The organism is Janthinobacterium sp. C22, from assembly GCF_057919405.1.
In genome coordinates, this window is record NZ_CP193659.1 from 3,721,975 (window position 1) to 3,777,227 (window position 55,253).

Annotated in this window: 54 protein-coding genes and 5 pseudogenes (2 of these 59 only partly in view); 23 read left to right on the plus strand and 36 right to left on the minus strand. The window is 64.5% G+C overall.

Annotated features, from left to right (window positions below; genetic code table 11):
- Positions 1-454, minus strand: the start of a protein-coding gene (locus ACRHIG_RS17415; RefSeq protein WP_489627247.1) for a response regulator. It extends 3,029 nt beyond the left edge of the window; the window shows 454 of its 3,483 coding nt (coding positions 1-454); its start codon is at positions 452-454; the stop codon falls past the left edge of the window.
- Between the two features lie 281 nt (positions 455-735).
- Here ACRHIG_RS17415 and ACRHIG_RS17420 point away from each other — a divergent pair, with 281 nt between their 5' ends.
- On the plus strand, positions 736-1,188 hold the full coding sequence (locus tag ACRHIG_RS17420) for an Hsp20/alpha crystallin family protein (RefSeq protein WP_475413833.1): 453 nt from the start codon (positions 736-738) through the stop codon (positions 1,186-1,188).
- 84 nt (positions 1,189-1,272) lie between these two features.
- On the opposite strand, the gene ACRHIG_RS17425 is transcribed toward ACRHIG_RS17420, so the two are convergent.
- Positions 1,273-2,496 carry an MFS transporter gene (locus ACRHIG_RS17425; RefSeq protein WP_489627248.1) on the minus strand — a complete coding sequence of 408 codons (1,224 nt, stop codon included), beginning with the start codon at positions 2,494-2,496 and terminating at the stop codon, positions 1,273-1,275.
- A 339-nt stretch (positions 2,497-2,835) separates the two neighbouring features.
- Between ACRHIG_RS17425 and cyoA the strand changes: the two genes are divergently transcribed.
- The 7 genes and pseudogenes from cyoA (at position 2,836) to ACRHIG_RS17460 (ending at position 9,602) form a co-directional block, all read left to right on the plus strand.
- A complete protein-coding gene (gene cyoA, locus ACRHIG_RS17430) occupies positions 2,836-3,819 on the plus strand; it encodes a ubiquinol oxidase subunit II (RefSeq protein ID WP_170909664.1) in 984 nt (327 codons plus the stop codon).
- 83 nt (positions 3,820-3,902) lie between these two features.
- Positions 3,903-5,906 (plus strand): cytochrome o ubiquinol oxidase subunit I, encoded by a 2,004-nt coding sequence (gene cyoB / locus ACRHIG_RS17435; protein ID WP_489627249.1) that lies wholly within the window; start codon positions 3,903-3,905, stop codon positions 5,904-5,906.
- Positions 5,899-6,537 (plus strand): cytochrome o ubiquinol oxidase subunit III, encoded by a 639-nt coding sequence (cyoC, locus tag ACRHIG_RS17440; RefSeq protein ID WP_475413830.1) that lies wholly within the window; start codon positions 5,899-5,901, stop codon positions 6,535-6,537. Before cyoB ends, cyoC begins: the two co-directional genes overlap by 8 nt.
- On the plus strand, positions 6,534-6,920 hold the full coding sequence (cyoD, locus tag ACRHIG_RS17445; RefSeq protein WP_034788483.1) for a cytochrome o ubiquinol oxidase subunit IV: 387 nt from the start codon (positions 6,534-6,536) through the stop codon (positions 6,918-6,920). Before cyoC ends, cyoD begins: the two co-directional genes overlap by 4 nt.
- Entirely contained in the window at positions 6,917-7,744 is an 828-nt protein-coding gene (locus ACRHIG_RS17450) for an SURF1 family protein (RefSeq protein ID WP_489627250.1), read from the plus strand. The genes cyoD and ACRHIG_RS17450 overlap by 4 nt, the downstream gene beginning before the upstream one ends.
- Positions 7,728-9,076, plus strand: a pseudogene (locus ACRHIG_RS17455) (ATP-binding protein). The gene ACRHIG_RS17450 and the pseudogene ACRHIG_RS17455 overlap by 17 nt, the downstream one beginning before the upstream one ends.
- Complete coding sequence (locus ACRHIG_RS17460) at positions 9,066-9,602, plus strand: response regulator transcription factor (RefSeq protein WP_034788474.1); 537 nt, start codon at positions 9,066-9,068, stop codon at positions 9,600-9,602. Before ACRHIG_RS17455 ends, ACRHIG_RS17460 begins: the two are co-directional and overlap by 11 nt.
- A 139-nt stretch (positions 9,603-9,741) precedes the next feature.
- Here ACRHIG_RS17460 and ACRHIG_RS17465 read toward each other — a convergent pair whose 3' ends face one another.
- The 10 genes and pseudogenes from ACRHIG_RS17465 to ACRHIG_RS17510 form a co-directional block, all read right to left on the minus strand.
- Positions 9,742-10,233, minus strand: a complete 492-nt coding sequence (locus ACRHIG_RS17465) for a GNAT family N-acetyltransferase (RefSeq protein ID WP_489627251.1) — start codon at positions 10,231-10,233, stop codon at positions 9,742-9,744.
- Positions 10,230-10,871 (minus strand): hypothetical protein, encoded by a 642-nt coding sequence (locus tag ACRHIG_RS17470; protein ID WP_489627252.1) that lies wholly within the window; start codon positions 10,869-10,871, stop codon positions 10,230-10,232. Before ACRHIG_RS17470 ends, ACRHIG_RS17465 begins: the two co-directional genes overlap by 4 nt.
- A gap of 57 nt (positions 10,872-10,928) precedes the next feature.
- Positions 10,929-11,294, minus strand: coding sequence for a hypothetical protein (locus ACRHIG_RS17475; protein ID WP_489627253.1), 366 nt, complete (start codon positions 11,292-11,294; stop codon positions 10,929-10,931).
- 25 nt (positions 11,295-11,319) lie between these two features.
- Positions 11,320-12,101, minus strand: a pseudogene (gene phnE / locus ACRHIG_RS17480) (phosphonate ABC transporter, permease protein PhnE).
- 11 nt (positions 12,102-12,112) lie between these two features.
- Positions 12,113-12,856, minus strand: coding sequence for a PhnE/PtxC family ABC transporter permease (locus tag ACRHIG_RS17485; protein ID WP_489630823.1), 744 nt, complete (start codon positions 12,854-12,856; stop codon positions 12,113-12,115).
- An 85-nt stretch (positions 12,857-12,941) separates the two neighbouring features.
- On the minus strand, positions 12,942-13,754 hold the full coding sequence (locus ACRHIG_RS17490; protein ID WP_489627254.1) for a phosphonate ABC transporter ATP-binding protein: 813 nt from the start codon (positions 13,752-13,754) through the stop codon (positions 12,942-12,944).
- Positions 13,755-13,923: 169 nt separating this feature from the next.
- A pseudogene (locus tag ACRHIG_RS17495) lies at positions 13,924-14,792 on the minus strand (putative selenate ABC transporter substrate-binding protein).
- A gap of 26 nt (positions 14,793-14,818) precedes the next feature.
- On the minus strand, positions 14,819-15,883 hold the full coding sequence (gene selD, locus ACRHIG_RS17500; protein WP_489627255.1) for a selenide, water dikinase SelD: 1,065 nt from the start codon (positions 15,881-15,883) through the stop codon (positions 14,819-14,821).
- Positions 15,884-15,928: 45 nt separating this feature from the next.
- Positions 15,929-17,020, minus strand: coding sequence for a tRNA 2-selenouridine(34) synthase MnmH (mnmH, locus tag ACRHIG_RS17505; protein ID WP_489627256.1), 1,092 nt, complete (start codon positions 17,018-17,020; stop codon positions 15,929-15,931).
- A 79-nt stretch (positions 17,021-17,099) separates the two neighbouring features.
- The gene (locus ACRHIG_RS17510; RefSeq protein ID WP_489627257.1) at positions 17,100-18,242 is read right to left on the minus strand and encodes an FAD-dependent oxidoreductase; all 1,143 of its coding nucleotides are present in this window, start codon (positions 18,240-18,242) and stop codon (positions 17,100-17,102) included.
- Positions 18,243-18,331: 89 nt separating this feature from the next.
- Here ACRHIG_RS17510 and ACRHIG_RS17515 point away from each other — a divergent pair, with 89 nt between their 5' ends.
- Positions 18,332-19,015: a TetR/AcrR family transcriptional regulator gene (locus ACRHIG_RS17515; RefSeq protein WP_489627258.1), complete on the plus strand. Its 684-nt coding sequence runs from the start codon at positions 18,332-18,334 to the stop codon at positions 19,013-19,015.
- Here the strand turns inward: ACRHIG_RS17515 and ACRHIG_RS17520 are convergent.
- Positions 19,012-19,701 (minus strand): LrgB family protein, encoded by a 690-nt coding sequence (locus ACRHIG_RS17520; protein ID WP_070288450.1) that lies wholly within the window; start codon positions 19,699-19,701, stop codon positions 19,012-19,014. The genes ACRHIG_RS17515 and ACRHIG_RS17520 overlap by 4 nt on opposite strands.
- Positions 19,698-20,156 carry a CidA/LrgA family protein gene (locus ACRHIG_RS17525; protein WP_489627259.1) on the minus strand — a complete coding sequence of 153 codons (459 nt, stop codon included), beginning with the start codon at positions 20,154-20,156 and terminating at the stop codon, positions 19,698-19,700. Before ACRHIG_RS17525 ends, ACRHIG_RS17520 begins: the two co-directional genes overlap by 4 nt.
- A gap of 103 nt (positions 20,157-20,259) precedes the next feature.
- On the opposite strand from ACRHIG_RS17525, the gene ACRHIG_RS17530 reads away from it, so the two are divergent.
- The 8 genes from ACRHIG_RS17530 to ACRHIG_RS17565 all read left to right on the plus strand — a co-directional run bounded on the left by ACRHIG_RS17530 (position 20,260) and on the right by ACRHIG_RS17565 (position 27,695).
- A complete protein-coding gene (locus tag ACRHIG_RS17530; protein ID WP_489627260.1) occupies positions 20,260-21,168 on the plus strand; it encodes a LysR family transcriptional regulator in 909 nt (302 codons plus the stop codon).
- Between the two features lie 26 nt (positions 21,169-21,194).
- Positions 21,195-22,013 carry a glutaminyl-peptide cyclotransferase gene (locus tag ACRHIG_RS17535; protein WP_489627261.1) on the plus strand — a complete coding sequence of 273 codons (819 nt, stop codon included), beginning with the start codon at positions 21,195-21,197 and terminating at the stop codon, positions 22,011-22,013.
- A gap of 80 nt (positions 22,014-22,093) precedes the next feature.
- Complete coding sequence (locus ACRHIG_RS17540; RefSeq protein ID WP_489627262.1) at positions 22,094-22,948, plus strand: hypothetical protein; 855 nt, start codon at positions 22,094-22,096, stop codon at positions 22,946-22,948.
- Between the two features lie 111 nt (positions 22,949-23,059).
- Positions 23,060-23,590: a hypothetical protein gene (locus tag ACRHIG_RS17545; RefSeq protein WP_489627263.1), complete on the plus strand. Its 531-nt coding sequence runs from the start codon at positions 23,060-23,062 to the stop codon at positions 23,588-23,590.
- A 281-nt stretch (positions 23,591-23,871) separates the two neighbouring features.
- Complete coding sequence (locus ACRHIG_RS17550; RefSeq protein ID WP_489627264.1) at positions 23,872-25,056, plus strand: ferritin-like domain-containing protein; 1,185 nt, start codon at positions 23,872-23,874, stop codon at positions 25,054-25,056.
- On the plus strand, positions 25,050-25,895 hold the full coding sequence (locus tag ACRHIG_RS17555; protein WP_489627265.1) for a hypothetical protein: 846 nt from the start codon (positions 25,050-25,052) through the stop codon (positions 25,893-25,895). Before ACRHIG_RS17550 ends, ACRHIG_RS17555 begins: the two co-directional genes overlap by 7 nt.
- On the plus strand, positions 25,895-26,830 hold the full coding sequence (gene bufB / locus ACRHIG_RS17560) for an MNIO family bufferin maturase (protein WP_489630824.1): 936 nt from the start codon (positions 25,895-25,897) through the stop codon (positions 26,828-26,830). Before ACRHIG_RS17555 ends, bufB begins: the two co-directional genes overlap by 1 nt.
- Positions 26,820-27,695 (plus strand): HvfC/BufC family peptide modification chaperone, encoded by an 876-nt coding sequence (locus tag ACRHIG_RS17565; protein ID WP_489627266.1) that lies wholly within the window; start codon positions 26,820-26,822, stop codon positions 27,693-27,695. The genes bufB and ACRHIG_RS17565 overlap by 11 nt, the downstream gene beginning before the upstream one ends.
- A 65-nt stretch (positions 27,696-27,760) precedes the next feature.
- On the opposite strand, the gene ACRHIG_RS17570 is transcribed toward ACRHIG_RS17565, so the two are convergent.
- From ACRHIG_RS17570 to ACRHIG_RS17620, 11 genes and pseudogenes are all read right to left on the minus strand, one after another.
- Complete coding sequence (locus ACRHIG_RS17570) at positions 27,761-28,009, minus strand: DUF3297 family protein (RefSeq protein WP_010398340.1); 249 nt, start codon at positions 28,007-28,009, stop codon at positions 27,761-27,763.
- Between the two features lie 180 nt (positions 28,010-28,189).
- On the minus strand, positions 28,190-28,519 hold the full coding sequence (locus ACRHIG_RS17575) for a hypothetical protein (protein ID WP_489627267.1): 330 nt from the start codon (positions 28,517-28,519) through the stop codon (positions 28,190-28,192).
- A gap of 194 nt (positions 28,520-28,713) precedes the next feature.
- A pseudogene (locus tag ACRHIG_RS17580) lies at positions 28,714-29,094 on the minus strand (GFA family protein); the annotation flags it as partial.
- 30 nt (positions 29,095-29,124) lie between these two features.
- On the minus strand, positions 29,125-30,888 hold the full coding sequence (locus ACRHIG_RS17585; protein WP_489627268.1) for an ABC transporter ATP-binding protein: 1,764 nt from the start codon (positions 30,886-30,888) through the stop codon (positions 29,125-29,127).
- Positions 30,885-31,442 (minus strand): thioredoxin domain-containing protein, encoded by a 558-nt coding sequence (locus tag ACRHIG_RS17590; RefSeq protein WP_489627269.1) that lies wholly within the window; start codon positions 31,440-31,442, stop codon positions 30,885-30,887. Before ACRHIG_RS17590 ends, ACRHIG_RS17585 begins: the two co-directional genes overlap by 4 nt.
- A complete protein-coding gene (locus ACRHIG_RS17595; protein ID WP_489627270.1) occupies positions 31,442-31,939 on the minus strand; it encodes a MauE/DoxX family redox-associated membrane protein in 498 nt (165 codons plus the stop codon). Before ACRHIG_RS17595 ends, ACRHIG_RS17590 begins: the two co-directional genes overlap by 1 nt.
- Before the next feature lie 5 nt (positions 31,940-31,944).
- Entirely contained in the window at positions 31,945-32,352 is a 408-nt protein-coding gene (locus ACRHIG_RS17600) for a hypothetical protein (RefSeq protein ID WP_489627271.1), read from the minus strand.
- A complete protein-coding gene (locus ACRHIG_RS17605; protein ID WP_489627272.1) occupies positions 32,325-32,822 on the minus strand; it encodes an SDH family Clp fold serine proteinase in 498 nt (165 codons plus the stop codon). Before ACRHIG_RS17605 ends, ACRHIG_RS17600 begins: the two co-directional genes overlap by 28 nt.
- On the minus strand, positions 32,804-33,817 hold the full coding sequence (locus ACRHIG_RS17610) for an ATP-grasp domain-containing protein (RefSeq protein ID WP_489627273.1): 1,014 nt from the start codon (positions 33,815-33,817) through the stop codon (positions 32,804-32,806). Before ACRHIG_RS17610 ends, ACRHIG_RS17605 begins: the two co-directional genes overlap by 19 nt.
- Before the next feature lie 66 nt (positions 33,818-33,883).
- Positions 33,884-34,078, minus strand: a complete 195-nt coding sequence (locus ACRHIG_RS17615) for a hypothetical protein (protein ID WP_489627274.1) — start codon at positions 34,076-34,078, stop codon at positions 33,884-33,886.
- Positions 34,079-34,262: 184 nt separating this feature from the next.
- The gene (locus ACRHIG_RS17620) at positions 34,263-34,451 is read right to left on the minus strand and encodes a hypothetical protein (RefSeq protein ID WP_475413800.1); all 189 of its coding nucleotides are present in this window, start codon (positions 34,449-34,451) and stop codon (positions 34,263-34,265) included.
- A gap of 301 nt (positions 34,452-34,752) precedes the next feature.
- Between ACRHIG_RS17620 and ACRHIG_RS17625 the strand changes: the two genes are divergently transcribed.
- The 3 genes from ACRHIG_RS17625 (at position 34,753) to ACRHIG_RS17635 (ending at position 37,034) form a co-directional block, all read left to right on the plus strand.
- Positions 34,753-35,133, plus strand: a complete 381-nt coding sequence (locus ACRHIG_RS17625) for a hypothetical protein (RefSeq protein ID WP_489627275.1) — start codon at positions 34,753-34,755, stop codon at positions 35,131-35,133.
- Positions 35,134-35,140: 7 nt separating this feature from the next.
- Positions 35,141-35,470 (plus strand): immunity protein Imm33 domain-containing protein, encoded by a 330-nt coding sequence (locus tag ACRHIG_RS17630; protein WP_489627276.1) that lies wholly within the window; start codon positions 35,141-35,143, stop codon positions 35,468-35,470.
- Positions 35,471-35,555: 85 nt separating this feature from the next.
- Positions 35,556-37,034 carry a serine hydrolase domain-containing protein gene (locus ACRHIG_RS17635; RefSeq protein WP_489627277.1) on the plus strand — a complete coding sequence of 493 codons (1,479 nt, stop codon included), beginning with the start codon at positions 35,556-35,558 and terminating at the stop codon, positions 37,032-37,034.
- Here the strand turns inward: ACRHIG_RS17635 and ACRHIG_RS17640 are convergent.
- Positions 37,031-37,612, minus strand: a complete 582-nt coding sequence (locus tag ACRHIG_RS17640; RefSeq protein ID WP_489627278.1) for a type 1 glutamine amidotransferase family protein — start codon at positions 37,610-37,612, stop codon at positions 37,031-37,033. The genes ACRHIG_RS17635 and ACRHIG_RS17640 overlap by 4 nt on opposite strands.
- A gap of 207 nt (positions 37,613-37,819) precedes the next feature.
- Between ACRHIG_RS17640 and ACRHIG_RS17645 the strand changes: the two genes are divergently transcribed.
- Positions 37,820-38,407, plus strand: a complete 588-nt coding sequence (locus ACRHIG_RS17645; protein ID WP_489627279.1) for a hypothetical protein — start codon at positions 37,820-37,822, stop codon at positions 38,405-38,407.
- Positions 38,404-39,456: a phosphoethanolamine transferase gene (locus ACRHIG_RS17650; protein ID WP_489627280.1), complete on the plus strand. Its 1,053-nt coding sequence runs from the start codon at positions 38,404-38,406 to the stop codon at positions 39,454-39,456. The genes ACRHIG_RS17645 and ACRHIG_RS17650 overlap by 4 nt, the downstream gene beginning before the upstream one ends.
- Before the next feature lie 69 nt (positions 39,457-39,525).
- Here the strand turns inward: ACRHIG_RS17650 and ACRHIG_RS17655 are convergent, their stop codons facing one another.
- The 3 genes from ACRHIG_RS17655 to lodA form a co-directional block, all read right to left on the minus strand.
- Positions 39,526-40,299 carry a ferredoxin--NADP reductase gene (locus tag ACRHIG_RS17655; protein ID WP_035818959.1) on the minus strand — a complete coding sequence of 258 codons (774 nt, stop codon included), beginning with the start codon at positions 40,297-40,299 and terminating at the stop codon, positions 39,526-39,528.
- Positions 40,300-40,544: 245 nt separating this feature from the next.
- Entirely contained in the window at positions 40,545-41,648 is a 1,104-nt protein-coding gene (locus tag ACRHIG_RS17660; RefSeq protein WP_489627281.1) for a tryptophan 7-halogenase, read from the minus strand.
- Positions 41,649-41,656: 8 nt separating this feature from the next.
- Complete coding sequence (gene lodA / locus ACRHIG_RS17665) at positions 41,657-43,867, minus strand: CTQ-dependent lysine 6-oxidase LodA (RefSeq protein WP_489627282.1); 2,211 nt, start codon at positions 43,865-43,867, stop codon at positions 41,657-41,659.
- 288 nt (positions 43,868-44,155) lie between these two features.
- On the opposite strand from lodA, the gene ACRHIG_RS17670 reads away from it, so the two are divergent.
- On the plus strand, positions 44,156-45,661 hold the full coding sequence (locus ACRHIG_RS17670) for a DASS family sodium-coupled anion symporter (protein WP_489630825.1): 1,506 nt from the start codon (positions 44,156-44,158) through the stop codon (positions 45,659-45,661).
- Here ACRHIG_RS17670 and ACRHIG_RS17675 read toward each other — a convergent pair.
- The 7 genes and pseudogenes from ACRHIG_RS17675 to ACRHIG_RS17705 form a co-directional block, all read right to left on the minus strand.
- Complete coding sequence (locus ACRHIG_RS17675; RefSeq protein ID WP_489627283.1) at positions 45,588-46,313, minus strand: hypothetical protein; 726 nt, start codon at positions 46,311-46,313, stop codon at positions 45,588-45,590. The two genes, ACRHIG_RS17670 and ACRHIG_RS17675, sit on opposite strands and share 74 nt — an antisense overlap.
- A gap of 63 nt (positions 46,314-46,376) precedes the next feature.
- Positions 46,377-46,751, minus strand: coding sequence for a hypothetical protein (locus ACRHIG_RS17680; protein WP_489627284.1), 375 nt, complete (start codon positions 46,749-46,751; stop codon positions 46,377-46,379).
- An 18-nt stretch (positions 46,752-46,769) separates the two neighbouring features.
- Positions 46,770-49,310: an EAL domain-containing protein gene (locus ACRHIG_RS17685; protein WP_489627285.1), complete on the minus strand. Its 2,541-nt coding sequence runs from the start codon at positions 49,308-49,310 to the stop codon at positions 46,770-46,772.
- Complete coding sequence (locus ACRHIG_RS17690) at positions 49,307-52,546, minus strand: ATP-binding protein (RefSeq protein ID WP_489627286.1); 3,240 nt, start codon at positions 52,544-52,546, stop codon at positions 49,307-49,309. Before ACRHIG_RS17690 ends, ACRHIG_RS17685 begins: the two co-directional genes overlap by 4 nt.
- A gap of 28 nt (positions 52,547-52,574) precedes the next feature.
- The gene (locus tag ACRHIG_RS17695; RefSeq protein WP_489627287.1) at positions 52,575-53,732 is read right to left on the minus strand and encodes an ABC transporter substrate-binding protein; all 1,158 of its coding nucleotides are present in this window, start codon (positions 53,730-53,732) and stop codon (positions 52,575-52,577) included.
- A 124-nt stretch (positions 53,733-53,856) separates the two neighbouring features.
- Positions 53,857-54,863: pseudogene (locus tag ACRHIG_RS17700) on the minus strand (NADP-dependent oxidoreductase).
- Between the two features lie 41 nt (positions 54,864-54,904).
- A protein-coding gene (locus tag ACRHIG_RS17705; RefSeq protein ID WP_489627288.1) for an oxidoreductase crosses the window boundary here: on the minus strand, positions 54,905-55,253 show its end. It continues 464 nt past the right edge of the window; only the last 349 of its 813 coding nucleotides appear in the window; the start codon falls outside the window, past its right edge; its stop codon occupies positions 54,905-54,907.

The following is a 55,253-nucleotide window of genomic DNA, read 5'->3' on the forward strand; positions in this document are numbered from 1 at the left end:
TGCCTTCGCCTTGGCGCACGCGCGCGAGGAATTCCTGGTTGTTGCGGCGCTGGGCGATCACGGCTTCCGCGTACTCCATCCACTGGCCTTGCAGCGCGCGGATGCGGCGCAAGCGGTCCACCTGGATGGGGCTGTCGGAAACGAGCTCGAGCAGGGTGCTCATTTCCACGGCGATCTTTGCCTTGCCCGATTTATACGGCGCCAAGAACGTTTCATCGCCCGTCAGCAGGTAGCCGCGCATGCCTGTTTCCAGGTCGACGGACAGCTTCATGACCTCGTTCGCATTGCCGATCACCCGTTCGGAATGCTCGACCGAGCGCAGGGCCGACAGCAGGTAGGCGATCAAGCCGACAAATACGAGGGCCGTGACGACCCCGATAAGCAGCGGCAAGGTGACGTTGCGGGCGAGGATGCGGCGAAAGCTGAAGGAGTCGATCGGGGTCTTGGTATTCATCATGTCCGTGTAAGGCTGTCGCGAAAAAGTCAATTTTAATTGAAATGCAAGATTTCTGGTGGTCAAGCATAGCGTGCGCTAGCATAACAGCCTTGCGCCAAATTGCCGACTCGCAAGGCGGTGCAAAGCGCGCCAGCGCACAGATGATCTTCGGGGAAAATCAAGCTGGCCGCGATTGAGGCAGATCAAAGAGACAAGCGGTTCGCATCCTAAGATGCAGGAGGTGGCGGCGTCCCCGCGGATGACCGCCGTGTGCAAACCAGCCCTTGCAGGAGGACATCATGGCTAATCAATTGACCCGTCGCGATCCGCAAAACCCGCTGGCACGTTTCGACCCGTTCAGCGACATGGAAGATTTCATGCATGACTTTTTCGCGCCCGCCTTGCGCCTGCGCGATGCGGGTTCGTCACGCATGCGTGTCGACATTTCCGAAACCGAGCAAGCCTATCAGGTGCAGGCAGACATTCCAGGCGTCAACAAGGACGATATCAAGGTTTCCATCGACGGCAACCGCGTCTCCATCAGTGCCGAACTCAAGGATGAAAGGGTGACGCGCGACGGCGGTGGCAAGACCGTGCGCAGCGAACGCGAGTATGGCCAGCAATACCGCAGCTTCGTGCTGCCCCACGAGGTGGACGAGGCCGGCGCGCAGGCGCGCTATGAAAATGGCGTGCTGCTGCTGGAATTGCCGAAGAAGGAAGGCACGGGCGGGCGGCAGCTGGCGATACAGTAAGCCTGGCCAAGGAGCGGGCATGAAAAAACGCCGGACGGTGCCGGCGTTTTTTCAGTGCGGTGCGCGCTATCGACTATATATATGTCAGTCGCGGATTTCCAGCGCCCGGTTCAGGCTCAGGGCGGCCAGCGAGGCGACGGCGCCCGACAGCAGGTAGAAGCTGACATAGGCGAGGCCGAAGTTGGCCGACAGGCCAAGCGCCACCAGCGGCGCGAAACCGGCACCGACCAGCCAGGCCAGGTCGGACGTCAGGGCCGCGCCCGTATAGCGGAAGCGGGCAGGGAAGTTGGCCGTCACGGCGCCGGCAGCCTGGCCGTAGGACAGGCCCAGCAGGCTGAAGCCCACGAGGATGAACACGTCCTGGCCCGTATTGCCGCCGCCCATCAGGGTCGGCACGAAGGCGCTGAAGATGGCGATCAGTACGGCCAGCACGCCCAGGGTGGTGCGGCGGCCCACTTTATCGGCCAGCAAGCCGGAAATCACGACGCCGACGGCGGCCAGCACGGCGCCCATCATCTGGATTTGCAGGAAGTCCGGGGCCGAACGCGTCTGGTAGACGGAAATCCACGACAGCGGGAACACGGTGACCAGGTGGAACAGCGCATAGCTGGCCAGCGCGGCGAGTGCGCCGATCAGCACGTTGCGGCCCTGGCCGCGGCTCATTTCAAACACGCTCACGGGCTGCAGTTCGCGTTCGTCGAGCAGGCGCGCATATTCATTCGTCGACACCAGGCGCAGACGGGCAAACAGGGCGACCACGTTGATGGCGAAGGCCACATAGAAGGGATAGCGCCAGCCCCAGTCGAGGAAGTCTTCATCCGTCAGGCTGGTCAGCATGAACCAGAACAGGCCGGCGGCGATCAGGAAGCCGGTGGGCGCGCCCAGCTGGCCCAGCATGGCGTACCAGCCGCGCTTGTTTTCCGGCGCGTTCAGGGCCAGCAGCGACGGCAAGCCATCCCACGAGCCGCCCAGGGCCACGCCCTGGCCGATGCGCAGCACGGACAGCCAGATGATGGCGGCAAAGCCCAGGTGGGAGTACGTCGGCAGGAAAGCGATGCCGGCCGTCGACACGCCCAGGAGGAAGAGGGCGAACGTCAGCTTGGCGCTGCGCCCCATGCGGCGCTGGATCTCCATGAAGATCACGGTGCCGAACGGACGGGCGATGAAGGCGAACGAGAAGATCAGGAACGCATATAAGGTTCCCTCCAGGCGTTCCTCAAACGGGAAGAAGACGCGCGGAAACACCAGCACCGAGGCGATGGCGTAGACAAAGAAGTCAAAGTATTCGGAAGCGCGGCCGATGATCACGCCGACGGCGATCTCACCGGGGTCGATATGCGATTCGACCGTGCCGGCCCCGCGTGCGTCGCGCAGGGAATGGGGGAAAAGTCGGCGGGTACATCCCCGCTGTGTGTGCGCGTGCTGGACATGATGATCGTCTCCAATATCGTTTCGAGTTCGGCCAACGCGTAACTTACCCCGGGTGTCTCACGCCCGGAGCAGGACTATTCATTAGATAGTTGTAGGAGAAGTCCTCGACTACCAAGTGAAAGTCCGAGCAAGGGGTAGGACAAAACGTCCAATTGCCAGTGCGCTCCAGTGAGAATACAGTACCATATCTTCATCCCCTGTACTGGACTTTCCTGTATGTTTTCATTAAAAGTTCGTCGCGGACTGCTTCTTTTACCTCTCGCATTGTTGGCTGGTTGCAATACGGTGGTACTGAATCCGTCTGGCGACATCGCAGTTCAGCAAGGCAATCTGATTGTCATCTCGACATTGCTGATGCTGTTGATTATCGTCCCGGTAATCGCCCTGACCCTGCTGTTCGCATGGCGCTATAGAAAAAACAACACCGCGGCCAAATACGAGCCGGACTGGGACCACTCGACTCGCCTCGAGCTGATTATCTGGGGCGCGCCCCTGCTGATCATCATCGTGCTGGGCCTGCTGACCTGGATCAGCACCCACACCCTCGATCCATACCGCCCATTGAGCCGTATCGACGCCAACCGTCCCATTCCCGCCAGCCACAAGCCGATGATCGTCGAAGTCGTGGCCCTGGACTGGAAATGGCTGTTCATCTACCCGGAGCAAGGCATCGCTTCCGTGAATGAATTGTACGCGCCCGTCGATCGTCCGATCCGCTTCAAGATCACCGCGTCGTCCGTCATGAACTCCTTCTTCATCCCCGCACTGGCAGGTCAGATCTACGCCATGCCGGGCATGGAAACGCAGTTGAATGCGGTCATCAACAAGCCGGGTGTCTATAAAGGCTTCTCCGCGAACTACAGCGGTGCCGGTTTCTCGGGCATGCGCTTCAAGTTCCACGGCGTCAACGATGCGGACTTCGACAAATGGGTGGAATCGGCACGTGCCGGTGGCGGCGCGCTGAACCGCGACGACTACCTTTCGCTGGCCCAGCCTAGCGAACGCGATCCGGTGCGCCGTTACAGCGCTGTACCTAGCGATCTGTACAAGGCAATCCTGAACCGCACCATCGTTTCCGACGCCCTGTGCGTGACGCCGGTCGAGCCATACAAATTGACGATGGCAAAAAGCCCGGTAGCGGCCGTAACGGCAGTAGTCGCTAGCGATGCAGTGGTTGAAAAGGGCGTTCAAGCCAAGTAACGACTGCATGAATCCCGCAGCGCATTGCGCTGCAGATACTGGCGCCGCTTGCCTGGCGCCTCCCTTTTTCTCTGAGAGTAACAATGCTAGACCATATTGATCTGACGAAGCTTATATTCGGCCGTCTGACTTGGGATGCAATTCCATTTCACGAACCTATCCTGCTGGTGACCTTTGCCATGGTCGCCCTGGGCGGTATCGCACTCGTTGCGGCACTGACGTATTTCCGCGTCTGGGGTACCCTGTGGCGCGACTGGATCACCAGTATCGACCATAAAAAAATCGGTATCATGTACATGATCCTGGGCCTCGTCATGCTGCTGCGCGGCTTTGCCGACGCGCTGATGATGCGTACCCAGCAGGCGATCGCCTTTGGCGACAATGCCGGCTTCCTGCCACCGCATCACTACGACCAGATCTTCACCGCCCACGGCGTGATCATGATCTTCTTCGTCGCGATGCCTTTCGTGACGGGTCTGATGAACTACGTGGTGCCGCTGCAGATCGGCGCGCGCGACGTGGCTTTCCCTTTCCTTAACAACTTCAGCTTCTGGATGACCACCATGGGCGCCGTCTTGGTGATGGCTTCGCTGTTCGTCGGCGAATTCGCCCGCACGGGCTGGCTGGCCTATCCGCCGCTGTCGGGCATCGTCGGCAGTCCGGACGTGGGGGTAGACTATTACATCTGGTCCTTGCAGATTGCCGGGGTCGGGACGCTATTGTCCGGTGTCAACCTGATCGCCACCATCGTCAAGATGCGCGCGCCTGGCATGACCTGGATGAAAATGCCCGTCTTCACCTGGACCGCGCTGTGCACCAACATCCTGATCGTCGCCGCCTTCCCGGTGCTGACGGCTGTATTGGCCATGCTGTCGCTGGACCGCGTTGCCGGCTTTAACTTCTTCACGACGGAACTGGGCGGCAACGCCATGATGTACGTCAACCTGATCTGGATCTGGGGTCACCCGGAAGTCTACATCCTGATCCTGCCGCTGTTCGGCGTGTTCTCGGAAGTGGTCGCCACGTTCAGCAGCAAGCGTCTGTTCGGCTACGCCTCGATGGTGTACGCCACCTGCGTCATCATGATCCTGTCGTACCTGGTATGGCTGCATCACTTCTTCACCATGGGTTCGGGCGCCAGCGTCAACTCCTTCTTCGGCATCACGACGATGATCATTTCGATCCCGACGGGTGCGAAGATCTTCAACTGGCTGTTTACCATGTACCGCGGCCGTATCCGCTTCGAACTGCCGATGCTGTGGACGATCGGCTTCATGGTCACCTTCACCATCGGCGGCATGACCGGCGTGCTGCTGGCCGTACCGCCAGCGGATTTCGTGCTGCACAACAGCCTGTTCCTGATCGCCCACTTCCATAACGTGATTATCGGCGGCGTGGTGTTCGGTGTATTTGCTGCAATTAACTACTGGTACCCGAAAGCCTTCGGCTACAAGCTCGACGCGTTCTGGGGCAAATGCTCGTTCTGGTTCTGGTTCGTCGGCTTCTACCTGGCCTTCATGCCGCTGTACGTGCTGGGCCTGATGGGCGTGACCCGCCGTGTCAACCACTTTGAAGATCCGTCGCTGCAAATCTGGACCATCATCGCCTGGTTCGGCGCCGTCTCGATCGCGCTGGGCATCGGTTCCCTGCTGATGCAGTTCTATGTCAGTTTCCGCAACCGTCACGCCCTGCGCGACGTCACCGGCGACCCATGGGGCGGCCGTACGCTGGAATGGTCGACGTCGTCGCCACCGCCAGACTATAATTTCGCCTTCACGCCGCAAGTGCACGAACTCGATGCATGGACTGACATGAAGAAACACGGTTACCAGCGTCCGACGTCCGGTTTCACGAAGATCCACATGCCGAAGAACACCTGGGCTGGTTTCGTGATCGCCGCACTGTCCGCACTGGTCGGTTTTGGCTTGATCTGGCAAATGTGGCTCGTCGCCAGCATCGGCTTCGTGATCATGATGGTCACCATCATCGTCCATACCTTTAACTACAAGCGCGATTACTACATTCCTGCGGAAGAAGTGGTCCGTACCGAAGACGCTTATACTAAATTGCTGAGCAGCCATGTCTGATACCATCGCCCATAACACCGGCGCCGCTGGCGCCGCACCAAGCACGCGCAGCTACTTTGTGCGCGAGCACCACCCGGAAAACGGCAGCCTGCTGGGTTTCTGGCTCTACCTGATGAGCGATTGCCTGATCTTCGCCTGTCTGTTCGCCACCTATGCAGTGCTGGGCCGCAGCTATGCGGACGGCCCGACGGGCGCCGCGCTGTTCGACCTGCCGCTGGTGGCCGTCAACACGGCCATGCTGCTGCTGTCGTCGATCACCTACGGCTTCGCCATGCTGGCCATGCAGCGCAAGCAATTGCGCAGCACCCTGGTCTGGCTGGGCATCACGGGCCTGTTCGGCCTGGCCTTCCTGTCGCTGGAAATGTATGAATTCATGCATCTGATCCACGAAGGCGCCGGTCCGCAGCGCAGCGCGTTCCTGTCGTCGTTCTTCGCCCTGGTCGGTACCCACGGCTTGCACGTGACGTTCGGCGTGATCTGGCTCGTGACCCTGATGTTCCAGTTGAACAAGCATGGCCTGACCCCGGAAAACGGCCGCCGCATGATGTGCCTGTCGCTGTTCTGGCACTTCCTGGACGTCATCTGGATCGGCGTCTTCACCTTTGTCTACCTGATGGGAGTGCTGCCATGAGCGACCACCACACACACGGCGATAGCCACCACCATGACAACCACGATCATGGCAGCCTGAAAAGCTACGCCATCGGTTTCATCCTGTCGGTGATCCTGACGGCCATTCCGTTCTGGCTGGTGATGACGAAAGCCATCACCAACTCGGGCACCATGGGCCTGGTCCTGCTGGCGTTCGCGGCGGTTCAAGTGGTGGTGCACATGGTGTACTTCCTGCACATGAACACCAAGTCCGAAGGCGGCTGGAACATGATGGCGCTGATCTTCACGATCATGATCGTGGGTATCGCCATGGCCGGTTCCCTGTGGGTCATGTACCACATGAACCACAACATGATGCCGGATCTGATGCCTGAGTACATGCATACGAAAACGGCTCCATGATGAGTAATACGCGCCCAAGCAACACCGGGCGCGCCCCTGGCGCCGCATCGCAAGATGCCGCGCCAGGCCCACGCGGCATGGCTGTGCGGTATGCACTGGCCTTGCTGGCGGGGATCTTGTTTGCCGGTTTCTGTGTCCTGGGAACCTGGCAAGTCAAGCGCCTGTTCTGGAAGCTTGACCTGATCGAGCGCGTCGAACAACGCGTACATGCGCCCGCAACGGACGCACCTGGACCCGCAGCCTGGGCCAGCATCACGCAGCAAACGGATGAATACCGCCATGTGCGACTCTCCGGTACCTATCTCCCCATTTTCAATACCCTGGTGCAGGCAACGACGGCACTGGGCAGCGGTTATTGGTTAATCACGCCATTGCGCCTGGCCGACGGCAGCACCGTGCTCATCAACCGCGGCTTCGTGGCCAAGCGCGCCGGCATCGGCGCCGGCACGCCGGCCGGCATCGTCGAGGTCGACGGCTTGCTGCGCATCAGCGAGACGGGCGGCGGTTTCCTGCGCGAAAACAGTCCTGCCACGCAGCACTGGTATTCGCGCGATGTGGCCGCCATCGCCGGCTCGCACATGCTCACCAACGTGGCGCCATATTTCGTCGACGCGAAAGAAAAATCGGAAACGGCCAGTGACGCCCCCGTCGGCGGCCTGACCGTGATCTCCTTCCACAACAACCATCTGGTTTATGCCTTGACGTGGTTCGCGCTTGCCTTGATGGTAGCCGGCATCACGTGGTGGATCGTGCGCGAGGACAAGCGCCGCCGCGCGCGCCGTAGCGCCGCCACGCAAGAAAGCGACCATGCCGGGCAGGATTGAAATCCTGCCCAACCGCGAAGTACTGGAGCGCGGTACGGTGGCGGCCGAGATGGAGCATCCGGCCGGCCACCAGAACATGAAGCTGCTGATCCAGCTGCGCTGGCTGGCCGTGATCGGCCAGATCAGCACCATCTTCGGCGTGGGCGTGGGACTGGACATCGCCTTGCCCGTGCCCTACATGCTCGAAGTGCTGTCCTGCCTGATCGCCTTCAATCTGGCCAGCCTCTTGCGCTGGCACGAGCGCCAGCCCGTTTCCAACACGGCGCTCTTTCTTGCCCTGCTGGTCGACGTCACCGTGCTGACGGCACAGCTCTACCTGAGCGGCGGCATCAGCAACCCGTTTGCCTTCCTGTACTTACTGCAAGTTATCCTCAGCGCCGTGCTGCTGGAAGTGTGGTCGACCTGGATCATGGTGGCCATTACCAGCCTGTGCCTGGCCGGCCTGGCCTTGCTGCCCGGCCCCTTGATCCTGCCGATCGACCCCGAGCGGGGTTTTCCAGCCTGTACGTGCAGGGCCTGCTGATCTGTTTTATTTTGAACGCCGCCTTGCTGGTGGTGTTCATCACGCGCATCAACCGCAACCAGCGCGCCGGCGACGCCAAGGTGGCCGATTTGCGCCAGCGCGCGGCGGAAGAAGAGCACATCATCCGCATGGGCCTGCTGGCCTCGGGCGCCGCGCACGAGCTGGGCACGCCGCTGGCGACCCTGTCCGTCATCCTCGGCGACTGGCGCCGCATGCCGGAACTGAGCAAGAACAGCGAATTGCTGGAAGAAATCACGGAAATGCAAGCGCAATTGCAGCGCTGCAAGAGCATCGTCAGCGGCATTTTATTGTCTGCGGGCGAGGCGCGCGGGGAATCTTCCGTCAAGACGACGATCAATACCTTCCTCAACGACCTGGTCGACGAGTGGCGCACGAGCCGCCCGATCCAGGATTTCGAGTACGATAACCGCATCGAGCACGACGTGCCCGTCGTCTTCGATTCGACCCTGAAACAAACCATCTGCAACGTGCTCGACAATGCGCTGGAAGCGTCGCCCGAGTGGCTGCGCTTCGAAGCGACGCGCGAAGCGGACGCCCTGCACCTGGTCGTTACCGATGCGGGCCCCGGCTTCGAGCCGTCGATGCTGACGCACCTGGGCAAGCCATATCAAAGCAGTAAGGGCAAGCCCGGCGGCGGCCTCGGTCTGTTCCTGGTGGTCAATGTCGCGCGTACCCTGGGCGGCACGGTGACGGCGCGCAACCGGGTGCAGGGCGGGGCGGTGGTGCACCTGGCCTTGCCGCTGGCGGCCATCAAACTGGAAAGAGAAAGCGACCACCATGCAGGATGACCGTCTGTTACTGATCGTGGAAGACGATGCCGCGTTTGCCCGCACCCTGGGCCGCTCGTTCGAACGGCGCGGCTACCAGGTCATCCTGGCCACCAATTTCGACGAGGCGAGCGCCTTGCTGGAACAGCATTGCCCCGACTACGCCGTCGTCGATTTGAAACTCAATGGCAACACCTCGGGCCTGGCCTGCGTGCAGATGCTGCACCAGCACGACCCGGAAATGCTGATCGTCGTGCTGACGGGCTACGCCAGCATCGGCACGGCCGTCGAAGCCATCAAGCTGGGCGCCTGCCAGTACCTGGCGAAACCGTCGAACACGGACGACATCGAAGCGGCCTTCGGCCACGTGGCCGGCAACGCCGACATCGAACTGACGAATCGCGCCACCAACATCAAGACCCTGGAATGGGAACGCATCCACGAAATGCTGGCCGAGACGGATTTCAATATCTCGGAAACGGCGAGAAGGCTGGGCATGCACCGGCGCACCCTGGCGCGCAAGCTGGAAAAGCAGCGGGTCAAGTAGACATTCCGGTAGTCACCGCGCAGTTTGGTCGTTCTCGAATGTCAGTTCGATCGTACTGTCGTCGCTCCAGCGCATGCTGTAGGAACGCAGCGGTATCGAGCATTGTGGGATTGTTGTTATGTATACAGATGGATGGCGTTCAAGTCGGCGCCAGCCACTCCATCTTCTGCACCTGAATATGCGGATGGCTTTCCAGCGCTTCCCATTCCGGTAAAAAGACAAACCCCTGCTTCTGGTAAAACGCCGCCGCGCGGGCGTTCTCGGGCGCGACGTCGAGCACCAGCCGAGGATGGCCATTGTCCACGGCGCATTGTTTTATGGCCTCGACCAGGCCTTGCGCCACGGCCAGGCCCCGATATGCGGACTGTACCCACATGGCGATCAGGTGGCACTCGCCATTGCCGGCCACCACTTGCGCGGCCAGGCCGATGGCTTGTTCTCCGTCAAAGGCAAGGAAAAACGTGCGCTGCGGCGTGCTGACGGCGCGCTGTTGCCAGTCGGCATCGGAAAAGCGGACCGCGCTGGCGTGGCTGGCGCCAAAGGCCGTGGGTGCGTCGAGCAGGGCGGCCAGGCGCGTGGCTTTCAGCGCTGGCCAGTCGCTGGCGGCGGTGGGGCGTATCAGCAGGCTCAATTGAAGACGATCGCTGTCTTGTGTTCGATGCTGAGCCTGCAAGCTTCATACGCGGCCAGCCAGGCGATCAGTTCGCGCTCGAGACCGTCTTCGTCGTCGATGCGTGCATTGATGCGGGCCGCTTCTTCATCGCTCAGCTCGTCGCCGAGCAGGAAAATGCCCAGCGCGGGCGCGACCGTGACCAGTTCGGCGCGCAGGCTGTACGAGGAACCGAGCATGCCGCCCAGCAGCTCATGTTCCTCATCGGCAAAAATGACGTCGTCGAAGACGAGGGGAAAATAAAAGCCCTCGCAATCGGAATGGCAGAGCAGGTGGCTGTCCAGGTCATCCTGCGCTGCTTCCAGCACCGGATCTTCGCTTGGATCCTCGCCTTCGGCCAGCGGCGTGGCCCGCCATTGCCCATCCTGGACCGCATGCGCATAGGCGCGGCGCAAATAATGCAGGTAGCTGTATGGAAAGGAGTCAAGCGCTGCGCGCGACTGCAGTTGCGGCAAGGCCAGCGGTTCGCCATGCTGCGGCAAGCCCGCTTTTTGCAGCAGGGCGTTCGCTTGCGCCAGGGAATCGGCCAGCCATTGCGCCCCTTCCGGGTCTTCTTCGTGCAGGTCGGCCAGAGCGCCGACTGTTATTGCCAATCCCATGCATGGACTCCTTTATTGTTCAGCTGCCAGTGTAAATCATTTGCCTCTGGTCATCATTTACGATTGGTCCCACACTTCGATCGTCAGCAGCTGTCCGGGCGCGCACGCGGCAATACGCTGCGGATACACGGTAATGCTGCCGGGCCAGCCCGTCAGCTGATCTTGCGGAAACTCGCCCTCCTGCGCTTCGGCGATGCCCGCCAGCAGCAGGGGCGCGATGACGCCGGCCTGGGCCGTGTAGCGGTTGGGAAAGCCGTTGAAGGCCAGCTGAGTCGCCTTGCCTTGCTGGCACAATTGCGCGATCCAATCGGCGCCGAACAGGCCCGCTTCCCACGTGGCGAGAAACGCTTCCTTGTTGACTTTCGTCATATCGGCCAGTTGCTCCGGCGTTTCTGTCGAGATAATCGTCCACCAGCCTGACATGGGTATTCCTTATGAAAAGTGAAAATTAACGGGTCATGGCGCGGCGCAGCAGGTAGCTGAGGCCATCGACGGCCGCCACCATCAGCAGCATGGCGACGATGACGGTGGCGGCGCTCTGCATCTGGAACAGCGACAGATGGTACTTCAGCATCTGCCCCAGGCCGCCCGCGCCGACGACGCCGAGGATGGCGGCGGCGCGAATGTTGTTTTCCCAGCGGTACAGGGTGTAGGACATCATCTGCGGCCCGCACTGCGGCAAGGTCGCATACAAAAAGGCCACGGCGGGCCGGGCGCCATTGATGCGCAAGGTGGCGGCCGGCAAGGGCGGGCAATTTTCGAAGGCATCGGCAAACAAGCGCCCCAGCACGCCCACCGTGTGCAGGGCCAGGGCCAGGGTGCCCGCGAACGGACCCAGGCCGGCGGCGATCAGCAGGATCGAAGCCCACACCAGTTCGGGAATCGAGCGCAGCACATTCAACACGGCGCGCGTCGCATTGCGCGCCAGGCCGCCGAAACGCCCGCTGGCGGGCAGGGCCAGCAGCGCGCCCAGGATAGCGGCAATCACCGTGCCGATGGCCGACATGGCCAGGGTTTCGAACGTGGCCACGCCGACTTTCATCAGGAAGGGGCTGGCCAGCTCGGGCGGGGCGAAGCCGTGCAGGAAATCGGCGCTCGTGCGCACGGCGTCGGCGCTGAAAAATCTCCCCATTTCAGGGGTAGCGTGGCGAAGCTGGCGATGACCAGCAGCAGCAAACCGGCCAGCAAGGCCCAGGTCGACCAGCGCACGGGAGCAGGGACGGGCAACATCGGTTCCTTCTTCATGCCAGCCTCCGGCGCAGCATGGCCGAGACGGCGTCGGCGCCCGCCACCAGCAGCACGAACACCATCAGCATGGTGGCCAGCTCATTGCCTGCCATCATCTTCATCGATTCATCCATGCGCTGGCCCAGGCCGCCCGCACCGACAAAACCCATGACGACGGAGCCGCGGATCGCGCATTCCCAGCGGTAGATCGTGTACGACACCAGTTCGGCGGCCGATTCGGGCAGGGCGCCGTACAGCAATGCCTTTAATCTGCCGCTGCCGTTGTGCAATAGCGCGTTGCAGGCGGACGCATCCGACGATTCGAGGATTTCCGCATACACCTTGCCCAGCATGCCGCAATACGTGAGGGCGATGGCGATCACGCCGGCCGTCGGCCCCAGTCCCACGATGCGCACCAATAGCAATGCCCAGACCAGTTCCGGCACGCTGCGCAGCAGCACCAGCAGCGCACGCACGCAATGGCGCAGGGCGGCGGCCAGCGGCGAGACGCTGCCGCTGCCGATGCGCGAAATCGACAAACGCTCCGTCACCAATAACGTCAGCGGTATGGCCCCCAGCATGGCCAGCGCCATGCCGGCCGTGGCCATGGCGATGGTTTCCCAGGCGGACGTGGCCACCAGTTGCAAAAATTCCGGCGAGTGGGCGGGCGGCACGAAGCTGGCGATGAATTGCCAGGTGGCTGCCAGGCTTTGCGCATCCCAGAGTATCCACGGCTTGAATTCGGCCTGCACCAGCATCGGCCACAGCACGAGCAGCACGACGGCAGCCGTCGTCAGGCGGCCGCGCCAGGCGGGTCGCGCGGCATGGCGGCGTCGGCGCTCTTCAGCAAAGGGGCCTCGCGGCGTCCAGATTCGTTTCCACCGATTCGAACTGGGGCGCTGGATCGGCCTTGTTGCGGTACAGTTCGGCGATCATGGCGTCGCTGACCTCGGAGCCAGGCAGGTCGAAGACGATCTGGCCGTCGCGCAAGGCGACGATGCGCGTAAAGCAGGCGCGCGCGATGTCCACCTGGTGCAGGCTGCAGATCAGGGTGGCGTTGCGCGCCGTCGCTTCCGCCTGCAGCACATGGATCGTCTGCAAGGCGAGGGTGGGGTCGAGCGCGGACAGCGGTTCGTCGACGAGGAACACTTGCGCATCCGACACCAGCGCGCGCGCCATGCCGCAGCGCTGGCGTTCGCCGCCGGACAGGCGGTCGACCCTGGCGTAGAGCTTATCCTGCAGGTTGAATTTGCCCAGCGCTTCCCACGCGGCGCGCGGATCGACGGGCGCGGCCAGCGAACGGATGGCCGTCCACAAGCTCCATTGCGGCAAGCGGCCCGCCAGCACGGCGTTGACGACGCGCTGGCGCGGCGGCAGCGGCGGCGTTTGCGGCGCCAAAAACAGGCGAGCGCGCAAGGCGTGGCGTTCGCCGTTGGCAAGTTGCCAGGGAGAACTGCCGAGTATGCGCAAGCTGCCGGACTCAGGGCGCAGCGCGCAGGCCAAGGTGTGCAGCAGGCTGGTCTTGCCGGCGCCGGAAGGGCCGATCAGGGCGATCTGCTCGCCCTGGGCCACGTCCAGGTCCAGGTCGCGCAGGGCCAGCGTACTGCCGGCGGCACCCGCGTGGTGGACGCAGACCTTGTGAAGTTGGAATGTCATGCGATGTTCGGTATGGGGGCGTTGGTGTGTCGGATGACGCCATGCGACGGCAGCGTAGGTCGGATTAGGCCGGAGGCCGTAATCCGACAACATTGTTGGCATTATCGCTTGTGTCGGATTACGCGGCTTTGCCGCTAATCCGACCTACGATAAAACGCGTCGACGTCGTTTACTTCAACAGCTTCGCGTCGCGCGCGGCCGCTTCGATATCCTTGTAGTTCTCGGCCTTGGTCGGGATGAACTTCGTGGCGCGCTGCAGTTCGAGGATTTCCTTGCCTTCGGCCGTCGATGGGTCCAGCGCCAGGAAGGCGTCCGTCAGCTTCTTGCGCACGACGGGATTCATGTCGGCGCGCACGCTCCAGTTGTAATCGTAGTAGCCCGGCGTCGTGTAGAACACGCGCACCTTGCTCGGGTCGACTTTTTCGCTTCCACCAGCTTTTCCCACACGGAAATGTTCAAGGTGCCCGCATCGACCTTGCCGCCGGCGACGGCGGCCACGGTGGCGTCATGCGCGCCCGAAAACGCGATGCGCTTCATGTCCGTATCCGGATTGATCTTGGCGGCCAGCAAGTAGTAACGGGGCATCAAGTGGCCCGAGGTCGACGATTCCGAGCCGAACGTGAAGTTCTTGCCTTTCAGGTCCGACAATTGATTGATTTCCTTGCTGGTGGTCACGAACACGGAGCGGAACTTCGTGTCTTCCTCGCGCTGCACCAGCGGCACGATCTTGCCGCCGCTGCGCACGTTGGCTTGTACAAACGTGAAACCGCCGAACCAGACCATGTCGAGCTTGTGATTGATCAAGCCTTCCACGGAGGCTGCGTAATCGGTGACGGGCGTAAATTCCACCTTCATGCCCAGCTTTTTCTCCAGATAGCTGCCCAGCGGCTTGAACTTGCGCTGCAATTCCGTCGGCGCTTCGTCGGGGATGGCGGACACACGCAATACCTGCTGCGCCTGCGCCAGGCCGCTGTGGATGGCCAGGGTGGCGGCGACGGTGGCCAGGATGGCGGGGAACTTGTTGGAGAACGTGGTCATGGGACTGCCTTTAAAAAAATTGTTCATTAATATACGGAAACCCCGGTACTGTCTTCCTGCATCTCGCCGATGACGACGGCGTCGCCAAAGCCTTCGGCGCGGAAAATCGCCAGCACTTGCTCGACGGCTTCCGGCGCGCAGGCCACCAGCAGGGGGCCTGCCGTCTGCGGGTCCGTCAGGATCGCCTTGTCGATGGCGCTGAGGCTGTCGTCCAGCGCCACTTGCGCGCCGTAGCCCTGCCAGTTGCGGCCCGAGGCGCCCGTGATGTTGCCATTTTGCGCCAGTTGCTGCACTTGCGGCAGCAGCGGCACGTCAGCCATGGCGATACGCGCCTGCAACTTGGCGCCGCGCGCCAGTTCCAGGGTGTGGCCCAGCAAGCCGAAACCCGTCACGTCCGTCAGCGCATGCACGCCGTCGAGCAGGGCCAGTTTCTTGCCCGGGGTATTCAATTTGGTGGTGTTGTCGATCAGCGAGGCGTAGCCGTCCGCGTCCAGCGCATTCTTCTTCAGCGCGGCCGACAGGATGCCCACGCCGATCGGCTTGCCCAATACCAGTTTGTCGCCGGCGCGCGCGCCCGCGTTGCGCTTCACCTGCGACGGGTGGACGAGGCCCAGCACGACCAGGCCGTAGATCGGCTCGACGGAATCGATGGTGTGGCCGCCTGCGATGGGGATGCCGGCCTGGGCGCAGATGGTTTCGCCGCCTTTCAAGATGAGGCCGATGGTTTCCACGGGCAGCTTGTTGATCGGCATGCCCACCATGGCCAGCGCCATGATGGGCGTGCCGCCCATGGCGTACACGTCGGAAATGGCATTGGTGGCGGCGATGCGGCCGAAGTCGAAGGGATCGTCGACGATGGGCATGAAGAAATCCGTCGTGGCGATCAGCGCCTGCTCGTCGTTGAGCTGGTAGACGGCCGCGTCGTCGGAGGTTTCTATGCCGACCAGCAATTCCTTCGGCAGGGGAAAGCCACCGCTGCCCTTTAAGATGTCGGCCAGCACGCCGGGCGCAATCTTGCAGCCGCAGCCGCCGCCATGGGCAAATTCGGTCAATCGGATGGGTGTATTGGATGTTGCTGCGCTATCGGACATGGTCGTCATCCTGCTGAAAAAGGTCACTAAAAGCTGCGCCGGCGCTTACGCGGCGCTGGCGGTACGGGGTTCGCCGACGATAGCACATAATGCGCGCGCGGCTTGCTCAAAGGCATGTTCTGAAATATCGGGCAAGACCAGCGGCGTCGCCTGGGCGTAGCGGCTGAAGTTGCGGGCGATCGATTGCCGGTAGACGGGGTCGTAATGCTGGACCAGCAGCTCTTCCACCAGCTCGGCCATCTGGCCCGCCGTCGCCAGCTGCTGCCAGTGTGCAATTTTCTCCTTGCCATGCAGCTGCGTCAACAGGGCCAGCTGCACGTTCAGGCGCTGTGCGTCGCCGACGAAATGCGCATAGTCCTGCATCAGCAATTGCACGCGCTGGGCCGTATCGAGCCGCACGTCCGTGCAGGCGGCCGCGCGCATCTTTTCCATCAGCGCGTCGGGCACGCGCACGCGGCCCACTTTCTTGCTTTCCGATTCGATGAACACGGGCAGCACCGGGTCAAACTGGCGCAACTGCTGCCACAACGCGCTTTCGAACGCCTTTTGCGAGGGCTGCTCTTCCTCGGGCAAGCCGCCAAGCACGGAGCCGCGGTGCGCCGCCAATCGCTCCAGGTCGATCACCTGCGCGCCTTGCCGGTCCAGCACTTGCAGCAAGCGGCTCTTGCCGCTGCCCGTGGGGCCGCACAGCACGTTGATGAAATCGAAGCGCTGGGGCAGGGTGGCCAGCTCGGCGTTCACGTGGCGCCGGTAATCCTTGTAGCCGCCGTCGAGTTGCGTGACGGGCCAGCCGATGCGCGCCAGGATGTGCGCCATGGCGCCGCTGCGGTTGCCGCCGCGCCAGCAGTAGACGAGCGGTTTCCAATGCTGCGGATGACCGAGGAAACCGTCTTCGATATGCCGCGCGATATTCTTCGCCACCAGCGCCGCGCCCAGCTTCTTCGCCTCGAAGGCGCTCGTTTGCTTATATAAGGTGCCGACGCGCACGCGCTGCTCGTCGTCGAGCACGGGCAGGTTGATGGCGCCCGGCAAGTGATCTTCCGCGAACTCGGACGGGCTGCGCACGTCGATGATGGCGTCGAATTCATGCAGGCGTGGCAGGATGTCGCTGAAGGGCTGGACTGCAGGGTATTTCATCGTGGCGCGGCTGCTTGGAATGGGGAAAGACGTATTATCCCCGATAAAGGCCGCCGGCGTGGGGCTTTGGCGCCGCCGTTCACACTGCGCGCGCCGGGCCGCCATCTTGCATGCCCGTAAAGAACTGCACCAGGCCGTGCGGGGCATCGTCGCCGAAGCACAGGCGCAGGATGCGCTCCGACTCCGCCGCGGCCGCGCTGCTGCGCGCAAACAGGGCCGTTTCATACGCCAGCAGGGCCGCCGCCACGTCGTTTGGGTGCGCGGCGAGCGCCTGCGCCAGCTCGGCGCCGTCCAGCATGGCCAGGTTGGCGCCTTCGCCGGCCGGCGCCATCAAATGGGCCGCGTCGCCCAGCAAGGTCACGCCCGCCACGCGCTGCCAGCGGTGGCCGGCGGGCAGCAGGTGCACGGGACGGGGCACGGGCGGCGTGTCCGCGTCCGTGATCAGGGCCGTGAGCGCCGGCGTCCAGCCGGCAAACTGGGCGGCGATGGCTGCCCGCGCGGCGGCCGGGTCGGCAAAATCGATGCCTGCCAGCCACTCCTCGGGTTGACTCAGGGCCACATACGCATGCAACACGCCATCGGCTTCGCGGTGCGCCTGGATGCCCTTGCCGGGCGCCAGCGCGAACAGGGCACCGGCGCCCACGGCTTGCGCGCTGGCCTGGTGGCGGCGGTCGCTGTCGAACAGATACGTTTCAATGAAGGCAATGCCGCTGTAGGCGGGCTGCGCGCTGGAGAGCAGCGGCCGCACCCGGGACCAGGCGCCGTCCGCGCCCACCAGCAGATCGCTGGCCGCCGTGGCGCCATGCGCAAAGTGTAAAAGGTGTTGGCCGCCGTCCAGCGTTGCGACGCTTGTCAGTTTATGGCCCCAGCGCACGCAGCCTTCAGGCAAGGCATCGAGCAGGATGCGGCGCAGTTCCCCGCGTGCCACTTCGGGGCGGCCGCCCGTGCCGTCGTCGCCTTCGTCGTGCAGAACCGTGCCGTGCTGGTCGAGCACGCGGCTCGCTTCGCCGCCCGCATGGATGAGGGCGCGGAAGGCGTCATGCAGGCCGGCCGCCCGCAGCGCTTGCTGGCCCGTTTCTTCGTGGATATCGAGCATGCCGCCTTGGCGGCGCGCCTGGGGCGACGCATCCGCTTCATACACGGTGGCGGCGATGCCGTGGACGTGCAGCACGCGGGCGAGCATCAGCCCGCCCAGCCCTGCGCCGATGATGGCGATATGCATGGTGATCCTTCAGGTGGTGTTCAAAATAACAGTGGAACGACGTTCCAGAAGAATTTTGCGGCAAGCCATCATCTGTGTCAAGATAAGCGATGCCCCATACCGTAGCGACCCCACCACGACGCGCCGACTCGCTGACGCGCGACACCATCATCGACGCCGCCATTGCCCTGCTCGACACAGCGGGCGAGGGCGGCCTGACCTTCCGCGCCCTGGCCGCGCGCCTGGCGACGGGGGCGGGTGCCATCTACTGGCACGTGGCCGACAAGGACGACCTGTTCACGGCCGCCAGCGACGCCATCGTCGCCCGCGCCATGCAGGCCGCCCCGTCCGGCGATACGCCGCAGGCGGGCATCCGCGCCGTGGCGCTGGCCATGTTCGAGGCCATGGATGCGCATCCGTGGCTGGGCTCGGCCCTGTCGCGCGCGCCGGGCCAGCTGCCGACCGTGCGCATCCTGGAACGCCTGGGCCGGCAGGTCGATGCGCTGGGCGTGCCGCAGGACCGGCAGTGGATGGCGGCTTGCGCCTTGCTCAATTATCTGCTGGGCGTGAGCGGGCAGAATGCGGCCAATGCCGTCATCGCCCGGGAACGGGGCCTGGAACGCGCGCATTTCCTCGACACCCTGGCGGGCGCCTGGTCACGCCTCGATGCGCAGGCGTTTCCGTTTGCCCGCAAGGTGGCGGGCCAGCTGCGCGCGCACGACGACCGCGCGGATTTCCTGGCGGGAATCGACCTGATCGTGCATGGCATGCAGGCGCTGCAAGGGGGCAGCTAGCCCAGCAAATGTCCCAGCAGCGGCGCCAGCAGCACCGTCACGACGCCGGAAAAGATCATCGTCAAGCTGGCCACTGCGCCTTCTTCCGTGCCCACGCGGCGCGCCACGGACAAGCCAAAGCCGTGCGCGGCCGCGCCGTATGGGGCGCCGCGGGCGATGCGCATGCGCAAGGGCAGCAGTTTTAACAACGGCTTGCCCAGCATCAAGCCGAACAAGCCCGTCATCACCACGAAGATGCCCGTCAACTGCGCCGAGCCGCCCATGTGGCGCGACGCTTCCAGCGCGAACGGCGTCGACACGGAACGGGCCAGCAGGCTGCGCGCCATGTCGCCGTGCACGCCAAATACACGGTCCAGCAGCAGGGTGGCGGCCACGGACGCCACGATGCCGGCGCAGCTGCCCAGCGACAAGGCCAGCCAATGCTTGCGGATCAGCTTGCGCTCCTGGAAGATGGGTAGCGCAAACGCGATGGTGGCCGGACCCAGCAGCCACGGCAGCCAGCGCGTCTCGCCGAAATACGTGGCGAACGGCGTCGACGTCGCCTGCACGATGACGATCAATATCGCCGAGGTGCAGATGGCGGGCGTCAGCAAGAAGTGCGGATGGCGGCGGTGCACGGCCTGGTTGGCATAGAACAGCACCAGGGTCAGCAGCAAAAACAGCAGCGACAGCAGCAGGGTGCTCATGCTGCCGCCCGGGCTCTGCGCTGGCGCAGCAGTTTATTCAGGCGCAACTTGCGTTCATAGCGGCATACCCATTCCACCGTCAGCGCCGTGGCCAGCATCACGCTGGCAAAGCCCAGGCCGATATTTACGAACAGCATCAAGCCCTGCGACTTCAACAGTTGCGTAAATTGCACCACTGATACCACCAGTGGTATGAAAAACAGCAGCATATTGGCCAGCAGCCAATTCGCGCCCAGTTCGATGGCGCTGGGGCGCACCCAGCCCGCCAGCAGCAGGGCCACCAGCACGAACAGGCCCACGACGCCGCCCGAAAACGGCAAGTGCAGGGCGGACGCGGCCGCGTCGGCCAGCCACCAGGCGGCAATCAAGATACCCACTTGCCACGCGGTCTGCGCGGGCTGGCGCCAGGCAGGGATGGAGAGTGGGGCGGTGGTGGAACAAGGGACGGCTTTCACGGCGGGCTTTCAAACGGATGGGGGAGGTCTTCATTGTAGTGAGCCCACATCAAAAGATAAAATGACTTAAACTCATGATCATCATTCGATTTTGGAATGCATCATGGATATCCGCTCCCTGCGCTACTTCGTCGAAGTGGTCGAGCAAGCCAGTTTTACGCGCGCGGCCGCCAGGCTGCACGTGACGCAGCCCACCGTCAGCAAGATGATCGCCCAGCTGGAGCAATCGCTGGACCTGGCTCTGCTGGACCGGGCCGGCAAGCGTTTTACGCTGACGGACGCGGGCAAGGTGGTGCTGTCGCGCGCGCATGAGCTGCTGGCCCTGCACGCGGAACTGAAGGTGGAATTGCGCGACCTGCAACATCTGGAGCGGGGAGAACTGCGGGTCGGCGTGTCGCCGCAGACGCATTCGACCCTGGCGCCATGGCTGGCCGAATACCACCAGCGCTATCCGGGCATCGAACTGAAGATGTATGAAAGCGGCACGCAGGCGATCGAACGCGACTTGCGCACCGGCACGGTGGAACTGGGCACCATGCTCGACTATCCGGGCAATGCGGCCACCTGGCAGGATTTCGAAGCCTTGCCCCTCGTGCGCTCGCCGCTGTGCCTGCTGGCGGCGCCCGGCTCACCGTGGCACGGGCGCGCTGCCGTGGCCCTGGCCGAGCTGGCCGACAGCCCCTTCATTTTCTACGGCGCCGCATTTGCCCTCAACGACATCGTGCAGGATGCCTGCCAGCGCGCCGGTTTCGCGCCGCGCATCACGGGCCGCAGCGGCCAGTGGGATTTCATTGCCTCGCTGGTACGCCTGGGCGTGGGTGTGTGCCTGCTGCCGAAGATGTATTGCGACACGCTTGATGCCGCGCAATTTGACGTGATTCCCCTGGCCGGCCCGCCCGTGGAGTGGAACCTGATGCTGGCCTGGCGCCGGGGCGGGCGGCTATCGTTCGCCGCGCGCGCCTGGCTGGAGCTCGTCAGGGCGCGCATGGCGGACGCGGCACGTTTACAATAGGCGCTCGCCAACTTCCGCCCGACCCGATGAACATCAACGTCAATACCAGACTCAAACGCACGGCCGGCTCATTGCTGCTGGGATTGTTATGCACCGTAGGCCTGATGAGCGAAATGGGCTATGCCCAGGCCGCCTTGCCCGTATATGGCTATTTCGTCAAGAACACCTATCCGCACGATCCCCAGGCTTTCACGCAGGGCTTGCTGTTCAAGGATGGGCATCTGTATGAAAGCACGGGCCAGAACGGCCAGTCCTCCTTGCGCAAGGTGGAATTGACGACGGGCAAGGTGCTGCAGAAAAGCATGCTCGACAAGAATGTGTTCGGCGAAGGCATCACGGATGTGGGCGATGAGCTCCTGGGCCTGACGTGGATTTCGCAGACCGGCTATGTCTTCGACCTGAAAACCTTCAAATTGAAACGCAAATTCAGCTACCAGGGCGAAGGCTGGGGCCTGGCCAGTGACAACCAGTTCGTCTACATGAGCGACGGCACGTCGGCCATCCGCGTGCTCAATCCGAAAACCCTGAAGGAAGTGCGCCGCTTCGAAGTGAAGGCCGAGGGCCGCCCCATCGAGCGGCTGAACGAGCTGGAAATGGTCGACGGGCAACTGTTCGCCAATGTGTGGGGCGCGGACGTGATCGCCCGCATCGATCCCGCCAGCGGCAAAGTTATGGGCTGGATCGACCTGACGGGCTTGCTGCCGCCCGAGCAGCGGGGCACGGCCAATCCCGACGCCGTGCTCAACGGCATCGCCTGGGATGCGCGTGGCAAGCGCTTGTTTGTCACGGGCAAACTGTGGCCCAAGCTGTTCGAAATCGAGCTGATCGAAATCCAGCGCCATTGATGTTGGCTATCGGACAGTGTTGCTGACGGGAATCGTCTATGATATGCCTCCTTCGCACCTTGCGACCTTAACAGGATGCCATGCTGTTCTTTTCCTTACACCGCCTGGCGGCCGCCACCACCCTGGCCGCCGCCATCGTGCCCGCCGCGCAGGCGCAAGCGCCATACGTGCCGGTGATGCAGCAATACGGCGACTTCGTCGTCACGCGCGATCGCCACGACCCGCTCGTTACCTTGTCTTTCCGCCAGCACGGCTACTGGCCCGGCGGCGCGCGCGAAGTGGTGGAAGTGCGGCCCCTGGCGGCCACGCGCGAGGGCCAGCCCATGCTGCTGGCATTCACCAAGGGTTATACGGGTCAGGGCACCATCCTCATCGGCGTGCAGAATGGCGAACCGCTGATGCGCCCCATCAGCCCCCTGCAGCGCGACAACATGGTGCGCACGGAGCGCGACCCCGAATGGGGCGTGCCGCAGCCGGGCCGTCCCGAGATGCTGCTGTTCGCCCGCGACGGCCGCGCGCTCGATACGCGCACGGGCGAGCTGCTGTGGTTTGACGTGGCTGGCGGCGTCACCGGCGATTACGCGTCCGCCATGCTGGTCTCTGTCTCGCCCGACGGGCGGCGCGGCGCGTATCTGACGAATGCGCTGACGAAGGTGGGGATCATCGTCGCCACGCGCGACGACGGCGTGGCCGGCGTGCTCGCTTTGCCGCCCGATACCTATCAGCGGTGGCTGAAACCGCTGTCGGATGCCGCTGCCGCGCAGGCGGGCGCCGCCATCAAGGCGCGCCAGGGCCGCACGGATTCAAACCGCATCCGGCGCGAGCTGGAACTGGCCTGGTTCGGCCAGCAATTTCAATGGAAACAAGGCAAGGGCGGCTGGCAAGTGACGGGCCTGGGCCTCGCTTCCGCGCCGCCGGAGGGAAAACAGCCATGAGCATACCTAGACTGATCGCCGGCTGCCTCGCCGCAGCCCTGCTGGCCGGCTGCGTACACAGCGAGATCGCCCCGGGATTATCTGGCGCAAGACATCGACAAGAGCCAGGCCTTGGTGGAAGTGGACGTCGTCTTCGGGCAAGCGCCCGATGACAAGCTGACGTCGCGCACCACGTCACGCAACAGCGTGGAATACACGGGCGCGCCGCATATCGTCGTGCCGTTCTACCAGAAGGGCCTGGGCTTCGACCAGGGTTTTGCCGGCACCTATATGTTTGCCGTGCCGTATCCGATCGCCAAGGTGGAGACGGCCACGGCCAGCAGCCGCGTCTTCGGCCAGAAACTTGACGGGCAGCAACCGGGCAGCCCGCGCTACCGTTTCCGCGTGCCGGGCAAGGCGCAGTGGAACAGCAATGAAACCTTCATGCTGAGTTTTGCGCGCAAGGGCCGCCGCGAAGAAATCACTTTCCGTTTCAGCAACGAGCAAAGCTGCCCGTCCGCCTTCCTGGCCACCACGCCAAGATACGGTTTCCCCATCAAGGTCGTCGCCACGTTCAAGGACAATCAAGGCTGCCTGAAAGTGTGCGACAGCCGCGACCAGTGGCCCGGCTTTTGCGCCTTCCAGCCGCCGCCGGCCGCCTGACTATCATCATGCAAGCGCCGCGCCGGCGTTGGACGGCGCGGCGCTTATACACGCGCGCGTTTTACCGATTCTATTCAATTGTCATCGAATGATGGCGTAAAACGCCTATTTTCACGGCCAAAGCGCAGCTGAATTGATGCAGATCAATGCCTGGGCCAGCGCATAAATCTTGCCGCAAGAATATCTTTCTCAGGCGTATGATTTCTGTGCCGTGATCGGCGCACGCAGATGGCGCGGCGCGGCCCGATATCCGAAACGCATCCTTCCTGTGGAGAGACAGAATGAAAATGCCCGTTTTAGGAAGCACCCAGGCCGCCATCAGCAACCGTCCGCTCGACATGCTGGCCACCGACACTGCCGCCGTGCGCGCCATCGCCCAGGCGGCCGTCAGCGTGGAGCTGTTCACGATTCCCCTGTACATGGCCACCATGTATTCGATCCAGGGCACGCACCAGATCAACTCGAAAGGCATCACCTACTACGAAGGCCGCCAGTGGCCGGGCATGGGCACCACGGCGCGGCCCGAACTGAAGGAGCAGAAGGCTTTCAATATCATCTTCAGCGTCTTCATCCAGGAAATGCTGCACCTGCAGATGGCGGCCAACCTGGCCACGGCCATCGGCACGGCGCCATGCTTCACGGGCTCGGAGCTGCAGTCGCAGGACCACGGCTGGACCTGCTACGGCAAGGATTGCACGGTGATCCCGCACATCGTCGACTTGCAGGACACGGCCGATTACCGCCACGTGCGCGTCAACCTGGAAGAGCTGAACGACAACCAGTGCGACCTGTTCCTCGCCATCGAGCAGCCGGAACAGCAGGCGCGCGCCCAGCTGGCGAAGTTTGACGCGCACAACCACACCAAATATTTCCCCGAGGTACCGTTCGTGGGCTGGACGCCGGGCAAGCACGTGCATGACCTGCCCCTGTTCGGCACCATCGGCTACATGTATGAATGCTATGCACGCTACATCAGCATCGAATACACGGATGGCCAGACCTTGTGGCACAAGCTGTTCGTCAACGGCTCGGTGCAGCAGGACATGTTCAACAGCCAGGTGCAGGGCCATGCGCGGGCCGAGTTTCCCAAGTTCGACACCTGCTTCGGCCCGCAGGACCAGGATGGCGGCCAGGCGGGCTCGTTCAACAAGGCCATCGACATGATGGCGGCCATCACCGACCAGGGCGAGGGCAGCGATACGGCCATCCAGCGCTACCGCCGTGACGCGGCGCAGCGCCTGATGGCCGTGCAGCCCGACTACCGCGAAGACCTGGCCGCCCTGAAGTGCGATTACCCGTCCTACGCGAACAATGGCAAGGACGCCGAATCGCGCGATGCGGCCGCGCGCCACGACAGCGCCCCGTTCGACCATTACGAGCGCTTCGGCCAGGTCAAGGCCATGCTGCCCGTGCAGACCTGGGCCGGCTGGCATAGCGAAGGGGGCGCTGGAGCGAGGCCATGCTGACCAACGAGCGCTACAACCCGGCCACCGCGCCGAAGAACATCCCCGCGCCCGCTGCCGTGGCGGGCGCCCTGAACCGCCTGAAGGACGCCGGCGGCACCCTGCAAATGCTGAGCACGGTGGCCACGGGCGCCATCTATGGCATCACTTCCGTGCTGGACAAGTATTGGCTGAACCAGAAACTGGAGTTTCCGTATCCGTCGATGGTGGGCGCGGGCGACCGCATGGCCATCTGCTGGGCCGTGCTGGGCCAGGCGCCGAACCTGGCGACGGGCGTGCCGCTGGTCGAGAAGGGCGTGCTGTACCACGCCTGCCAGGGCATGCATCTGGAGGGCGAGGCGTCGTCCACCTGCGCCGCGCTGGCCGTCTACCACACCTGCCGCGGCTCCAACGGCTGCCACGCCCAGGGCGGCTGCGGCTTTGCCCAGCCCGATACGGGCGGCTCTTCCTGCTGCCACTCGGTCAAGGCTGCGGCGTCGCCTGGCAGCGAGTGCTACGTGCCGCCACCGCCGCCGGAAGACGATAAAGTCTACAGCGCGCCCAGCGACAACAAATGCGGCGGCTTCGGCGGCTGCGCCGTGCCGATTTCGGCATCGCAGCTGTATCCGAACACCACGAAGAAGGATCCGCCCGAGCCCGCCACCATGACCCTGTACGATTTCGGCCCCGCGCCCGACCACCACAGCATTCCGCTGGACCAGAGCATGCGCTTCGCGCTCGGCGACAATGTCTACGACAAGGCATGGGAAGCCTACGGCAAGGTGATGGCGGCGCGCGGCACGCCGGTGGGCGCGCCGCCGGCGCCCACCGACCTGCGCCTGGCCTTGCCGCCGTCGACTTGATGGCGGCCGTCAAGCCAGCGGCGCTTCCGCGCCTGGGCCTGCCGAACCTGGGCCTGGGCGTGGGGCTGCGCCCGCCCCATTACGCGCACATCCTGGAACACGGTCCGCAGGTGGACTGGTTCGAGATCATCAGCGAGAATTTCATCGACAACCACGGCTATGCGCGCCATGTGCTGGAGCAGGTGGCGGCGCAGGTGCCCATCGTCATGCATGGCGTGTCGCTGTCGATCGGCAGCAGCGATCCCCTGAGCCTGGCATATCTTCGCCAGCTGCGCCAGCTGGCCGCCGAGATCCGCCCCGCGTGGATTTCCGACCACCTGTGCTGGACGGGCGCCGCCTCGCTCAACAGCCATGACTTGCTGCCCTTGCCGCTGGACGAGGCCAGCCTGCGCCACGTGGGCGCGCGCGTGCGCCAGGTACAGGAATTCCTGGGCCGGCCCCTGATCCTGGAAAACCCCAGCACCTATGTGGAGTTTGCCCAGTCCAGCATGCCGGAATGGGAATTCCTGGGACGCCTGGCCGAGGAGACGGGTTGCGGACTCTTGCTCGACGTTAATAATGTCCACGTCAGCGCGCATAACCACGGCTATGACGCGGCCGCCTACATCCGCCAGCTGCCGCACGACCACATCGTGCAGATCCACCTGGCCGGGCCCACCGTCTGCGGCGCGATGCTGATCGACACGCACGACGCCCCCGTGCCGGCCGCCGTCTGGCGCCTGTACGCGCTGGCGCAGCAGCTGACGGGCGGCGTGTCGGCCCTGCTGGAATGGGATGCGGACATTCCGCCCTATCCGCAGCTGCTGGCTGAACTGGACAAGGCGCGCGCGGCCGGGCGGGGAGAATTCGCCGACGCGGCGCCCGCCACGGCCAAGATTGCCGCCGCCGTCCCGGCGCCGCTGGGCTTTCACCTGGAGGCCGCCCATGCCCCGTAGCACCGACGGCGACGCGCGCGCGGATGCACCGCTGGCGCAATTGCAGGCGTGGTTTTTGACTGCCATGACGGCGCCCGGCGGCGCAGCGCGGGGCGCGCAGCTGGCCAGCGAGCGCCACGGCTTGACGCAGGAGCAAGTGCTGAAACGGGCGCGGGGCGGGCCGGCGCCGCTGCACATCCATGCGGACGGCTACGTGCAGCGCCTGCTCGAATGCCTGCAGGCCGACTATCCCGTCTTGCGCAAGGTCATGGGCGACGAGTTGTTCGCCTTCTTTGCCCGCGCCTATGTCTGGCGCCACCCGTCCGCGTCGCCCACCCTGTACGACCTGGGCGGCGGCTTTGCCGATTTTCTCGCCGCCAGCCAGGGCGCGGCCGGCGCGCAGGGGACGGCCTTGCGCTTTCCCGTCGAACTGGCGCGGCTGGAGCGGGCGCGCAGCGAGGCGGGCAGGGCGCCGGGGCTGGAAAAGCGGGCGCTGCCCGTCCTGCCGTCCGGCTTGGACTTGCTGTTGGGAAATGCACCGGCCTGGCGCCTGGCGCCGTGCACGCGGCTGCTGGCCCTGTCATTTCCCTTGTGTGCATTCTGGCAACAGGTGCAGGCCGCGCCGGACGCTGCCGTGCCGGCCCAGCCGCAGGCCAGTCCCGCTTACGTGGCCATTTCGCGCATGCATTACCGGCTTGCCATGCACGAGCTGCAGCCCTGGCAGTTTGACTGCCTGCAGGCGCTGGCCGGCGGCGCGCCGCTGGCACAGTGCGCGCAGCGGGCGGCACAGTCCAGCGGCAGGGCGCCGGACGAGGTGCTGGCGGACGCCATGCTGTGGCTGCCCATGGCGGCCGCGGCCGGGTTGGTCAGCAGCGGCGATACCTGAGCGGAAAGCGGCGGACGCAAAAAAGGCCGATGAAAATCGGCCTCGATGGGAGCGAACAGCTGCGCTTAGCGGTAAAACGCTTCAACTTTGCCTTTCAGCTTGATCTGCAGCGGACGGCCGCGGCGGTCGAGGGACTTGGTGGATGCGACCTTGATCCAGCGTTCGCTGATGCAATATTCTTCCACGTCAAGACGTTCCTTGTCGTTGAAGCGGATGCCGACGTCGTTCTCGAACACGGCTGCAACGTGGTAAGGGCTGCTCGGGTCGATCGACAGGCGATCGGGCAATGGGGGTAAGGTAGTGGTATCGTTCATGGGCGTAATTATCGCCCAGAATGCCGATCCAGACAACGGCCTTTCGCGCGCCATCTGTGTGGGCGGGTGGAAAATAGCGGGGCGGCCGTAGCACACCCATGGAGCGGCACGGCCACGCCGCACCGGTCCATGCTGCTACGGATGACCGGCTGACTTGCCGGCAATCACACTGCCCGGGAATCAGGATTTGTCGTCATTCTTGTGGCTTTGACGTCCCGCTTCCACGTGCTGCTCGTGCGTGCCGCCCCGAGAACCGGAGCCGGAACCCGATTGTTCGCTGCCGCTGCCGCTCCTGCCTTGGCCCGATTGCTGGCCCGACTGCTGCGAACCCGATTGCCTGTCGCCGTCATTCTTGTGGCTTTGGCGGCCCGCTTCCACATGCTGCTCGTGCGTGCCGCCCTGGGTGCCGCCCGACGATTGGCGGCTGCCGGACTGTTTGTCCGACTGTTGGCTGCCCGATTGTTGTTTGTCCGATTGGCTGCCGGATTTGTCGTTGCTGTTCGAAGTCATGGTCATTCCCCTATGGTTAGTCTGCGTCATCATCCGGTCCGACATTGGGGCGGATGCTCCTGCCTGCGCTCCGGCGCCGTGCGGCACCGTTGCGACGATTCTCGCCGCCCGCGTCGGGCTTAACCATAGGGACACTCCTTGCCGCCACGTAGGAAAACTCCGTGGTAGCTGACAACCATTTCTTAATTTCATGATTACAGATGCCGCGTTTCCTGCGGCGGCGTGTCCCAGTCGTCATGCCAGCCATCGACAAAGGTGACGGGCGCCCGGGCCAGTTCGGCCACCGCCGCATCGTCGAGGCAGTTCACGCCGATGCCGACAAACGGGCCGCTGCGGGGCGAATCGCCGCGGCCAAACGGGCGCACCCCGCAGTGGCGGCAAAAATAGTGGCGTTCGCGGCCGGCGCCGAAGCGGTATTCGCTCAAGGCCTCCTCGCCGGCCAGCAAGCGGAAGTCAGCGGGCGGTACCTGGCTGGCCCAGCAGCGGATCTTCAGGCAATAGGAACAGTTGCAGCGCAGGCTGGGGGCCGCCAGGTCGATCTCGGCCGCGAAGCGCACGGTGCCGCAGTGGCAGCTGCCACGGTAGGTTTTTTCATCGTGCCCACTCTACAGCGTGGCCGTGCTGTCATGCAACTGCTGGAATTGCGACAGCTGCTGCTGCATCAGCCGCGCATACTGGCCGCCCGCGCGCAGCAGCTGGGCGTGCGTGCCTTGCTGGCAAATCCGGCCCTTGTCCATGACGATGATGCGGTCGGCCTTGACGATGGTGGAAAAGCGGTGGGCGATGATGATGGTGGTGCGCCCTTGCATCAGGGTATCGAGCGCCCGCTGCACCAGCTGTTCGCTGGCCGCGTCGAGCGCGCTGGTGGCTTCGTCCAGAATCAGGATTTTCGGCGCGCGCAGGATGGCGCGGGCAATCGCGATGCGCTGCTTCTGTCCGCCGGACAATTGCACGCCCCGTTCGCCCACCACGGTGTCGTAGCCATCCGGAAACGCCTCGATGAAGTCGTGCGCGTGCGCCAGGCGCGCCGCCGCCAGCATTTCGTCGCGCGTCACCTGGCGGTCCGGCACGGCAAAGGCGATATTGTCCGCGATGCTGCCGGAAAACAGGGCCGGTTCCTGCTCCACCACGGCCATCTGGCGCCGCAGCTGCGCCAGGCCCAGCACGCGCGCATCGATGCCGTCGAACAGCAGGCTGCCGGCCCCTGGCTGATAGTGGCCCAGCACCAGGCTGGCGATGGTGGACTTGCCCGCGCCCGAGGCGCCCACCAGCGCGATCTTTTCCCCGGCGCGGATGGACAGGCTGACGCCGTCGAGGGCCGTCGCCTGCATCCGTTCCGGGTAGGAAAAGCGCACATCGCGCAGCGCGATATGGCCGGCCAGCGGCGGCTGCGGCGCCGCCTCGGGCACGGGACGGTGGCTGCGCAGGATCTCGAAGATGCGGTCGGTCGAGCCCATGGTGCGCATCCAGGTGTTCCAGAATTCGCTGATGGAGCCAGCCGTGTCCGTCACCATGCTGGCATAGATGACGAAGGCCGTCAGCTGGCCCACCGTCAGCTGGCCCTGGCCGATCAGATGGCCGCCGAAGCACAGGGTGGTCAGCAGGGCCAGGAAGGCGAGCAGCCCCTGCGCGCCCTGGAACACGGCCAGCAGCCGCGTGCCGGCCAGCGACACATCGAGCAGTTGCCGCATGGCTTGCGCATAGCGGGCCATGGCGCCGCCTTGCTGGTTGAACGCCTGCACCAGGCGCGCATGGGCAAAATATTCCTGCGCCACCTTGCCGCTGGCGGCCAGGCTGGCGGAAATGGCCCGCGAACGCAGCCGGTAGTTGCTGCCAGACAACTTGCCGAAATACAGGCTGATGGGAATGAACAGGGCCAGCGGCAGGCTCAGCATGGGTGACAGCTGCAGCAGCATGGCGATGCCGCCCAAAAACACGCACAGCGAGCGCAGGGCATTGGCCGCGCCGATGGTCAGGCTTTCGTGCAGGGCCGAGACGTCGGACGTGAGCCGACTGTTCAGCTCGCCGCCATGGTGCTTGTCGAAGAAGGCGATGGGCTGGTTGATCACCACGTCGAACAGGCGCCGGCGCACGCCCATGACGACCATGTGGCCGCTTGACTGCAGCAGGTAGAAGCGGGCGGCCGAGGCCAGCGCATACAGCACGCTGAAGGCCAGCATGGCGGCCGCCATGCCCGGCGTGATGCCGCGCCGGGTCAGTTCCGCCACGTGGTCGATGAAATACGCGATGGCTTGCGGAAAGGCCAGCTGCGCGCCCACGGTGAGGGCCATGCACAGCAGGCCGGCGGCGATGCGCCAGCGCACGGGGTACAGCAGGCGCAGGCGTTCCAGGTGGGGAGCGGCATTCATGCCGCCTGCTCCTCGGGACGTGCTTCCTGTTCCAGCTGCTGCGCCAGGGCCAGCCAGTCTTCGTCGCCGATCAGGCCGCTCGCCTCAAGCATGCCCTCATGGTTGACAAAAAGATAGGATGGAGAGCTCATCAGCGGATTCAGGCGCCGGTAGTCGCGCAGGCTGACGCGTGCCGCCGCCGCCCGCAAGGGGCCGTCGGGCAGGAAGGCACGCAGGCGGCGCGGCGCTTCCTCGCTGAGCAGCCACACGGCCAGGCCTGCATCCCGCGCCAGCGGCAGCAGCCGTTCGATGCCGGCCAGCTTTTCCGCGCATTTCGGGCAGCGGCTGGCGAGGAACAGCAGCACGGCCGCCTGGCCGGGGGCACCCGGCTGGAAACGCGCGCCGCCGGCCAGCGCGCGGGCTTGCACAGCAGGCAGTGGCTGGCCCGGCTCCAGCGCCATGGGCGCCAGCCTTTCGCGGCGGCTGGCGCGCAGCACGGCCAGGCTGAGCCAGATATTGCCGGCGATGGCGAACGCCAGCGCCGCCAGCACCAGTTGCAATGTGGTGGCATCCATCAGTCCGCCTTTGCCAGGGTGGCGATGTCGTGCAGGGAAATGATGGCCACGCAGGCGATGGCGGCCAGGCCGGCTGCCAATACAGTGGTGGCCACGGGCAAGGCCGCTTCCTGCGCCAGCGCACAGTAGGCGCCGTTGATCCCGACCGCCAGCACGTTGCGCAGCAGGTCGTACTGCGAGACGGGCCGCGCCGCTTCGCCGAAGCAGCTGCAGCGCACCACGCTGTGCGTGAAGTAGCGCCAGGCCAGCACGGCGGTGAGGGTACTGAGCAGCAATAGCGACAGCAGCATCGGCAGATGCGTGCCGCCGGCCAGTATCCAGCCCGCCAGCAGCAGTTCGGCCGTGACCAGTGCTGGCGCGGCCCAGGCAGCGGAGGCGGGCGGCAGGCCGAACGAGGTGGCCAGGTTGCCGCGGAAGGCAGCATAGCTGCGCAGCTTGCCCACCCCGGCCGCCAGCAGCAGCAAGGCGATGCAGCAGCGCGCAGTATCAGATAGCAATGCCGTCAGCATGGCGGCTGCGCTTGCGTAGTCCACAGGGGCGCGAAGCCGCCCGGACGCTGGCGCCGCAGCTGCACGCCGTCGCGCGAGGCCAGCAGCGCATCGTTCCACGCCTCGTCGGGCGCGCTGCGCAGGGCGCCGCCTATGCTCGCCTGCAACTGGACCGAGATGGCCCAGCCCAGCCGTTCAGCCTGGGCATCGCGCGCCATGTTCAGCCCCAGCTGGGCCAGCTCTTCGCGCGTCAGGGCATAGTTGTGCGAGTGGTATCCGGTCACCAGTTGCGCGACGATGGCGCGCCGCGCCTCTGGCGTGGCATCGGGCAATTGCCACGCCAGCAATTCCTCGCCGATCTGCGCCAGTTCCAGCGTGGTGCGGTAAAAGGCCGTCAGGGACGGGGAAAGATGCTGCCGCACAGCAGGGACAAGGATTGCTGGCGCGCTTCGCCGGCATCGACGCCGAACCACTGCTGCGCCATGTCGCCGAAGACCTTGATGTCCAGGCTGGACATTGAGCCGCCGTCCACGCCGTCGAGCTGCGGGTCGATGGGCGAGAACAGGGCCAGGTCGCCGGCGATGATTTCGTCGGCGCCCAGGGCCAGCAGGGTGGCGGCCGACTGGCAGTGGAAGGGGACGATAAAGCTCAGGTGGCGCGCATGCTGGCGCAGCAGCAGGGCGATGCGGCGTGCCGCGTTGACGATGCCGCCCCGTCCGTGCAGCACCACGTCGAGGCGCGCCACGGGGCCGATGCCCTGGCACAGCTGGTACAGGGCGGGCAGCAGTTCCATGTCCAAGTGCGAGGCGGCCAGGACGATGGCGCGGCTGTCGCGCGCCTGCTCCAGTGCGCACAGCTGCGCCGGCAGCAGGGTCAGGTCTGGCTGTGGCATACGGCTCCTTCGATCAGGGTATCGGCCACGCTTTCCAGCAGGGGCAGGTCGGGCAGCAGTTGTTGCACATATAAAAATTGCCCGACAGGATTGTTTTCCAGGAAAACATACTCGCCCTCGGGCGTGACGATCAGGTCCAGCGCGCCGTACTCGAGACCATAGCTGTGCACGAAAGCGAGGCAGCGCTGGTGTATCTCGTCCGGCAAGGTGGTCGCCTCATAGCGGATGGGCGCCGACATGTCGCGCGAATCGATGGCCGTGCGCGCATCGTCCTGGGAATACAGGCGGGCGGCAAACAGTTTCTGGCCTATCACGGTGATGCGCAGTTCGTATTGCTTGGCGATATATTCCTGGAACTGGCAGCTCAGTTCGCCGACGGCGTCCAGGCTGTCGAGCATGGCGTCGTCGACGACGGTGGTGCCGATGCCCGCGCTGACCCTGTCTGCATCCTCGACGGTTTCGGCCGCCAGGGTGGGCGTGGACATGCTCTTGAAAATGATGGGCCCGCCAACGGCGGCGCGGAAAGCGCGCACGTCGTCGGGCACGTTGCTGATCACGGTGGCGGGCACGCGAAAACCCATGCGCGCGGCCCTTTCCAGCTGTTCGCCCTTCCATTGCGCGCCGCGCAGGGCGAGAGGATGGCTGAGCCAGTAGCAATCGAGTCCGTACAGCACGCTGAAGATGGCTTGCTCCGTTTCCAGCAGGGCGTAGGCGCGCTCCTGCGGCGTCAGGTCGGCGCTGGCGTAGGCATAGTCGGCCGGCTTGCGCAGCCAGACGGCGCCCACTTGCCGCAGGTCCAGCCAGTCGCCGTCGGGCAGGCGGCGCAGGCGCGCGCTGGCCTGGCCGCCCAGCAGGCGCTGGCACAGCTGGTAATCGCGGGGGAAGGCATCGAGGTCGATACGGAAGGGGGCATGGCCGCGGGCGGCCAGGATACGGGAAACCAGGTCGGCATGCAAATCGCCGCTATGGCTGATAATCAATACCTTTTTATGCATTCAGGGGCCTGCGGCGAAGGAAAATAAAAGGCCTTGCCGTGGCAAGGCCTTCAGTTGGCTACGGTATCAGCAATACACGCCCGTATCGTTGGGCGCAAAGCGCGAACTGTCGCGCAGATTGTAATCTTCCGGATCGCCGTAATACGTGCAGCCGGCCACGGCTACGCCATCGCGCACCTGCCATGGTTGCCTGACTTCCTTGCCTGCCTCCTTTTCCGCCAGTTTGAAAGCAAACAGCTTGGTTTCTTTTTTATCGTGCATGAGATCCTCTATTAATGGTGGTGTTTCGATTTTTGCCGATAGCTACTTTTAAAAAATGGAATCTCCAATTGAAAGGCGTTGATATATTCATCGCGCGCGGAAAAGCCGCGCCGCACGGCGCCAGTTTGAATATGGGAGAATATAGGCAAGCCCCGCGCCCGGCGGGGTTATGGCGTGCCGGGAATCAGCAATACTGGCCGCTGTCGTTCGGCTTGAGGCGCGAAGAGTCGCGATATTGATCATTGGTGCCGACCGCGGTGCAGCCGGCAACGGCGACGCCGTCGCGCACTTTCCAGACGGTGGCGGGCGCCGCTTGTTTTTCTACCTGTTTCTCAGCCAGCTTGAACGCGAACAATTTGGTTTGGTTTTGCATTGTACTATCCTCTTGTGATGGTTAAGTACTGCTTGCGCTGTATGCCATGGTATATGGCCATTCGATATTAGCGCCGGAATAAATAGGCGTCAACTCGAATTGAATCGTATTCGCGATTATATTTCCAGGATACTCACCAAATATCACGCGGTTCATTTATATTATTGCGGTGCGGTAGATAATAAAATGACGCTTTAAATAAGGGGTGGGCCGTTTGATTATGAATGCGAAACGGATCGACCATGGCCGCGGCGAGGCACTATAATGGCGCCTGTTGAATGGATAAGGCAGGAGTCACTCTATGGAAATGGCGGTTACCGACAGCCTGCGGCAGCTGGCATACGCGCAGGCCGCGGCCTTCGTGCAAACGCTCGATCGGCGCGATCCTGTTGCGCTGCAACGCGACTGGGGCCTGTCGCCGGCCGTGGCCGCGGAGATCGTCGACATGCTCGACAGTTATTTTGCGCGGGCAGCGGCCCTGTCCCTGGCGCCGCTCGCGCAAGCGTTTGTGCCGGGCAAGGGCGGCCGTCCCGGCGTCGACGTGTATGCCACCGACGCCGGCCCGCTGGGCCTGGAATGCCTGCTGCTGGCCGACGGCAAGCCGGGCGAAGCGATCTTGCACCTGGAAATGTCCGGCCACGATGGCGCGCTGCGCCTGCATTACCGATACATCGGATCCTGAGAGCACCATGACTGAACTGATCAGCGAAACACAGCAACGCATCTGCGACAAATTCGGCTTGCCGGCGCAGGCGCCCGAGCCCATGGTGGCCCTGGCCATCGGCAGTCTGGCGCAGTCGCCCATCTACGGCACGCGCATCGTGCTGCCGGAAAACGGCACCATCAGCTGGTTCATCCACTGCGGCGAACACGATGACGCCAGCGGCTTTTACCAGGCCCTGCATGCGGAGCACCTGCACGAGATGCTGCCGCAGGTGGTCGATTACCTGGCCTTGCCCAGCGGCGCCAAGTTCATCCTCGACCGCGAAGGCTACGAGGACGTGTGGCTGGAAGAGTAACTTTCTTACAGGCAAGATTGTCGTTGACGTTAATAAATAGGTATGGGATGCTGCGGTTCCGTTTTCTCTCGTCGAAAGCCGCATCTTGAAGCCACGTCTCCCGTCCGTCCTGCTCGTCATGGCGCTTGCCGCCGTGGCAGCTCCCGTCACCTCGCTCGCCACTGCCGCCCCCGCCAGCCCATCCCAGGCATCGCGCGCGGAACAGGACATCGCCGCCTTTGTGCGCAGCGAAATGCGGGAGCGCCAGATTCCTGGGCTGCAACTAGCCGTGATCCAGCACGGCAAGGTCGTGCTGAAGCGCAATTTCGGCCTGGCCAGCCTGCAATACCAGGTGCCGGTGACGGACGCCAGCCTGTTTTCCATCAACTCGGCCACCAAGGCGTTTGCGGGCGTGGCCGTGATGCAGCTGGTGCAAGAGGGCAAGGTCGACCTGGCCGCGCCCATCGGCCGGTACCTGACGGGGCTGCCTGTAGCCTGGCAAGCCGTGACGGTGACGCAATTGCTCAACCATACCTCCGGCTTGCCCGACGTGCTGGACCAGCGCAGCGGCAAGCTGGTGGGGGCGCAGCCGGACGACGCCGCTGCGGCGTGGACGGCCGTGCAGGCGCTGCCCGTGGAAGCGCCGCCTGGCCAGCGCTACCGCTACAACCAGACCAATTACGTGTTGCTGGCGCAATTGATCGAGCAGCAGGGCGGCCAGCCCTTTACCAGCTTCATCCAGCGCCGGCAGTTCGGCGTGGCGGGCATGCCGCACAGCGGTTTTGGCGATGCGAAGGACGTGGTCGTGGGCAAGGCCAGTTCCTACGTGCTGGACCGGGGCGGCAACGGCTACCGCAACGTGATCGAGGACTTTCCCGTCTTCATGCGCGCCGGCGCTGGCATCAACAGCAATGCGGGCGAACTGGCCAACTGGCTCATCGCGCTGCAATCGGGGCGCTTGCTGGCGCCCGCCAGTGTGGAACGGCTGTGGCAGCCGACCAGCTTGAACGACGGCAAGCCGGCGCCGTGGGCGCTGGGCTGGCCCAGCATCGGTCGCGCTGCGCACCGCGCCGTGGCCGGCATCGGCGGTGGCCGCTCGGCCTTCTATGTGTATCCCGACGATGGCCTGGCCGTCATTATCCTCAGCAACCTGGCTGGCGGCCAGCCGGAGCAGCTGATCGACACCGTCGCCGGCTTTTACCTTCCCGCCCTGCGCCAGCAGCGCGGCGGCGCGTATGCCGCGCATTTATTGCGCAACAAGGCGGCCAGTACCGGCTTTGACGGGCTGGAACAGAAACTGGCCGCCATCCGGCGCCAGCATGGATTGCCTGAACCCGCCGAAGACGACCTGAATGCCTGGGGCTACCGCCTGCTGGGCCGGCAGCAGCCGAAACAGGCGGTCGCCGTCTTCCAGCTGGGCGTGCAACTGTATCCGCAAGGGGCGAATGGCCACGACAGCCTGGCCGAAGCGTACGAGGCCGATGGCGCGCCGGCGCTGGCCGTCACGCATTACCGCCGTTCGCTGGAGCTGGATCCGGGCAACACGCACGCCGTGGCGCGCCTGCGCGTGCTGGCCGCCGATTAGCGCGCCGCAGCGGCCTGGCCGTGCTCGGACCCGTGCATGGCCAGGTAAGCCGTCAGGTTGTCGTCGGCGATGCCCAGGCTGCGCAGCACTTCCCGCGTAAAACTGACGGGCGCCGTGCCCGGTGCCGTGACGATGCGCTGGTCGGCCACGGCCCACGGCACGTCCTGGTACAGGGCGGCGCCCGCATAGCCGGTGTCCATCAGGTTGGCGGCGCCGTTGGACGTATGGCGCACGGTGTCGAGCACGCCCGCCTGCGCCAGCACGCGCGTGCCGTCGCAAATGCCGGCCAGCACCACGCCCTTGTCGCGCGCGGCGCGCAGCAACGGACCCAGATCGGGCGCCTTGCCGCTTTGCCAGTGGCTGCCGCCGCACACCATCAGCAAGTCGAGTTCCTCGAGCGAAATGGCTTCCAGCGCCAGTTGCGGCGTGACCAGCATGCCGCCGGACGAGGTGACGGGCAAGCCGCCCGGCGTGGCGAACTGCGTGTAGAAGCCGTAGTACAGACGCGCCGTGGAGTTGATCAGGGCGGTTTCCCAATCGGCAAAATTCTCGGTCAGTATGGTGATGGCACGTGTCATGAAAAAGTCCTGTCGCAGGTGGAGATATCAATATGAATACAGGCTGGCTGGCCTGCTCGTGACGAAAGCATAATGAAAAGCACTGACAATTTCTGTCAGGAGCGCGCCTGCATCATAAGCGCGCAGGAAATAATGATACAAGTTGCAATAGACTGCGCTACAATCGCTGGCCCGCCTCCCCTTGAATACCTGTTACCCATCGCTTCCATGCTGATTCTGTTTTGCCGTGTCCTGCTCAGCATTGCTGGCCTGTTGCTGTTTTTCCTCTTCGATCAGTTAAGCGCGAACGAATGCCTGAAATTGAGCGTCTTGCTGGCGGCCTTTCTGCTGGGCGTGGGCGGCGTGCTGCAGGCTTGGCGCGGCAATGCCGGCGCCAGCGCGGTCACCGTGCTGCTGCGCGTCGTCGTGCCCGTGTTTTACCTCGATGCCGCCATCAAGGGGTTTTTGCGTGGCTATTTTGGCATGCGGCCCAATCCCAATGCCGTTTTACAGGCCATGTTTGCGACAGATCAAGCGGAAACGGGAGAATTTTTTCTGCACAACAGCGTCGCCCTGGCGCAAGCGGCCGGCTGGTTTGTGCTCGTGACGGCGGCCGTGCTGCTGGCCGACCGCCAGCTGCAGCGCTGGCAGGGCGCGCGCGCCAGCAGCGCGCCGGGCCTGCCGCACAAAGCCTTTGCCGCCGGCATGGCCGTGTTTCTCGTGCTGCTGCACGTCAACACCACCATGCGGCGCGAAAATCCGGCCTTGTTCTGGCCCTGCGCTACCAGCAGTACAGTGCGCAGCTGGACGCGATGAAAGCGATGCAGCATGCGCTGACGGCGGCCATGGCCGCGCCGCGCGACTGGAACGTGCACTATGCGGGCGAGGACGCCCGCACCGTCATCCTCGTGATCGGCGAAAGCACCAACCGCGCCTCAATGTCGCTGTACGGTTATCCGCGCGCCACCACGCCCCGGCTCGACGCCATGCGGGCTAAGCTGCTGGTCTTCAACGACGTCATTTCGCCGGCCGCCAGCACGGTGGAATCGATGATGACGATGCTGACGCCGGCCGATATCGGCAACCCCGATGCGTGGATGGCCAAGCCGAATCTGCTGATGCTGGCCGAAGCGGCCGGCTACAAGACGTTCTGGGTCTCGAACCAGACGCGCAACGATGGCTGGATCGGGCTGCTGGCGGGCGAGGCCGACGAAAGCGATTTCATCAACTACGGCACTGGCCGCGGCGAAAACAATTTTGACGGCAACCTGTTCCAGCCGTTCGCCCATGCGCTGCGCGACGCGGCGCCGAAAAAGCTCATCGTCGTGCACTTGCTGGGCGCGCATCCCAGCTATGACATGCGCTATCCCCGCCGCTTCGCCCATTTCGACCAGGCGCATGACGCCGTCAGCGCGCAGATGGCCAGCCAGGGCAGGTCCAGCTGGATACGCAACCAGCGCGACGAGTACGACAACGCCATCCGCTACGGCGATTACGTGCTGGGCACCCTGATCGGCATGGCGGAGCAAGCCAAGACCGATCGCGCCGCCTCGCTGCTGTTCGTCTCCGACCATGGGCAGGAAGTGGGCTACAGCCGCAATCACGCGGGCCATTCCGCATCGGACAAGAGCGGCTATGAAATTCCCATGTTGATCTGGGATAACCAGCAAGCGCCGCAGTCGACGGCCGCGCGCGCCGCGCTGGAAAGCCGGCCGTATCAGACGGACAAGCTCGATGCGACCGTGCTGGGCCTGCTGAAGATCGAAACGCGCTATTACGCCGCGCACGACGATATCCTCAGCGGCGCCTTTCAGCCCGTGCAGCGCTTCATGAATGGCTTGCAGTACCAGCGCGGCCGCCAATGAAGAAGGCCCGGCGCCGCCGCGGGAAGCGGCGGGGCCGGGCCCCTGAATTTGCTGCGGATGTGCTCTGGATTACTTCTCGGCGAATGCGCGCTCGACAACGAAGTCGCCAGGCGTCGAGGTATTGCCTTCCTTGAAGCCACGCGCTTCCAGCATTTCTTTCAGGTCGCGCAGCATGTCCGAGCTGCCGCAGATCATCACGCGGTCTTCGGCAGGGTTCAGCGCCGGCACGCCCAGGTCTTCGGCCAGCTTGCCGTTCTCGATCAGTTCCGTGATGCGGCCCATGTTGCGGAAGTCTTCGCGCGTCACGGTCGGGTAGTAGCGCAGCTTGTCGCTGACCATTTCGCCCAGGAACTCATGCTTCGGCAGGTGTTCTTCCAGCAAGTCGTGGTAAGCCAGCTCGTCGACCTGGCGCACGCCGTGCACGAGGATCAATTCGTCGAAACGCTCGTAGATGTCCGGATCGCGCACGATGCTGAGGAAAGGGGCCAGGCCCGTGCCCGTCGACAGCATGTACAGGCGCTTGCCTGGCAGCAGGTAGTCGGAGACCAGGGTGCCGGTCGGCTTGCGGCCGACGATGACGGTGTCGCCCACTTGCAAGTGCTGCAAACGCGACGTCAGGGGGCCGCCCGGCACCTTGATGCTGAAGAATTCCAGGTGGTCTTCGTAATTGGCGCTGGCGATACTGTAGGCGCGCAGCAATGGCTTACCATCGACGCGCAGGCCGATCATGGTGAAGTGGCCATTCGAGAAACGCAGCGACGGGTCGCGCGTGGTGGTAAAGGAGAACAGGGTATCCGTCCAGTGGTGCACGCTTAAAACGCGCTCTTCATTCATCGAACTCATAGTATTTGTTGGCTGGTCAAAAAAATGGTTAGTTGCTGGCAACTGCTGGCAAAAGTGAAACCCTGTGTAGGCCCAGACGCTATTGTACTGGCCTCCACACGAAATTGTTACCGTCTATCGCCGCCATTGCTGCCGCACGCGATGCCGACATTATAGTGCGGTTGGCAAGATCGGGCTGAAATTCGCCGGGAAACGGGCTGTGGGCATGCGCTCTCTTGATTTGGCTCACTTTTCCGCCAGCGGCATCAGGACGCGGCCCGGCGCTGCCAGAATGGCGCCTCCTGCCAGCGCTGCTCGGCCCCGTAGAAGCCGCGCCGCATCCGCAGATAGGTTTCGAACGAGGCGAAGACGCTGCGCCGGTAGCCGGCCGCCATGTCGCGCTCGCCCGCCAGGTAGGCTTCCGCCACCCGCGCCGCATGGATGCCCGAGGCCATGGCCTGGCCGATGCCCAGCGAAGAGATCGGATCGAAGCAGGCGGCCGCGTCGCCCGCCGCCGTCCAGTTCTCGTCCGCCGGCAGCGAGGCCACCCGGCTGTGGATGGCGTAGTGGCGCAGGGCGCGCGGCGCGGGCAGGCGCGGCACGATATCGCGCACGTGCTGCGTGCGCATGCCGGCGTCGCGCCAGGGCGCCTCCTCCTTCAGCCGCAGGCGCTTGAGGATGTCGGCATCCGTGATGAAGGCCAGCGCCACGCGGTCGCCGGGCAGGGGCGCCGCGTAATACCAGCCGTTTTCCGTCGTTTCCACCAGGGTGCGGTGCGGCAGGAATTGCGGTTCTTGCAACTGATAATAGGCGTACAGCGCCACCAGCGAATCTTCCGTGTGGAGGGGGCGATTGCGCTGGCGCACGATGGCCGCCTGCTTGCCGCTGCAGTCGATCAGGTAGCGGGCCGTCAGGTCCGCTTCCTGGCCGCCGGCCGCCACGCGCAAGCGCCATGGGTCGCCGTGTTCCAGTTGCACCAGTTGCGCGGGGCGCAACAGCTCGACGCCCGCCTGGCGCGCCTGCTCCAGCAGGATGGCGTCGTACTGCCGGCGATCCAGGTGCAAGCCGTGGCCATGGCTGCTGAAGACGGCGTCGCGCGACATCAGTTCCGCGCTGCCCCACGCGGCCGCGTGGGAAAACGCGGGCAGCTGGGCGCCATCCAGCAAGTCGCGGCCCACGCCCAGAAAGTCCAGCATCGAAAAGATCGACGACGAGACCGTTTCGCCCGCCCGGTAATCGTCGAACAGCTGTTTTTCCAGCAAGGCGATGCGCAAGCCCGTGTAGCGGGCCAGGGTCAGGGCGGCGGCCGTGCCGGCGGCACCGCCGCCGACAATGACGACGTCGTAATCGCGCGATGACTGCAAACTCATCAACATGCTCAATGGGAAAACCGGCGCCGGTTGGCCGGCAAGATTTTCTTCGGCGTGTCATGCAGGGCCACTGGCGCGCCGCCGCTGGCAAACAGCTGCGATGCCTTCTCGGGCGCCGTCTGCGGATCCTCGTCCTTGAGGAACCACGCGGGCAGGTAGTTGGCGTCGTCGCCCGTGACGAAACTGCTGGCATTGCCGACACCCACGCTGGCCGCCACGAATTTCGCGTGATTGCGCTCTTTTTCCACAAAGTACGGGTACTGGCGGCGCGATTCGGCATCCTCGTTCTGGTTCACGATGAACCCCAGGTAGTGCCAGGAGCTGATCATCTGCGAAAAACTGTTCATGCCGCGGCTGTACATCACCTGCATGCCGGCCGGCACGCCGGCGAGCGCCTGTTCTTCCTTGGTGGTGGCGCCATTGATGACGTTCCAAGGGCTTTGCGGCGGCCACCAGTAGGCGTAGTAGGTGGGCGGCACGGGAATGAGCGAATCGGGATTCTTGACGATGTCCGGATTGTCGAAGTTGATCATCTGCACGGAGCAGTCATAGAAATCGGCCTGCCACGGGATGGCCATGCGCTTGGTCAGGTCGCCCGGTTCGCAGCCGGTGCCGACGGTCGGATCGTTCCAGTCCAGCGGTTCGCACTCGTCGCGGCCCGGCGACAGGCCGTTTTTCGCATAGTCGGCGTCCACGCGGTGCAGGATGGCGTACGGTTTTTCATAGATGATGGGGTTGCGCACGCTCCACGTCACTTCGATGCCGGGGCACATGGGTTCGCCGACGCAATTGCCGATGGTCGCGTGGTCGAGCGGATCGATGCCCGGCAAGGCCAGACCCGGCGCGTCGGGGGCGAATTTGCCGGCGGCCCATTGCTGCAAGGCAAAGTATTGCGTATCCGTCAGCACGGAAAACTTGCTGATGACGTTGTTGCGCACGGAATTGCTGCCTGAGTTCAAGGGCACGAGGGGGATGCCCGCGCCGGGATTGTCCGTGGTGGCGGCGCTGAACAATTGTCCGCCCTGGCCGCCGGTAAAACCCGGCACCTGTTCCTTGGTGCCGGGCCGGATGGCCGACGGTTTCCTGAAATAGCTGAGGAATTTTTCCCGCTGGGGCCGGTTCGCTTCCGACGCATCGGCCACGTCGAAGGCGGGGCGGATGAAGGCCGTCATCGACGGCACCGTCGCCACCCACTGGTAATCGCCTATCCTGGCGAGGAATGGCTGGATATCCTGCGCGTAATTGACGACATAGTCGGGATTCCAGCCATCGCTGCCGCTCCAGCGGGCCGCGTCGTAGGCCTCGGGCAGCGCGTTCTTGTATTTGATGGCCATGTCGGCCACGACGTCATCCCAGGTGGAAATATTCACCAGTTCGGGCGCGAACTTCGGCGAGCCGATGACCACCCAGGCTTTCAGTTCCACGGAGGGGCTGCCATCCTTGAAATGGATGGTCGCGCTGACGGGACCGTCGGCCACGTCGTCATTCCACGTATCGCCGCCGCCGAAGCCCGTGATGCTTTCGGAGCCTCCGGCGCGGCCATAGGCGCCGATCACCAGCAGGTTGCCGCGCGAATCCGTGCGCATTTCGCCCAGGGTGCGCACCGGATAGCCTTGCGTGATGGCCTGCGGATCGGGGAAGGACACGTGCGCATAGGAACCGGCGCCATCCTTGTCGAAATGGGCCTTGCCCAGCGGCGTGTCGAGCGTGCGCGGTCCCGGGTCGACGATCAGTTTTTGCCGTGCCGCCGGGTCCGTGACGTCGCCGTTGCGCAGATTGGTCCAGGACGTGGGCGTCAGCTTCCAGGCGGGCGGCGTATCTTCCCAGGTTTCATAGCTGTTGTACGGGCCAAACATCAAGTCGCCCAGCAGGGGAATGAAGTTCCACCAGGCCGCCTTCTTGTTGGCCACGTGCACAGTCCACTCGATCTTGGCAATGCTCGGGTCTTGCAGGTCGACCAGGACTTTTTCACCGGGACGTCCCGCCACGGACTTGTAAATGCGGAAACTGGCTGCCTGGCGCCGCACGCGGCCGGCCGCATCCTTGAACTGGGCAACGTGGACCGGCTTGCCATTCTCCAGCACGGGATCGTTGTTGTCGTCCGCTTCGACCGGCAGCCCGCCGATGGTTTCCGGCGCCAGGTAAAACGAATCATGGCTGTTGCCCACGCGGGCAATGCCGATGGATGGGTGGATCGAATACTGTTCCGTGCTATTCATCAAGTTTTCCCCTGAAAGGTTGGCAATCCTGGTGGCATATCTGGCGGCAGCTACGGGGAAAGATACAGAGAAAAATTGCCAAAAAAGTCACCCATTGTCACTGGCCGTCAATATATTCCGCTCCTGTGATAGCGCTCAAGTCAACGATTCGGGAAATTCCTGTCACGCGCACGCGCAATGGAGCAGGGCGGTTGCGTATGAGCTTGTATGATGTTGCTAAAAAGAATTATCACCAGCCGCGCGGGCGCCACTGCCCGCCCGGATGCCTGTCCAGTAAAGGAAATCATGATGTATAAAACTGTGCGCGACCTGTTCCTGCATTTCAAGGAAGCCGTCCCATTCCGCCTCGTCCCCGCCCTGATCTGCACCGCCTTGCTTGTCGGCATGCTATTGCTGCCGGCGCCCGAAGGCTTGACGCCCAAGGCCTGGGGCCTGGTGGCGATCTTCCTCACCACGATTCTGGCGATCATATTAAAAGTCATGCCGATCGGCGTGATGGCCATGATGGCCATCGTCATCGTTTCCTTGTCGCAAGTGACGTCGGCCTCGTCCAAGGGCGCCATCACGGATGCGCTCAGCAGTTTCTCGAATCCATTGATCTGGCTGATCGTCGTGGCGATTCTGATATCGCGCGGCCTGAAAAAGACGGGGCTGGGCAGCCGCGTCGGCCTGCTGTTCATTTCGCTGCTGGGCAAGCGCACCATGGGCATCGGCTATGGCCTGGCGATCTGCGAACTGGTGCTGGCGCCATTTACGCCCAGTAACACGGCACGCGGCGGCGGCATCGTCCACCCCGTCATGAAATCGATCGCCAATGCCTTCGATTCGGACCCGGCCAAGGGTACGGAAAAGAAGGTGGGCACGTATCTGGCCCTCGTCAACTACCATGCCAACCCGATCACGTCGGCCATGTTCCTGACGGCCACGGCGCCCAACCCGCTGGTGGTCGATTTCGTGGCCAAGGCCAGCGGCCAGGGTTTCCACCTGACGTGGACCACCTGGGCCCTGTGCATGCTGCTGCCGGGCCTGGTCTGCCTGCTGGTCATGCCCCTGATTATCTATTGGCTGTCGCCGCCGGAGCTGAAGGCCACACCGGACGCCGTCACCTACGCCAAGGCGGAGCTGAAAGGCATGGGCCCGCTGTCGCCGCCGGAAAAAGTCATGCTGGGCACCTTCGCCCTGTTGCTGCTGCTGTGGGCGAATGTGCCCGCCATGCTGTTCGGCCCCGCCTTTTCGCTCGATGCGACAGTGGTCGCTTTTGTCGGCCTGTTCGTGCTGATCATCACGGGCACCATCGACTGGGACGACGTGCTGTCGGAAAAGAGCGCCTGGGATACCCTGGTGTGGTTTGGCGCCCTGGTGATGATGGCCGAGCAGCTGAACAAGACGGGCGTGATCGCCTGGTTTTCGGCCGGCATGAAGGCGGCGATTGTCGCCAGCGGCATGGACTGGCTGCCGATCGCCGGCGTCCTGGTGCTGGTGTTCGTGTTTTCGCATTATTTCTTTGCCAGCACGACGGCGCACATCAGCGCCATGCTGCTGGCCTTCCTGACGGTGGGCCTGCACCTGATCCCGGCCGAGTACCACGTGCCGTTCATGCTGATGATGACGGCCGGCTCGGCCATCATGATGACCCTGACCCACTATGCGACGGGCACCTCGCCCATCATCTTCGGCAGCGGCTTCGTGACGATGGGCAACTGGTGGCGGGTCGGCTTCATCATGTGCGTGGCGGAGCTGCTGATCTTTGCCGTCGTCGGCACGACCTGGTGGAAGGTGCTTGGCTACTGGTAGAGCAAGTTACAGTTGGCGCACCAGCTGCCGCATGGCCGCCAGGCAGTGCGCCAGCTCGCCGCCCACGGCGCGCTTCCACAAGACGGCCGCCTGCGACCAGGCTTTTTTCCAGCAAGTCCCGGAGTTCTTCCTGCTGCGCTGCCGGCAAGCCGCCGAACTGGCGCAGTTCCAGCGTGCGGGGCTGGCCGTGGCGGCCCGCCGGATCGAGTTCTTCCAGCGCGTCGTGCAGGCTGCCGTAACGGTGCAGGGCGCCGCCGTCATCGACGGCCGCCAGCGCCAGGTCGGGCGTTTCTTCCAGGTCGTAGCCCAGGTCGCGGCAGGGTTCGTCGATCAGCTGGGCGATATTGTAGATAGTCAACACCTGCGCGGATCGCACGACGTCCGTCAGGTCGTGCACGTCGACACCCGCGTCCAGCAGGCGCTGCAGGGCAGGGGCGTTGATGAAGGGAAAGCCCGACTCGCCCAGCGCGCGCCAGCGTTCCAGCCACTGTGGCCGCGGCAAGCTGTCATCGACGACATCGGCCCACAGGCCGCGCAGCAGCAGCTGCTGCAGCAAGGGACCATATTTCTTCTGTTTAATATCCTGCGCCAGGGCAGCGGCCTGTGCCGCATCGAAGCCCGCTTCCTGCAATCGCCCAGTGATCGTTGTCATTCTCCGCCGCCTGCCTTTCGCTGTTTGTGTGTGCAGGCGGCATCATATATGCAAGCACCGCCGTTACGGCAACTGGCCGCGCACGACTTGCAGCAGATAGTTGCGCGCCGCAGCCCGTTCCATGCCTTTTTCCTGCAGCAGCGGTAGCAGGCGCTCAAACAGCTGGCGCCGCTGCTGGCACGGTTCGGAGGTGCCGCGCCGGTCAGAAAAGAAATCCATCAGGGTCGAGCCGCACAGGCAATTGCGGTAGACCTCGACGATGGCGACATTGTTGTCATCGAAACTTTGTTTCAGCCCGGAGACATTCTGCTGCATAGCCCGTGTCTGCCCGATGAACTCGTCCGCCGTGGCGAAGACGCGGCCGCAGCAGGCGCAATGCTTGGGAAAGGCCGCTTCGGCCAGGGCGCGCAAGCCTTCGAAGAACAGCTGCTCCTGCATGATGGCTCCTGCCGGCGCCTAGGCGGCTCGGTTGCCGATCTCGATGCCATGGGGACCCCGTGGCGGCCGTTGCACGCCCGATTCGAAGCGCTGGAAGGCTTCCAGTAAATGGTCTTTCAGCAGGGTTTCATCCCAGGGTTTGGTGATGAACTTGTACACCGAACCTTCGTTGATGGCCGCCGTGACCGAATGCAGCTCAGGATAGCCGGACAGCATCACGCGCACGATCTCCGGATAGATGCCCTTGATGCGGCGCAATAGTTCGTTGCCGGACATGCCCGGCATGCGCGCATCCGTGAGGATCACGCCCACCGCATGGGAGGCGACCAGTTCCAGCGCTTCCTGCGGATTGGTGGTGCTGAGTATCTGGTAGCCCTCCTTGCGCAGCGAGCGGCGCAGGGCGGACAGGATATGCTCCTCGTCGTCGACCAGCAGCAGCACGCGCTGGGGCGCGACGGCATGGCAGCTCTCGGGCGGCAAATGGGTGCCGGCATAGAGCATCAGATCCATCTCGGCGCCGGGCAGCGGGCGGCTGAAGTAATAGCCTTGCATGGCGTCGCAGCGGTTGGTATTGAGAAAGCCCAATTGACCCTCCGTTTCCACCCCTTCGGCCACGGTGGTCATGTGCAGGGACTTGGCCATGGCGATGATGGAGCGGGTCAGCGAGGCGCCATCCACGCTGTCGGTCACGTCGCGGATGAACGATTGGTCGATCTTGACCACGTCGATGGGAAACTGCTTCAGATACGACAGGCTGGAATAGCCGGTGCCGAAGTCGTCCAGCGACAGGGTGACGCCGATTTCCTTCAACTGTTCCAGCGCCCGCACCACCAGGTCGCGGTTTTGCATCAGCACGCTCTCCGTCAGCTCCAGTTCCAGGCAGTGGGCCGGCATGCCGCTTTCCGCCAGCACCGCGCGCACCAGTTCCGGCATGTCGGTCTGGCGGAACTGGCGTGCCGACACGTTGACGGCCATCGTCAGGTGCGTAAAGCCGTAGGCATGCCAAACGCCGAGCTGGGCGCACGCCGTGCGCAGCACCCATTCGCCGATGGGCACGATCATGCCCGTTTCCTCGGCCAGGGGAATGAAGCGGTCCGGCGGCACCAGGCCGATGCCGTCGCGGCGCCAGCGCAGCAGCGCTTCCATGCCGTAGATCTTGCCGCTGGTGAGGTCGACCTTGGGCTGGTAGTGCAATTCCAGCTCGCCCAGCGCCAGCGCCTGGTGCAGCGCGTGCTCGATTTCGGCGCGTTCCTCCACCAGCACGCCCATCTTGTGATTGTAGAACTGGTAGCCGTTGCGGCCCTTGTCCTTGGCGCTGTAGAGGGCCGCGTCGGCCGTCTTGAGCAGCATGTCGGCGCTGTCGCCGTCGGAGGGGAAGACGCTGGCGCCGATACTGGTGCTGACGTGCAAGGTATGCTCGCCCAGCACGACAGGATCGGCGAACACCTCGAGTACTTTTTTCACGATCTGTTCGGCCGTCTCGATGTCGGACAGATCCGTCAGCAGGACGACGAACTCGTCGCCGCCCTGGCGGGCCACGGTGTCGCCTTCGCGCACGGCCAGCTTCAGGCGGCGGGCCACTTCCTGCAGCAGCGCGTCCCCAACAGGGTGGCCATAGCTGTCATTGACGAACTTGAAACGGTCGAGGTCCAGCATCAGGGTCGCCAGGTGCAAACGGGTGCGGCGGGCGTGGGCGATGGCCTGGCCGATGCGGTCGTTCAGCAGCTGGCGGTTGGGCAAGTCCGTCAGCGCATCGTGGTTGGCCAGATATTCGATACGCCTTTGCTGCAGCTTGCGTTCCGTGATGTCCTGCACGGTGCCGCGCATCAGCAGCACCCGATGGCCTTGGCGCACGGCCTCGGCCTGGTGAAAGACGATGCATTCGCCGCCATCGGGCTGCAGCACCTTGTGCTCCAGGCTGTAGCTGGTGCCGTTGGCATGCAGTTCCATGAAGGCATCGAGCAGCAGGGGCCGCTGGTCTTCGGGCAGGCATTGCACCAGGCGGTCGAAGCTGGTGGCGCCGGAATCGGCTTCCAGGCCCAGGATGCGCAACAGTTCCGGCGACCAGTAGCCGTCGCCGCCGGTGCCCCGGTATTCCCAGTTGCCGAGGCGGGCCAGCGCCTGTGCGTGGCTGAGGCTTTCCTGGATACGGCTCAGCTCGGTGAGCGCGCTGCTGGCACGCAGCAGGTAGCGCAGCCGGTGCGCCAGCAGCCGCCACTGCATCGGCTTGGAAATGAAGTCGCTGGCGCCCGCTTCCAGCGCCTGCTTGATGGAGTCGTCGTCGTCGTTGCCGGTCAGCACGACGATGGGCACGTGCGCGCCGCCGGGCAGCCGGCGCAGCTGCGCGCAGCATTCGAAGCCGCTCATGCCGGGCATGGCGACGTCGAGCAGGATCAGGTCGGGCACGCCGCGCTGGAAGGCGGCCAGCGCTTCCAGGCCGCTGGCCGCTTCCTCGATGCGGAAGCCTTCCGGCTCCAGCGCTTCCGTCACCAGGATGCGCGTCATGGTGTCGTCATCGACCACCAGGACCAGTGCTTGCGGGGCTTGTGCGGTATTCATATGGCTTCCTTCTCAATGGCCAGGGCGGCGAGGACACGGTCGAGTTCTTGCTGGATGCCGCGGATATGGTGCAGCGCGCCGCCGACGTCATTGCCGCGCGCATATTGTTCGATTTCACGGCAGGTGGCCGACAGACCCAGCGCGCCCACGTTGGCGCAGCTGGACTTGAAGGTGTGCGCGGCCAGCTGCAGCGCCGCGGCGTCGCTGGCGCCGGCGGCCACTTCCAACTGGCCCAGCAGGCGCGGGGCGTCGCTGTAGAACAGGTCGATGATGCGCCCCAGCACGTCGGGACGGCCGGGACGCCGCATGGCGCGCAGGTTTTGCAGGGCGGCCGCGTCGAGAATGGGGCTTGCATCGCTCGCCGCCGCCGGCTCCGCCTGCGCCGGGTCGACTTCCTCCGCCGTCTCCGCCGTCTCCGCTGCCGCCGATGGGCGCCAGCGGTCCAGCACGGCCAGAAGGGCGGCGCGCGTGTACGGCTTGGCGAGATAGTCGTCCATGCCCGCGGCCAGGCACAGTTCGCGGTCGCCCAGGATGGCATTGGCGGTCAGGGCAATGATGGGCGTGCGGCTGCGGCCTTGCTGGGTTTCCATGCGGCGCAAATGCCGGGTCGCTTCGAAGCCGTCCATTTCCGGCATCTGGCAATCCATCAGGATCACATCGAAGGGGTAGCGCTCCCACAGGGCCAGCGCGCGCCGCCCGTTGTCGGCCGGCGTGGCCTCGTAAGGGGTGTCCTCCAGCATGGCCAGGGCGATTTCCCGGTTGATCGCGTTGTCTTCCACCAGCAGCATGCGCAGCGGCGCCGGCGCTGTGGCGGCGCCGTCCGGCGCGGCGGGCAGGGCGGGCATCCTCGGCGGCGCCGGCGCATCCTCGGGCGCCACCTCGCCCACGACGACGGTGACGGCGAAGCGGGAGCCCTGTCCCGCCACGGATTCGAGCACGATGTTGCCGCCCATCATTTCCGCCAGCTGCTTGATGATGGCCAGGCCCAGCCCCGTGCCGCCGTATTTGCGCGAGGTGGTGCTGTCGGCCTGGCGGAAGGGCTGGAAGACGGCCGCCGCCGCTTCCGGCGTCATGCCGATGCCCGTGTCGCGCACTTCCAGGCGCAGCTGGCCGGCGGCGGGGCAGCTGACGTCGACGGCAATGTCGCCCCGTTCCGTGAACTTGGTGGCGTTGTTGAGCAGGTTGGTGAGGATCTGGCGCAGGCGCACGGGGTCGCCGCGCACATGCTGCGGCACGTCTGGGGCGATGCGGCAGCTAAATGCGATGGCCTTGCGCTCGATGCCGCTGGCAAACAGCGCCACCACGTCGTCGATCACCTGGCGCAGATCGAAGGGGATGTGTTCGAGCACCAGCTTGCCCGCCTCGATCTTGGAAAAATCGAGGATGTCGTCGATGATGCTGAGCAGGCTTTCGCCCGAACGGTGCACCGTGTGCACGAAACGCTGCTGCTTGGGACTCAGTTCCGTGCGCTGCAGCAATTCCGTCATGCCCAGCACGCCATTCATCGGCGTGCGGATTTCATGGCTCATCTTGGCCAGGAACTCCGATTTGGCGCGGTTGGCGGCGTCGGCCTCGGCCTTGGCCTGCGTGAGCGCCAGGTCGCGCTGTTCCACGTGTTCAAGCATGCCGTTGAAACCCGTGATCAGCTGCCCCAGCTCATCGCTGCCGTGCTGCGCCACGCGCACCGACAGCGCCTTGCCGTCGCGGATATGCGCGATCGCGTAGGACAGGCGCGCCAGCGGCCTGGCGATCGATGCGCTGATCAGGCCCGTGATGGCCACGCAGGCCAGCAGCAGGACCAGCGCGATGCCGAGGATCAGCATGAAGGCATGCCGCACGCCGTCGCGCACCTTGGTCACCGCCTCCTGCTGCTGGCCCGTGATGCGCGCCACCTGCTGCGCGGAATAGGCGGCCTGTTCCCGCTCGAAGGCGCGCACGTGGTCGATGACTTCGCCCAGCGCCGTCTGGCTGTCGAGCACGCTACCCTTGGCCTGCACCAGCCGCCGTCCCGAGCGCTCCACGGCGTCCAGGTAGGTGTTGACGGTCCGCGTTTCGGCCAGCAAGCCCAGCTGGCCTATGCTTTGCAGCAAGGTCTGCATGGTCGCCATGTCGCGGTGCAGGGCGCGGATGCGCCGGGCGATATCGCGGCCCAGGCGCGCGACGTCGTCGGCGGCCGTGGCGAGCATGACTTCGCCCACGTCGATGCTGATGGCGTCGACGGCCAGGTTGATTTCGCCGCTGGCATCCTCGATGCGGGCCGAGGTGTGCATGTAGCGGCCCGCCTCGGCCAGCCGGTCGCGTCCGATGGCCAGCTGCAGTTCGATGGGGTCGAGCTCCTCGGCCAGGCGCAGGTGGGCAGCGGCCAGGGCGGCGCTGGTTTGCTCCTTGAGCGCAAGATAGGCCGCCTGCCGCGCCGCGCCGGCGCCGCCCTCGGCCAGCAGGCCGGCGCGCAGGGCCAGCAAGCCGGCGGCGGGATCGAGCATCTGGCGCGCCGTGGCCAGCAGTTTCCCCCGCAGCGCCAGCTGGGACGGGCTGATGTCGCGCTCGCTGGTGCCCGCCAGGTGCGCGACGGCCGCCGTCAGCCGCTCGCGCAGCGGCGCGATGCGGAAACGGTTCTTCACGGCTTCCGTCTCGGCCAGCGCAATCTGCATGTCGTGGATGCTCTTGCGCAAATCCGTCAGGTAGCGGGCATTCTGGTTCAGGCGCTGGCTTTGCAGCTGTACCTCGGCGGCCGTGGTCTGGGCCTGGCTGTCGACCAGGCGGATCTTGCCGCGCGCGCCTTTGGCGGCGGCCTTGATCTGCGCCAGCACTTGCCGCATCTCCGTCGCCTGCGCCTTGTAATAGGCCTCGTTTTCCAGGCGCTTGCGCACGGCGACGCGCATGCGCTGGAATTCCCGTTCGAAGGCCGCATGGTAGCGGGGCGCCTGCGACTCGCCATGGCGCCGCAAATCGTTGCTGAGGCGCTCGGCGGCCTGGATATTGGCGCCGATCTTGTGCGATACCTGCTCCAGCTGCGCCATGTCTTCCGCCTTGCCCAGCTCGAAAAAGTCCGATGCCATGTCTTGCACGGTATAGCGCAGGCGCAACACGTCCGTGTACAGCGGCACCGTCTCGTCGGTCAAGCCGTGGACATGGGTTTCGATGCCTTTCACCAGCAGCAGGCCGGCCGCCGCCATGGCCGCCACGCCCGCCAGCAGGACGCTGGTACTGATGATGAGCTTGGTGCGGATTTTCATGCCGGGTTCCAGGGCAGGGGGACGCGCATCACTTCGCGCCAAGCGCCGGGTCCGCCGGCACGATCCTGCCGTCGGCGATGCGGGTCAGGAAAACGGCCGTCGACGCCTGGTGGTCGCCTGGCCGCAGCGTCACCTGCAAGCCGCCGAGATCGAGCCGGTCGAACGTCTCGAAACTCTGGATCAGGCGCTCGCGCGTGAGGCCGGCGCCCGCGCGGTGCAGCGCCGCCACCATCAGGGTGGCCGAGATGCAGCCCTCGAAACTGACGAAAGACAGCCTGGCCGACGGTACGTGCCTGGCCAGCAGCGCGGCGCAGTCGGCGGCGATCGGCAGCTGGCGGTCTTCCGGCAGGGGCACCACCTGCGAAATGACGATGTTGTTGCCTTCCGTGCCCAGCAGTTGCAGCAGGCTGTCGGTGCCGACAAACGATACCGTGGCCAAGGCCGCCTTCAGCCCGGCCTGGCCCGCCTCGCGCACGAATGCGGCCACCGGGGTGTAGGGGCCGGCCATGATCACCGCTTGCAGGTCGTGCCCGATCAGGGCCGCCAGGCCCGCCTTGACGGCCGTCGTGCCGCGCTGGAACGCGCCCTTGGCGACGAGTTCCATGCCGCGCCGCTGCAGGGCGCGCACGGTGCCGTCGAGCACGGCATTGCCGAAACCGTCGTCCTGGTACAGCACGCCGAAGCGCTGGATGCCCCGGCTGGCGAAGTACTGCACCAGGGCATCGGACTCATCGTCGTAACTGGCGCGAAAGTTGATGATTTCATGCACCACGGGGCGGCGCAAGGTCATCGCGCCCGTAAATGCGCCCACCAGCGGCACCTTCATTTCCTGGACGATCGGGATGACGGCGTTGGTGGTGGGCGTGCCCACGTTGCCGAACAGGGCGAACACCTGTTCTTCCTCGACCAGCCTGAGCGTTTCGCTGATGGCGCGGTCCGGATCGTAGCCATCGTCGGCCACCACCAGTTCGATGCTGCGGCCATGGATGCCGCCGTTCCGGTTCGCTTCCTGGAACACGGCCGTCGCGCCGTCGAGCATGGCCCGCCCCAGCCCCGATGCCGCGCCCGTTTGCGCATTGACCATGCCGAGCCGGATGTGCGTATCGGTCACGCCCGGTTCGGCGGCATGGCCGGTGCCGGCCGCGAGGGCGATAGCGAACCAGCAGCATTCCGGGAAAACGCGCATGAGCTACCTTTATTGAAGTTGAGCGGTATCAATAGGTAAAGGGTTGACAACGAGTATGGCCGAAATTGCCAACGCAAAACTCACACATAGTCACGGCGCCCAACGCCGTTGCGGCGCTGCCCGTTCAAGGCACGGGCAGCCGCACCACCACCTTGCCGCGCGCGCGGCCCTGCGCCAGGTAGGCCAGCGCCGGTTTCGCCTCCAGAAAAGGAAACACCTGGTCGATGACGGGACGGATGGCGCCCGCTTCGAGCAGGGCGGCGATCTGCGCCAGCTGGCCGCCGTCGGGACGCACGAAGTGGAAGGCGTAGCTGGCGCCGCGCCGCCGCGCCTGGCCGATGATCTTGCGGCTGAGTAAGCCGAACACCAGTTTCAGCACCACGTGCATGCCGCGCGCGCGGGCGAACGCGGCGTCCGGCGGGCCGATCAGCGAGACGACGCGACTGCCAGGCTTGACGATGCGCAAGGCCTTTTCCAGCCCGTCGCCGCGCACCGTGCCCAGCACAGCGTCGTAATCGCGCAGCACCTCCTCGAACGGTTGTTTCTTGTAATCGATCACCTCATCGGCGCCCAGGCCGCGCACCAGTTCCACGTTGGCCGTGCTGGTGGTCGTGCCCACGCGGGCGCCCAGGTGCCGGGCCAGCTGGATGGCAAACGTGCCGATGCCGCCGGAACCGGCCGGGATGAACACTTTCTGGCCCGGCCGCAGCTGCATGCGCTCATGCATGGCTTGCCACGCCGTCAAGCCCACCATCGGTATCGACGCCGCCTGCACGAAATCGAGGCTGGCCGGTTTCAGGGCGGCCGCCTGTTCGGGCACGACGGCAAATTCGGCCAGGCTGCCGTGCGGCGTGTCGAAAATACTCGCATACACGGCGTCGCCCGTCTTGAAGCGCGTGACGCCGCTGCCGACTTCCACGACCACGCCGGCCAGGTCACTGCCCAGGGTAGCCGGCAAGCGCATTTTCAAGATCGGCTTGAAGTCGCCCCGGGAATCAGGTAGTCGATGGGATTGAGTCCCACGGCGTGCACGCGCACCAGCAGTTCGCCGGGACCGGGCGCGGGGCGGGGCAGGTCGGCAAACGCCACGTGATCGAGGCCGCCGTATCGTTTGAGTTGCAATGCTTGCATGATGTTCTCTCTGAATGCTGAAAAGGCGCTGGCGCTGGCGCTCAGGTCAGACGCAGGTCCTTGCGCAAGCCGGCGTCCATCAGCGCGGCGGGCAGGAAACGGCGCATCAGGCGCAGGCGTGCCGCCAGCGGCCCGGCCGTGTAGCGCAATTTCGGCTGGCGCGCCTGGGCCGCCGCCAGGATGGTATCGGCCACGACGCCAGGATCATCGGCGCCGGCCATCAGCGCCGGCAGCCGGCGCGTGACGTCCGCGCGCACTTGCCGGTAGGCGGACAGCGGGCTATCTGGCGCCAGCAGATTGGCTTCGAACGTGGTTTTCGTGTAGGCCGGCTCGATGACGCTGGCGCGGATGCCCCAGCCGCGCACTTCATGGTCGAGCGATTCAGTGTAG

What these genes read in the sequence shown, in the direction of transcription:
- ACRHIG_RS17420 (WP_475413833.1), top strand. Translation starts at nt 736, where the DNA reads ATGGCTAATCAATTGACCCGTCGCGATCCGCAAAACCCGCTGGCACGT.
- cyoA (WP_170909664.1), top strand. Translation starts at nt 2,836, where the DNA reads ATGTTTTCATTAAAAGTTCGTCGCGGACTGCTTCTTTTACCTCTCGCA.
- cyoB (WP_489627249.1), top strand. Translation starts at nt 3,903, where the DNA reads ATGCTAGACCATATTGATCTGACGAAGCTTATATTCGGCCGTCTGACT.
- cyoC (WP_475413830.1), top strand. Translation starts at nt 5,899, where the DNA reads ATGTCTGATACCATCGCCCATAACACCGGCGCCGCTGGCGCCGCACCA.
- cyoD (WP_034788483.1), top strand. Translation starts at nt 6,534, where the DNA reads ATGAGCGACCACCACACACACGGCGATAGCCACCACCATGACAACCAC.
- ACRHIG_RS17450 (WP_489627250.1), top strand. Translation starts at nt 6,917, where the DNA reads ATGATGAGTAATACGCGCCCAAGCAACACCGGGCGCGCCCCTGGCGCC.
- ACRHIG_RS17460 (WP_034788474.1), top strand. Translation starts at nt 9,066, where the DNA reads ATGCAGGATGACCGTCTGTTACTGATCGTGGAAGACGATGCCGCGTTT.
- ACRHIG_RS17470 (WP_489627252.1), bottom strand. Translation starts at nt 10,871, where the DNA reads ATGGGATTGGCAATAACAGTCGGCGCTCTGGCCGACCTGCACGAAGAA.
- ACRHIG_RS17475 (WP_489627253.1), bottom strand. Translation starts at nt 11,294, where the DNA reads ATGTCAGGCTGGTGGACGATTATCTCGACAGAAACGCCGGAGCAACTG.
- ACRHIG_RS17485 (WP_489630823.1), bottom strand. Translation starts at nt 12,856, where the DNA reads ATGCTGGTGCAGGCCGAATTCAAGCCGTGGATACTCTGGGATGCGCAA.
- ACRHIG_RS17490 (WP_489627254.1), bottom strand. Translation starts at nt 13,754, where the DNA reads ATGACATTCCAACTTCACAAGGTCTGCGTCCACCACGCGGGTGCCGCC.
- selD (WP_489627255.1), bottom strand. Translation starts at nt 15,883, where the DNA reads ATGTCCGATAGCGCAGCAACATCCAATACACCCATCCGATTGACCGAA.
- mnmH (WP_489627256.1), bottom strand. Translation starts at nt 17,020, where the DNA reads ATGAAATACCCTGCAGTCCAGCCCTTCAGCGACATCCTGCCACGCCTG.
- ACRHIG_RS17510 (WP_489627257.1), bottom strand. Translation starts at nt 18,242, where the DNA reads ATGCATATCGCCATCATCGGCGCAGGGCTGGGCGGGCTGATGCTCGCC.
- ACRHIG_RS17515 (WP_489627258.1), top strand. Translation starts at nt 18,332, where the DNA reads ATGCCCCATACCGTAGCGACCCCACCACGACGCGCCGACTCGCTGACG.
- ACRHIG_RS17520 (WP_070288450.1), bottom strand. Translation starts at nt 19,701, where the DNA reads ATGAGCACCCTGCTGCTGTCGCTGCTGTTTTTGCTGCTGACCCTGGTG.
- ACRHIG_RS17530 (WP_489627260.1), top strand. Translation starts at nt 20,260, where the DNA reads ATGGATATCCGCTCCCTGCGCTACTTCGTCGAAGTGGTCGAGCAAGCC.
- ACRHIG_RS17535 (WP_489627261.1), top strand. Translation starts at nt 21,195, where the DNA reads ATGAACATCAACGTCAATACCAGACTCAAACGCACGGCCGGCTCATTG.
- ACRHIG_RS17540 (WP_489627262.1), top strand. Translation starts at nt 22,094, where the DNA reads ATGCTGTTCTTTTCCTTACACCGCCTGGCGGCCGCCACCACCCTGGCC.
- ACRHIG_RS17550 (WP_489627264.1), top strand. Translation starts at nt 23,872, where the DNA reads ATGAAAATGCCCGTTTTAGGAAGCACCCAGGCCGCCATCAGCAACCGT.
- ACRHIG_RS17555 (WP_489627265.1), top strand. Translation starts at nt 25,050, where the DNA reads ATGCTGACCAACGAGCGCTACAACCCGGCCACCGCGCCGAAGAACATC.
- bufB (WP_489630824.1), top strand. Translation starts at nt 25,895, where the DNA reads ATGGCGGCCGTCAAGCCAGCGGCGCTTCCGCGCCTGGGCCTGCCGAAC.
- ACRHIG_RS17565 (WP_489627266.1), top strand. Translation starts at nt 26,820, where the DNA reads ATGCCCCGTAGCACCGACGGCGACGCGCGCGCGGATGCACCGCTGGCG.
- ACRHIG_RS17570 (WP_010398340.1), bottom strand. Translation starts at nt 28,009, where the DNA reads ATGAACGATACCACTACCTTACCCCCATTGCCCGATCGCCTGTCGATC.
- ACRHIG_RS17575 (WP_489627267.1), bottom strand. Translation starts at nt 28,519, where the DNA reads ATGACTTCGAACAGCAACGACAAATCCGGCAGCCAATCGGACAAACAA.
- ACRHIG_RS17585 (WP_489627268.1), bottom strand. Translation starts at nt 30,888, where the DNA reads ATGAATGCCGCTCCCCACCTGGAACGCCTGCGCCTGCTGTACCCCGTG.
- ACRHIG_RS17590 (WP_489627269.1), bottom strand. Translation starts at nt 31,442, where the DNA reads ATGGATGCCACCACATTGCAACTGGTGCTGGCGGCGCTGGCGTTCGCC.
- ACRHIG_RS17605 (WP_489627272.1), bottom strand. Translation starts at nt 32,822, where the DNA reads ATGCCACAGCCAGACCTGACCCTGCTGCCGGCGCAGCTGTGCGCACTG.
- ACRHIG_RS17610 (WP_489627273.1), bottom strand. Translation starts at nt 33,817, where the DNA reads ATGCATAAAAAGGTATTGATTATCAGCCATAGCGGCGATTTGCATGCC.
- ACRHIG_RS17615 (WP_489627274.1), bottom strand. Translation starts at nt 34,078, where the DNA reads ATGCACGATAAAAAAGAAACCAAGCTGTTTGCTTTCAAACTGGCGGAA.
- ACRHIG_RS17620 (WP_475413800.1), bottom strand. Translation starts at nt 34,451, where the DNA reads ATGCAAAACCAAACCAAATTGTTCGCGTTCAAGCTGGCTGAGAAACAG.
- ACRHIG_RS17625 (WP_489627275.1), top strand. Translation starts at nt 34,753, where the DNA reads ATGGAAATGGCGGTTACCGACAGCCTGCGGCAGCTGGCATACGCGCAG.
- ACRHIG_RS17630 (WP_489627276.1), top strand. Translation starts at nt 35,141, where the DNA reads ATGACTGAACTGATCAGCGAAACACAGCAACGCATCTGCGACAAATTC.
- ACRHIG_RS17640 (WP_489627278.1), bottom strand. Translation starts at nt 37,612, where the DNA reads ATGACACGTGCCATCACCATACTGACCGAGAATTTTGCCGATTGGGAA.
- ACRHIG_RS17645 (WP_489627279.1), top strand. Translation starts at nt 37,820, where the DNA reads ATGCTGATTCTGTTTTGCCGTGTCCTGCTCAGCATTGCTGGCCTGTTG.
- ACRHIG_RS17650 (WP_489627280.1), top strand. Translation starts at nt 38,404, where the DNA reads ATGAAAGCGATGCAGCATGCGCTGACGGCGGCCATGGCCGCGCCGCGC.
- ACRHIG_RS17655 (WP_035818959.1), bottom strand. Translation starts at nt 40,299, where the DNA reads ATGAGTTCGATGAATGAAGAGCGCGTTTTAAGCGTGCACCACTGGACG.
- ACRHIG_RS17660 (WP_489627281.1), bottom strand. Translation starts at nt 41,648, where the DNA reads ATGAGTTTGCAGTCATCGCGCGATTACGACGTCGTCATTGTCGGCGGC.
- lodA (WP_489627282.1), bottom strand. Translation starts at nt 43,867, where the DNA reads ATGAATAGCACGGAACAGTATTCGATCCACCCATCCATCGGCATTGCC.
- ACRHIG_RS17670 (WP_489630825.1), top strand. Translation starts at nt 44,156, where the DNA reads ATGTATAAAACTGTGCGCGACCTGTTCCTGCATTTCAAGGAAGCCGTC.
- ACRHIG_RS17675 (WP_489627283.1), bottom strand. Translation starts at nt 46,313, where the DNA reads ATGACAACGATCACTGGGCGATTGCAGGAAGCGGGCTTCGATGCGGCA.
- ACRHIG_RS17680 (WP_489627284.1), bottom strand. Translation starts at nt 46,751, where the DNA reads ATGCAGGAGCAGCTGTTCTTCGAAGGCTTGCGCGCCCTGGCCGAAGCG.
- ACRHIG_RS17685 (WP_489627285.1), bottom strand. Translation starts at nt 49,310, where the DNA reads ATGAATACCGCACAAGCCCCGCAAGCACTGGTCCTGGTGGTCGATGAC.
- ACRHIG_RS17690 (WP_489627286.1), bottom strand. Translation starts at nt 52,546, where the DNA reads ATGAAAATCCGCACCAAGCTCATCATCAGTACCAGCGTCCTGCTGGCG.
- ACRHIG_RS17695 (WP_489627287.1), bottom strand. Translation starts at nt 53,732, where the DNA reads ATGCGCGTTTTCCCGGAATGCTGCTGGTTCGCTATCGCCCTCGCGGCC.